We start from the raw sequence: 57671 nt of genomic DNA, 5'->3' as shown, positions 1-57671 counted from the left end.
CTTGCCGAGCGGGGCGAAGAACAGCTGGCCGAAGACGAGGCCGACCGCTGTGGCGTAGATGAAGAAGTCGTACCACTCCACGGTCGTGCCGACGATCGTGGCGAAGACGACGCGTCGCCGGTCCGCCGGGCTGGCGATGGTTCCGGTGGGGGTGAATCCGGGTGAGCCGGGCTGGTCGCTCATGATGCTCCTTGACGTCGTTGTCCGGTGGGACTTTTCGGGTGTTGTCACCCGCGTCGCAATGATATACGATTTCGGATACAACGCACCAGAGCACCGGCCCCGGTGCCCGTTCGCGCGAGGAGGCGCCCGTGACCGTTCCGCTCCGTCGGCCCGGAAAGATCATCGCGATCCACCTGAACTACATCTCCCGCGCGGATCAGCGCGGACGCCGCCCGGCCGCCCCCTCCTACTTCTTCAAACCGTCCAGCTCCGTGGCCGGCACGGACGGTGTCGTCGAGCGGCCCGCCGGCACCGAGCTGCTGGCGTTCGAGGGCGAGATCGCACTCATCGTCGGCACCGCCGCGCGGCACGTGTCGGTCGAGGACGCGTGGTCGCACGTCGCCGCGGTGACCGCCTCGAACGACCTCGGCCTGTACGACCTGCGCGCCAACGACAAGGGATCGAACGTGCGCTCCAAGGGCCGCGACGGGTACACCCCGCTCGGTCCGGAGCTGATCGACGCGGCCGCGGTGGACCCGTCGGCGCTGCGCGTGCGGGCCTGGGTCAACGGCGAGCTCAAGCAGGACGACACCACCGCGGGGCTGCTGTTCCCGCTCCCCCAGCTGGTCGCCGACCTGTCCCAGCACTTCACCCTGGAGCCCGGCGACGTCATCCTCACCGGCACGCCCGCCGGGTCGTCCGTGATCGTGCCCGGCGACGTCGTCGAGATCGAGGTGGACACGATCGCAGGCCCGCACCGCACATCGGGGCGGCTGCGCACCACGGTCGTCCAGGGCGAGGTCCCGTTCGATCCCGCCCTCGGCTCCCTCCCCGCCGTCGACGACGTCCAGCGCGAGGAGGCCTGGGGCTCCCGCGAGGCCGCCGGCCTCCCGGACCCTTCGACGGGCTCAGGGTCCGGAACCTCGGACGCTGAGGGTGTCGAAGCGTCCGCCCCTTCGACGGGCTCAGGGTCCGCCGGCCTGTCCCCCGCCCTCCGCGCGAAGCTGGAGGCCGCGCCCACGGCCGGGCTGTCCAGCCAGCTGCGCAAACGCGGGCTGCACTCCTGCTTCATCGACGGCGTCTCCGCGAACCTGCCCGGCGCCAAGATCGTCGGCACAGCGAAGACGCTGCGCTTCGTCCCCGCCCGCGAGGATCTCTTCAAGAGCCACGGCGGCGGCTACAACGCGCAGAAGCGCGCCTTCGACGCCGTGGCCGAGGGCGAGGTCATCGTCATCGAGGCCCGCGGGGAGTCCGGCACCGGCACCCTCGGCGACATCCTCGCCCTCCGCGCCAAGACCCGCGGCGCGGCCGGCGTCGTCACCGACGGCGGGGTGCGCGACTTCGACGCCGTCGCCGAGATCGGCCTCCCGGTGTTCTCCCGCGGCGCGCATCCGTCCGTCCTCGGCCGCCGCCACGTCCCGTGGGAGGTCGATGTCACGATCGCCTGCGGCGGCGCCACCGTGCAGCCCGGCGATGTGATCGTCGGCGACGGCGACGGCGTGATCGTGATCCCGGCGGATCTCGCCGAGGAGGTCGCCGACGAGGCGCTCGGGCAGGAGGAGGAGGACGCCTGGATCGCGGAGCAGGTGGCCGCCGGGCACCCGGTCGACGGCCTGTTCCCGATGAACGCCGAGTGGCGGGCGAAGTACGAGGCCGGCCGCGAGGAGCGGGGATGACGCTGACGCGCGAGGGGAGCAAGTCGGAGCAGGCGTACGCCTGGATCCGCGCGCGCATCGCCTCGCACGCGTTCGGGCCCGGGTACCGGCTGGTGCTCGGCTCGATCGCCGACGAACTCGGCATGAGCGTGGTGCCCGTGCGCGAGGCGATCCGCCGTCTCGAGGCGGAGGGCCTGGTCACCTTCGAGCGCAACGTCGGCGCCCGCGTCTCCCTCGTCGACGAGAGCGAGTACGCGCACACCATGCAGACCCTGGGCCTGGTGGAGGGGGCGGCGACCGCGCTGTCCGCACCGTTCCTCGACGAGGACGCCCTGGCCCGCGCCGAGCGGATCAACGACCGGATGACCCGCCTCCTCGAGCACTTCGACGCGCACGCCTTCACGAACCTGAACCGCGACTTCCACTCGGTGCTCTTCGAGCCGTGCCCGAACCCGCATCTGCTCGACCTCGTGCACCGCGGCTGGGCGCGCCTGTCCGGCATCCGCGACACCACGTTCGCGTTCGTGCCCGGACGCGCCCGCCACTCCGTCGAGGAGCACACCCGCATCCTCGAGCTGATCCGCACCCACGCCGACCCGCTCGAGATCGAGCTGGCGGCCCGAAACCACCGCTGGCGCACGATGGACGCGTTCCTCAACGCCCGGCATCCCGAATCCACACCCACCAGAGAAGGACGATGATGACCGACGTGTACGTCCCGGCAGACCTGCCCGAGAAGATCCAGCACTACATCGACGGCGAGTTCGTCGACTCCGCCGACGGCGACACCTTCGAGGTGCTCAACCCCGTCACCAACGAGACCTACGTCCGCGCGGCGGCCGGCAAGAAGGCCGACATCGATCGCGCCGTGGCGGCGGCGAAGCGCGCGTTCCAGGAGGGCCCGTGGCCGCGGATGCTGCCGCGCGAGCGCTCCCGCGTGCTGCATCGCATCGCCGACATCGTGGAGTCGCGGGACGCCCGCCTGGCCGAGCTGGAGTCCTTCGACTCGGGCCTGCCGATCACGCAGGCCCTCGGGCAGGCGCGCCGCGCCGCGGAGAACTTCCGCTTCTTCGCGGACCTCATCGTCGCGCAGGCCGACGACGCCTTCAAGGTGCCCGGCAAGCAGATGAACTACGTCAACCGCAAGCCGATCGGCGTCGCGGGCCTGATCACGCCGTGGAACACCCCGTTCATGCTCGAGTCGTGGAAGCTGGGCCCGGCCCTGGCCACCGGCAACACGGTGGTGCTCAAGCCCGCCGAGTTCACCCCGCTCTCGGCATCCCTCTGGGCCGGCATCTTCGAGGAGGCCGGGCTCCCCCAAGGCGTGTTCAACCTCGTCAACGGGCTCGGCGAGGACGCCGGGGACGCCCTGGTGAAGCATCCGGACGTCCCGCTGATCTCCTTCACCGGCGAGAGCCGCACCGGGCAGATCATCTTCGGCAACGCGGCACCGTTCCTGAAGGGCCTGTCGATGGAGCTCGGCGGCAAGAGCCCGGCCGTCGTCTTCGCCGACGCCGACCTCGACGTGGCGATCGACGCGTGCATCTTCGGCGTGTTCTCTCTCAACGGCGAGCGCTGCACCGCCGGCTCCCGCATCCTCGTCGAGCGGTCGGTGTACGACGAGTTCGTCGAGCGCTACGCCGCGCAGGCGGGGCGCGTCAAGGTCGGGCACCCGCACGACCCGGCCACCGAGGTCGGCGCGCTGGTGCACCCCGAGCACTACGACAAGGTGATGAGCTACATCGAGATCGGCAAGACGGAGGGCCGTCTCGTCGCCGGCGGCGGCCGGCCGGAGGGCTTCCCGACCGGCAACTACGTCGCCCCGACCGTGTTCGCCGACGTCTCCCCGGACGCGCGCATCTTCCAGGAGGAGATCTTCGGGCCCGTCGTCGCGATCACCCCGTTCGACACCGAGGAGGAGGCGCTCGCCCTCGCCAACAACACCAGGTACGGTCTCGCCGCCTACATCTGGACCAACGACCTCAAGCGCGCGCACAACTTCGCGCAGGCGGTCGAGGCCGGCATGGTGTGGCTGAACAGCAACAACGTGCGCGACCTGCGCACCCCGTTCGGCGGCGTGAAGGCATCCGGCCTGGGACACGAGGGCGGCTACCGCTCGATCGACTTCTACACCGACCAGCAGAGCGTGCACATCACGCTCGGCGCCCCGCACAACCCCACGTTCGGCAAGCAGGACGTCCACGAGCCCACGGACCTGGACGACCCCGACCCCCGCTGACGCACAAAGCAACGAGCAAGGACGCTGACATGACCAACCGCGACGACATGACCCTCACCTCCTCCGGCTTCTACGTGAGCCAGGAGGCGCCGATCCACCCCGACAACCCCACCCCGACGCCCAAGTCGACCCCGCCGGACGTGCTGCGCTGCGCGTACATGGAGCTGGTGGTCACCGACCTCGCGGCATCCCGCGAGTTCTACGTCGACATCCTCGGGCTGTACGTCACCGAGGAGGACGACGAGGCGATCTACCTGCGCTCGACGGAAGAGTTCATCCACCACAACCTGGTGCTGCGCAAGGGCCCGATCGCGGCCGTCGCCGCGTTCTCGTACCGGGTGCGGACTCCGCAGGACCTGGACCGCGCCGTCGAGTTCTACACCGAGCTCGGCTGCGACGTCCGCCGCAACCCCGACGGCTTCGTCAAGGGCATCGGCGACTCGGTGCGCGTGGTCGACCCGCTCGGCTTCCCGTACGAGTTCTTCCACTCGACCCAGCACGTGGAGCGGATGTCGTGGCGCTACGACCTGCACAAGCCCGGGGAGCTGGTCCGCCTCGACCACTTCAACCAGGTCACCCCCGACGTGCCGCGCGCGGTGAAGTTCATGCAGGACCTCGGCTTCCGTGTCACGGAGGACATCCAGGACGAGGAGGGCACGGTGTACGCGGCGTGGATGCGCCGCAAGCCCACCGTGCACGACACCGCGATGACCGGCGGCGACGGCCCGCGCATGCACCACGTGTGCTTCGCGACGCACGAGAAGCACAACATCCTCGCGATCTGCGACAAGCTCGGTGCGCTGCGCCGGTCGGATGCCATCGAGCGCGGTCCCGGCCGCCACGGCGTCTCGAACGCGTTCTACCTGTACCTGCGCGACCCGGATGGGCACCGCGTCGAGGTGTACACGCAGGACTACTACACCGGCGACCCGGACAACCCGGTGATCACCTGGGACGTGCACGACAACCAGCGCCGCGACTGGTGGGGCAACCCGGTGGTGCCGTCGTGGTACACGGATGCCTCGCTCGTGCTCGACCTGGACGGGAACCCGCAGCCGGTGCTCGCCCGCACCGACTCCTCGGAGATGGCGGTGACGATCGGCGCCGACGGGTTCTCCTACACCCGCCCGGACGAGGGCGAGGCGTCCATGCCGGAGTGGAAGCAGGGCGAGTACAAGCTGGGTCACCAGCTCTGACCCGGGCGCTCTGACCCCCGGGCGTCTGACCCCCGGGCGTCTGACCCCCGGGCGTCTGTTTGTGCCGGGAGAACGCGGAACACTGACACAGGAGGAACGGATGCTGTCGCAAGAGACGATCGCGCAGCTGGCGGCGGAGCTCGCCGAGGCCGACCGCACGCACGGCGTGATCCCCCGGATCACCGCCCGGTACCCAGAGGCCACGGTCGAGGACTCGTACGCCATCCAGGGCGTCTGGCGCGACGCGCAGATCGCGGCCGGCCGCCGCCTGGTCGGCCGCAAGATCGGCCTGACCTCGAAGGCGATGCAGCAGGCGACCGGGATCACTGAGCCGGATTACGGCGTGATGTTCGACGACACCGTGTACGAGTCCGGGGCGGAGATCCCGGTGGAGCACTTCTCCAACGTGCGAATCGAGGTCGAGCTGGCGTTCGTGCTGAAGCAGCCGCTCGAGGGTCCGGACTGCACCCTGGAGGACGCCCTCGCCGCGATCGACTACGCGGTGCCCGCGCTCGAGGTGCTGAACTCGCACATCGAGCTGGAGGGCCGCACGATCGTCGACACGATCGCCGACAACGCCGCCTACGGCGCCATGGTGCTCGGCTCGGAGCGCAGGCGGCCGGACGAGATCGACCTGCGCTGGGTGCCCGGCGTGCTGTCCAAGAACGGCGAGATCGAGGAGACCGGGGTCGCGGCGGGCGTACTCGGGCACCCGGCGACCGGCGTGGCGTGGCTGGCGAACAAGTTCCACCAGCACGGCGCGCGGCTGGAGGCCGGGGAGATCATCCTGGCAGGATCGTTCACGCGCCCGATGTGGGTGTCGCGCGGAGACCGCGTGCTGTGCGACTACCGCGAGATGGGGACCATCGAATGCCGCTTCGTCTAGAGCCCACCTTCCGCGACCGTCTGGCCGACGCCGACCGCGCGCTGATCGGCATGTGGCTGAGCACCGGGTCCCCGCTGCTGGCGGAGATCTGCGCCGGGTCGGGGATCGACTGGCTCCTGATCGACATGGAGCACGGACCGAACACCATCACCACGGTGCAGCAGCAGCTGCAGGTGATCGCCGCGTATCGGGTGCCGGCGATCGTGCGGGTGCCGTTCAACGACCCCGTGGTGATCAAGCAGGTGCTCGACACCGGTGCGCAGAACGTGCTGGTGCCGATGGTCGCCTCGCCGGAGGAGGCGCGAGCCGCCGTCGCCGCCGTGCGCTACCCGCCGGCGGGCATCCGCGGGGTCGGGTCGGCGCTGGCGCGCAGCGGCCGCTGGGGCCGGGTGGAGCGCTACGTGCAGGATGCCGCGGAGCACGTGTCGCTGTTCGTGCAGGTCGAATCCGGCGCGGCCGTGGAGGCGGCCGCCGAGATCGCGGCTGTGGACGGCGTGGACGGCGTGCTCGTCGGACCGGCGGACCTCGCGGCGTCGATGGGTCTCCCCGGGCAGCAGTCGCACCCGGAGGTGCTCGCCGCCGTCCGACGGGTCTTCGAGGCGGTGACGGATGCCGGCAAGAAGGTGGGCGTGAACGCCTTCGATCCCGCCACCGCGGACGCGTACCTCGCCGACGGCGCGCACTTCCTCTCGGCGAGCGCGGACGTCACCATCCTCGCCCGCGGGTCGGAGGCGCTGGCGGCACGGTTCATCAAGAGGTCGGGCGATACGGCCGCCGAGACGTACTGATTTCGCGGCGACCCGGGCCGCCAGGGCCACCGCGACGTCCTGACACCGCGTCCGGCATGTGCTGACACGCCGTCTGGACCTCGGTCGGCACGCAGACGCTCGCCTACCACAACTACGACGCGAAGGGCGGCGGCAGCTTCACCATCCGCCTCGCGCTCTGCGACGGCGTGCCCGCGTGCGAGGAGGAGCGGGCGGATGCCGACGCCACCGCCTCCGTGGTCCGCAACGCCATCTCGGTGACGCCGATCGGCTGGGACCGCACGTACGGCTACAAGGAGGATGGTCAGCGCGAGCTCGCGAAGATCGAGAGCTTCGTCGAGCACGACGCCCCGCGTCCGTGACGGGGTGCGGATGCCGGAGCGCCACGGCCTCCGGCATCCGCGCACCCGTCCGCGGCGCGAGGCACAGCCGCATCCGCCCTCCCCGCGTCCGCAGCTGCCACGTGGAGGGGATTCATGGCGACACTGGTAAGACTGAAGGCATGACCTTCGCAGACCTGACCTCGCTCGCGGACCGCGCCGCGCTGTTCACGGCCCTCCGGCAGGATCAGCTCGCCGCCGCCACCGAGGCGCTCGGCGAGCACCGCTGGGACGTGGACCTCGCCGCGGGCCGCTTCACGTTCACCGCCGAGTCGGATGCCGGCCGCACCCTCACCGCGCGCCCGCACCTGGTCGCGTCGATCGCGCCGGGACCGCGCTCGCTGATGTGGGCCTGGGCGCTGCCGCAGGGCGACCCGTCCGGCGTCGCCACGCGCCTGCGGGAGTACGGCGAGCAGCACGGCATCCCGGAGCTCACCCAGGGCGAGGTGCCGTTCCCCGAGGACACCGGGGACGACCTCCAGGAGTGGATCACCGGTTTCGCGCACGTCATCGGCGGGGTCGCCGTCGAGCTGAGCGGCCTCTCCCCCTACTACACGGCATCGACCGGCGGATCGCGCGTCGTGCTGCTCCTGGACGCCCCGCTCGAGCCGCTCACCGTGTCCGCCGCGGCCAGCGCGCTCCCCCGCATCCTGACCGGGCTGGCGCTGCCGGATGCGCGCACCTCGGTGTGGGATCTCGCCCGGTTGGCATCCTGGCAGCTGGAATGGGCGGATGCGGACTACTCGGCCGCGACCGTGACGGATGCCTCGGGCTCGGCCACGTTCTCCTTCGACGAGTACGCCCGCATCACCGACATCCGGAGCCGGCTCGGCGGCTGACCGGCAAGGGCCCCGGTTCGGGTCAGGCCGCGTTCGCCGCCCGCTCCGCGGCCTCGACGACGTTCGTCATCAGCAGCGCCACGGTCATCGGCCCCACCCCGCCCGGGTTGGGCGAGATCCAGCCGGCCACCTCCGCCACATCCGGATGCACGTCGCCGAAGACCTTCGACTTCCCGGTCTCCGGGTCGTCCTCGCGGGTCACGCCGACGTCGAGCACGGCGGCCCCGGGCTTGACGTCCTCCGGGCGGATGAGGTGCTTCACGCCCGCACCGGCGACGATGACGTCGGCCTGGCGGAGGTAGGGGGACATGTCCGGCGTGCCGGTGTGCACCTGGGTCACCGTGGCGTTGATGGCGCGCCGCGTCAGCAGCAGACCCATCGGGCGCCCGATCGTCACGCCGCGGCCGACGACCACGACGTGCTTGCCGGCGAGGTCGTAGTCGTTGCGCAGCAGCAGCTCGATCACGCCGCGCGGGGTGCACGGCAGCGGCGTGTGGATCGGCCCGTTCACGTTGAGCACGAGCCGGCCCAGGTTCGTCGGATGCAGCCCGTCGGCGTCCTTGGCGGGGTCGATCCGCTCCAGGATCGCGTCGGTGTCGATGTGCTTCGGCAGCGGCAGCTGCACGATGTAGCCGTGGCAGGCCGGGTCGGCGTTCAGCTCGTCGATCAGCGCCTCGACGTCGGCCTGCGTGGCATCCGCCGGCAGCTCGCGCTGGATCGAGTTCATCCCGATCGCCTCGGACTGGCGGTGCTTCATGCCGACGTACAGCTGGGATGCGGGGTCGGCGCCGACGAGCACCGTGGCGATGCCGGGGACGATCCCCCGCTCCTTCAGCGCCGCGACCCGCTCGGTGAGCTCGGCCCGGATGGCGGCGGCCGCCGCCTTGCCGTCGAGGATCTGTGCCGTCATGTCGTTCCCTTCAGCGAGACTTCCCTTTCTGCACGAGACACGACGAGCGGCGTGCCGTCTCGTGCGGAAGGAGAAGTCTCAGCGCGTGCGGATGCTGCGGAGGCGGTCTTACTGGGCCAGGCCGGGGTACAGCGGGAAGGCCGCGGCGAGCGCATCCACGCGGGCGCGCAGCGCCTCGACGTCGGCGCCCGGCTGCAGGGCGAGGGCGATGACGTCGGCGACCTCGGTGAACTCGGCGTCCCCGAAGCCCCGGGTGGCCAGCGCCGGGGTGCCGATGCGCAGCCCCGAGGTGACCATCGGCGGGCGCGGGTCGTTCGGCACGGCGTTGCGGTTCACCGTGATGTGGATCTCGTGCAGCAGGTCCTCGGCCTGCTTGCCGTCGATCTCGGCGTCGCGCAGGTCGACGAGCACGAGGTGCACGTCGGTGCCGCCGGAGCGGACGGCGATGCCGGCATCCTTCACGTCCTGCTGCGACAGCCGGTCCGCGATGATCGCGGCCCCGCGCAGCACCCGCTCCTGGCGCTCCTTGAACTCCGGGGTCCCGGCGAGCTTGAACGCGGTCGCCTTGGCGGCGATGACGTGCATGAGCGGCCCGCCCTGCTGGCCCGGGAACACGGCCGAGTTGATCTTCTTCGCGATCTCGGCGTCGTTGGTGAGGATGAAGCCGGAGCGGGGGCCGCCGATCGTCTTGTGCACCGTGGAGGAGACCACGTGCGCGTGCGGCACCGGGTTCGGGTGCAGCCCGGCGGCGACGAGCCCGGCGAAGTGCGCCATGTCCACCCACAGCAGGGCGCCCACCTCATCGGCGATCTCGCGGAACTTCGCGAAGTCGAGCTGACGCGGGTACGCCGACCAGCCGGCGATGATGACCTTCGGCTTGTGATCGAGGGCGAGGCGGCGCACCTCGTCCATGTCGATGGTCGAGGTCTCCGGGTCGACGCCGTAGGCCACGATGTCGTACAGCCGGCCGGAGAAGTTGATCTTCATGCCGTGCGTGAGGTGGCCGCCCTGGTCGAGCGAGAGGCCGAGCAGCGTGTCGCCGGGACGGGCGATGGCGTGCAGCACGGCGGCGTTGGCGGTCGCGCCGGAGTGCGGCTGCACGTTCGCGAACTCCGCCCCGAACAGCTCCTTGGCACGGGCGATCGCCAGCTCCTCGGCGACGTCGACCTCCTCGCAGCCGCCGTAGTAGCGGCGGCCGGGGTAGCCCTCGGCGTACTTGTTCGTGAGCACCGAGCCCTGCGCCTGCAGCACGGAGACGGGCACGAAGTTCTCGGACGCGATCATCTCGAGGAACGTCTGCTGGCGCTTCAGCTCGCGGTCGAGGACCTCGGCGATCTCGGGGTCGACCTCGGCGAGCGGCGCGTTGAAGTACGGGTCGGTCATGGCGTTCTCCTCTGATGTCAGAAGGCGGGTTGCTGTCCGCGGCAGCGGACGTGACGAAGCTCTCATCGGCCCAGGCGCGCGGTCGATTTCCGTTCGGGTCGCTCCCCGGTGGTGACCCACCCAGACGCCAGTCGCGACGCAGGAAAGCATAGCGGAACGGGCTCGGCGGTCGTCACCGGAAGACGCGCGCGGACCGTCCCAGCTCGGCGGCCAGGGACAGGATGTCCTCCGCCTGGGACGCGCGGACCACGACGAGCGGGCAGGCGTCGGGCTCCTCCTGGAGGTACAGCAGCCGCAGTCCGGACGGGGCGAGCAGCTCGTCCGCGCGCGCGATCGCGGCGGGCAGGTCGCCGTCCACGTCGCCGATCTCGTCGAGGTCGACGCCGGAGCGGATCGCGCGCGGCACCCCGGACAGCGCCTCGGCGAGCTCGATCCCGGTGTCGTCGCGGTCCATGTACGCCAGTGCGCCGGCGTCATCCAGCCCGTCGATCAGCACCAGCCATGGGTCGACGTCCTCCGGCGAGGCGATGCCGCGCGTGTGGAGCGCGTCCGCGTGCGCGTCGACGTAGCCGTCCGGGTCGGCCACCGCCAGGCGGACGTCCGCACGTAGCTCGGGGTCGTCGTCGAGCAGTTCACACAGCCGCTTCCAGGCGTCGATCCTGGTCTCGTCATCCACGGACCCATTCTCGCCCGGACGTCCCCGGCCGTCATCCTTGGCGCACGTCCCGCCGGCCGATAGGTTTTGTTCATAGTCTTTACGCATCCCCTTTCGCTGGTGCCGCTGCCCCGCTCCGCGACCGTGCAGGACGGGTGCGCCCGAAGCCGGGGACGTCGTGCTGCGGATCGAGGACGGCGGTCCGGCGGAGGGGCACCGGCTGACGGTCGCCGAACGCGCGGAGGTCGTCGGCGCGGATGCCGCGGGCCTGTTCTACGGCGTGCAGACGCTGCGGCAGCTGCTGCACGCAGACGGGCAGGAGCAGGATGCCTGGGGCGTACGGCGCGCGACGATCGAGGATGCGCCGCGGTTCGCCTACCGCGGCGTGATGCTCGACGTGGCCCGGCACTTCTTCCGCGTCGACGACGTCAAGGCCTTCATCGACCGCGTCAGCGCGCGAAGTTCAACCACCTGCACCTGCACCTCACCGACGACCAGGGCTGGCGCCTGCAGATCGACTCCTGGCCGCGGCTCACCGAGCGGGCCGCGGCGAGCTCCGTCGGCGGCGAGTCGGGCGGCTTCTACACGAAGGACGACTACCGCGAGATCCTCGCCCACGCCGCCGCCCGGCACATCACCGTGGTTCCCGAGATCGATCTGCCCGGGCACACCCACGCGGTCGGGGTGGCCTACCCGGAGCTCGTGGAGGAGCCGGTGCTGAGCGAGGATCTCGTGCGCAGCGCCGAGGCGCTCGGACAGGCGCTCCCCGCCGCCGGGGAGCCGTACACCGGCTGGGGCGTCGGGCACTCCAGCCTGCGCATCCGCACGGCGGACACCGAGCGCTTCGTCCGCGACGTGCTCTCCGAGCTCGCCGAGCTCACCCCGGGGCCGTGGCTGCACATCGGCGGCGACGAGGCGTTCGGCACCGACCCGGCCGATTTCGCGTCGTTCATGGCGCGCACGACCGCGCTGGTCGTCGAGCTCGGGAAGACACCGGTGGCCTGGCACGAGGCGGGCTCCGGCCCGGACATCGCGCCGGGGACGGTCGGCCAGTACTGGGGAAGCCGCACCCCGCAGGGCGCGCACGCCGCCGAGGCGTCGCGCTTCGTCGAGCGCGGCGGCCGGCTGATCATGTCGCCCTCGGACGCCGCGTACCTGGACATGAAGTACGACGAGCAGTTCCCGCTCGGGCTCTCCTGGGCGGGCGTGGTCGATGTGCGCACCGCCTACGACTGGGAGCCGACCGCGATCCTGCCGCTGCCGGCGGCCTCGGTGCTGGGCGTGGAGGCGCCGCTGTGGACCGAGACCGTGCGCGACCTGCGCGACGCCGACCGGCTGGTCTTCCCGCGCGTCGCCGCGATCGCGGAGATCGCCTGGTCACCCGCAGCGGCGACGGAGCGCACCTGGGAGTCGTTCCGGGAGCGGGTCGGGCGGCTCGCCCCGCTGTGGCAGTCTGAGGGCATCGATCACCACGCCGCCGAGGAGATCCCGTGGAGCAGCCGATGACCCCCGAGCGCCCGAACGAGCAGCCCCCCGGAGGTGCCGGCGACGCCGCAGGAGGGGCCGGCGACGCCGGGAATCCGGCGGCCGCCGCGGGCGTCACGACCGGGACGCGCGGCAGCCGGGTCATCCACTCCGCCCGGCTGGTGGACGGCGGCCGGGTGACCGAGGACGCGTGGGTGCGGATCGAGGACGGCGTCGTCGTGGCATCCGGCACCGGCGGAGACTGGGAGCCCGCCGACGAGGTCGTGGACGCGACCGCGGTCGCGGGACCGGACGCGCTCCTCACCCCCGGCTTCATCGACATCCACGGCCACGGCGGCGCGGGCGCCGCCTTCGACGACGGCCCCGAGGCGATCCGCACCGCCCGGGCCATGCACCGCGCGCACGGGACGACCCGCGCCGTGGTGTCGCTGGTCACGGCATCCGTCGACGACCTCGCCCGTCGCGTCGCCGAGATCGCCGACATGGTCGAGACGGACGCCGACATCCTCGGAAGCCACCTGGAGGGCCCGTTCCTCGACCCCGGTCACCACGGCGCACACGAGCCCACGCTGCTGCGCCACCCCGATCCCGACGACGTCCGCCTCCTCCTCGACGCCGGCCGCGGGACGGTACGCCAGGTCACGGTCGCCCCGGAGCTGCCGGGAGGACTGGACGCCGTCAGGCTGATCGTGCAGGCCGGGGCCGCCGCCGCGGTCGGGCATACGGATGCCGACGCCGCCACGGCGGTCGCCGCTTTCGAGGCGGGCGCGTCGATCCTCACGCACGCCTTCAACGCCATGCCCGGCATCCACCATCGCGCACCGGGCCCGGTGCTCGCGGCCGCCGCCGACCACCGGGTGGTGCTGGAGGGCATCGCCGACAACGTGCACCTGCATCCGCACGTCATCAAGCTGCTCTTCGACGCGGCTCCGGGGCGGGTCGCGCTCATCACGGATGCCATGGCCGCGGCCGGCAGCGCGGACGGCGCGTACGATCTCGGCGCGGTCACCGTGACGGTGACCGACGGCGTCGCCCGCGCCGACGACACGGGGTCGATCGCGGGGTCCACGCTCACCCAGGACGTCGCCCTGCGACGTGCGGTCGAGGCCGGCGTGGGGCTGGCGGATGCCGTCCGGGCGCTCACCGAGACGCCGGCCGCCGCGATCGGATTCGGCGGCACACTCGGCCGCCTCGCCCCCGGGTACGCCGGCGACGCCGTGCTGCTGGATGCGGCACTGGCCGTGCGCGGCGTCTGGGTGGGCACGCGCCCCGCCCGCTGAGACGCCTGCGGGCATCCGGAAGGCCTACCCGGAGACAGGGTGGAGGGCCGCCGCGCCTCCCCGACGCGTGCGGCCCTCCGCATCCCCAGTGTGAGCGGACCGGCCCGGAAGCTCCTCCCCCGAGGCACCGGGCCCGGCCCTCGCCGGTATCCCCACCGGCCCCGTCGTGACCGCATGCCACGGCTCGACGGGATCGCTCTACTGATGAGACGCGGCCCCGGCCGATTCATCACGCGAGTCCCGGAGATTTCTTTCCTCCCTCGCGTTCGGGGCGGATTCTCACCCTTGGGGCGGCACTCCGACGCCCCGAACGCAGGAATCCGCCCCGAACGGGGAAAGAGGTGGCCGACCGGAGGGAATCGAGGGAGAATGAGTCGATGCGCGTGATATTCCGGACCGTCACGCGTCTCTTCTTGTAAGGGCGCCATCGCGCCCGGCGACCGGAGGATGACTGTGCACGACGAGACCGCCGACGGGCCTGCGGATGCGGCCCTCGTGCTGCGCACCCGCTCGGGGGACGCCGGCGCGTTCGGCGAGCTCTGGCGGCGGCACTACCCGGCCGGCATCGCCGTCGCACGGTCGGTGACCTCGTCCATCGATCCGGACGACCTCGTGCAGGAGGCGTACGCCCGCATCTACCAGGCGATCCTGAAGGGCGGCGGGCCGAACGGCTCGTTCCGCGCCTACCTCTTCACCAGCATCCGCAACACCGCGGCCGCGTGGGGCCGTTCGCAGCGCGAGACCGCGATGGACGAGCTGGATGCCGTCCCCGATCCGCGCACCACCGACGAGGCCTCCCTCGAGGCCCTCGACCGCGGGCTGACCGCGCAGGCGTTCCGCAGTCTCCCCTCCCGCTGGCAGGAGGTGCTCTGGTACACCGAGATCGAGCAGATGAAGCCGGCGGAGGTCGCACCGCTGCTGGGCATGAAGCCGGGGGCGGTGTCGCAGCTGGCCTTCCGGGCGAGGGAGGGCCTGCGCGAGGCGTGGATCCAGGCGCACCTGCGCAGCGCGGCCCCCGGGTCCGACTGCCAGTGGACGATCGAGCGGCTGGGCGGATACTCCCGCGGCAATCTCGGCACGCGCGACCGCAAACGGCTCGAACAGCATCTGGAGGACTGCGCGCGCTGCATGATCGTGGCCGCCGAGGCCGAGGAGGTGTCGCGGCGGCTCGCGTTCGTGCTGCTGCCGCTGGTGCTGGGCACCGCGGGCGCCGGCGGCTATCTCGCCGCCCTGCAGGGCGGCGGCACCCCCATCGTCGCGCTGGCCGCGATGCCCTCGAGCGTCATCGAGGGCGCCGTGGTGGCCGGGACGGGAGCGACCGGGGCCGCCGGCGCGACCACGGGCGCCGTGGGCGCCGTGGCCTCGGGTTCCGTGCCCGCGGGTTCCGTGCCCGCGGGCACCGGTGCCGGAGGCGGCTCGGCGGGCGGCGGCTCGGCGGGCGGAGGCTCGGCGGGCGGAGGCTCGGCGGGAGGCGGATCCCCGCTCGGAGCGCTCAGCGGGATGGGTGCGCTCGTCGGGGCAGGCTCCGCGGCGCTCCTGGTCGCCGGGGTGGTCGCAGCGGTGGCGGTCGCACCCGGCATGATGAACGCGGCACCGGCGACCTCACCGCCCAACGCCGGGGAGGACGACCCGTCGTCGATCGCGTCCGAGGTCGCACCGGACTCGTCGATGGCGATGGACCAGCCGATCGTGATCGAGACGCCGCCGACCGCGCCGCCCCCCTCGTCGCCCCCTGCGGACGAGGCGCCGGAGCCCGCACCGCCGCCGGCGGCGCCCGTCGCTCCGCCCGCCGCTCCCCCGGCGCTCGCGGCTCCGCCGGTCGCGGCACCGCCGCCCGCGGACGAGCCCGCAGAGGAGGACCCCGCCGAGGACCCCGCCGAGGACCCGGGTGAGGATCCGGGCGAAGACCCCGGAGAGGACCCCGGCGAGGACCCGGGCGAGGACCCGGGCGAGGACCCGGGCCCCGAGCTGCCTGCCGGAACCCCCGAGGTCGGCGCCGCCCGTGTTGTCATCGACGTGCCGACCCGGGACGTGTACTTCGCCATCCCGGTCTCCGGCGCCGAGGGTGCGACCGTCGAGGCCGCCTACGTGGCCGGCGACGTGCTCGCCGACGACGTCGTGCTCGGCGACGACGGCCTGGGCGAGCTGCAGCTGCGCCCCACCTGGCGTCAGATGTGCGACGACGCGGAGATCGCCATCGCGTATGTCGCCGGCGACCTCACGGGCGAGCCGTTGCTCACGACTCTGCACGAACTCACCGACACCCGGCCGCCGCACGGTCTGTGCCGGCTGACCGCGGACGATCCCGCCGAGGACGCGCCCACGGACGAGGCCCTCCCGGCCGATGCCTCCGCGGCATCCGACGATCCCTCGCCCCTCGACGCCGCGACCGCAGAGCCGGCGACAGCGGAGCTGGCGACCACCGACCCCGTCACCGACCCGGAACCCGCTGACGCCCCGGCCTCCGATCCGCTCCCGAGCACGATCCCGGCGACCATCCTGGAGGACGACCCGGCGACCCTGGCGCTGGGCCCGGCCGCCGCCGCCGGATAGACCCTTCCGCCGCCGGATGGACCCTCCGGCCGCCGAATAGACTGGGAGCATGCCCCAGGAATCCGCCGCCGAACCGGGCGTGAACCGTCCGGCCATCGGCCCGCTCGACATCGTCCGCGCTCTCGTCCTGGTGGCGTCCCTGGCGATCCTCGCCCTCTGGGGCTTCGGCTCATGGCCGCTGCCGTGGAACGTCGTCGCCGGGCTGGGCGCACCGCTGCTGGTGCTCCTCGCCTGGGCGCTGTTCCTCTCCCCGCGGCCGGTGCTGCACCTGCATCCGTTCCTCCGCGCCGCCGTGGAGCTGCTCATCTACGCCGGCGTTACCCTCGCCCTGTGGTCGCTGGGCCTGGCCTGGGCCGGTCTCGCCTACGCCGTCGTCGCCGTCGTCACCGGGGTGCTCACCGGCCGGCGGGCACTGTCGTGAGCATCGTCGACCGGCTCCGCGCCGCCCTCGGCGAGGACGTCGTCGACACCAGCGCGGAGGCCCTCGAGAGCGCCCGCGCCGACCGCAGCGGCCATCGCGCCCCCGGACGTCCCCTCGCCGTCGTGCACGCGCGCTCCGTCGAGGACGTGCAGACGACCATGCGGCTGGCGACCGAGACCCGCACGCCGGTCGTGGTGCGCGGCGCGGGCACCGGGCTGGCCGGCGGCGCGAACGCCGGCACCGGCGAGCTCGTGCTCTCCACCGCGCGGATGACACGCATCCTCGAGGTGCGCCCCGACGACCTCATCGCCGTCGTCGAACCCGGCATCATCAACGCCGACCTGAACGCGCACCTCGCCGGCCACGGCGTGTGGTGGGCGCCCGACCCCGCCAGCCGCGACATCTCCACCGTCGGCGGCAACATCGCCACCGGCGCCGGCGGACTCCTGTGCGCCAAGTACGGCGTGGTCCGCGACGCCGTCCTCGGCGTCGACCTCGTCCTCGCCGACGGACGGATGCTGCGTCTGGGCCACCGCACGGTCAAGGGCGTCACCGGCCTCGACCTCACCTCCCTCGTGATCGGCTCCGAAGGCCGCCTCGGCGTCGTCGTCGGCGCGACGCTCAAGCTGCGCCGGCTGGTGGAGGGCGCGGTCTGCACGCTGATCGCCTCCTTCCCCACCGTCCGCGACGCCGCCGCCGCATCCGCCGCCGTCACGGCGTCCGGCGCGCAGCCGGCGATCATGGAGCTCATGGACCCCCGGAGCCTCAGCGCCGTGCATGCGCTGCTCGGGCTGCCGGCGCCTGCCGCAGGCGCCGCCCAGCTCACCCTGCAGACCGACACCCCCTCCGCTCGCGCCGACGCCGAGCGGATCGCGGCGGTGCTCGAGGCGGCCGGCGGCACGGTGACGCTCACCGACGACCCCGAGGAGTCGGAGCGGCTGCTGCGCATCCGCCGGTCGATGCACGCCGCCCTGGCGAGCCTGGGCACCTGCCTGATCGAGGACGTCGCCGTCCCGCGCAGCGCGATGCCGGCCATGTTCGACGAGATCGCGCGCATCGAGCAGGCCTACGGGGTGAGCATCCCCACCGTCGCGCACGCCGGCGACGGCAACCTGCACCCGAACTTCAACTTCGAGGGCGAGGAGGTGCCCGAGATCGTCTGGGAGGCGGCGGGCGAGCTGTTCCGCGCGGCCGTCCGACTCGGAGGCACGCTGACCGGCGAGCACGGCATCGGCACCCTGAAGAGCCGCTGGCTCGCCGAGGAGCTCGGCGAGGATCAGTGGCGGCTGCAGCGACAGATCGTGGAGGTGTTCGACCCGCTCGGCATCCTCAACCCGGGCAAGGTGTTCGCCGATGCCTGACATCCACGTCAGCGCGGCCGTGGTCGTCGACCGCGCCGGACGCGCCCTCGTCGTCCGCAAGCACGGCACGCGGCGGTTCATGCAGCCCGGCGGCAAGCCGGAGCCGGGCGAGACGCCCGCGCAGACCCTGATCCGCGAGCTGGACGAGGAGCTCGCGCTCACCGTCACCGAGGACGACCTGCGCCCGCTCGGCACCTTCGTCTCCACCGCCGCCAACGAGCCGGGTCATCGGGTCGTCGCCACCGCGTTCGCCGTCGCGGCCGAGCCGTCCGACGTCACGGTGCAGGCCGAGCTCGCGGAGCTGCGCTGGATCGGGCCCGACGAGGCGGATGCCGTCGAGCTGGCGCCCCTGAGCACCGAGCACCTGCTCCCGATCGCCTGGTCGCGCTGACCGGCGCGTGCACTTCGCTCACCCACGCGTGCGCGTCGCGTGACCTCCGCGTACGCCTCACGCGGAGAAGTGCGCTTCACGCGGACGGATGCCGGATTCCGGGCCGCGCGAAGCGCACAACACCGCGGCTGCGCCCGCCCGCGGCGCGGCTTCGGCACAGTGGCTGCGCCGGGCGGGCGCCGCACCCGGCCCGGCAGCGGAGCTCAGATGCCCTGCCAGGCAGGCTTGTTCGCGTACGTGTAGCGGTAGTAGTCGGCGAGCGTCAGCTTCGACGCGGCGGCCCAGCCCCTGCGTGATGCAGTGCCGGGGCACATCGTCGACGGAGTCGAAGAACCGGGCGTTGTCCTCGCGGGTCTGCTCGGTGAGGGTCTTCACGCGCGTGCGGGAGGCGAACGACGACCCGGGCTCGTTGAAGCCGATGTGCCCGTCCGTGCCGATGCCCAGCAGCTGCAGATCGACCCCGCCCGCCGCCGCGATCGCCGCCTCGTAGTCGTCGCCGGCCTGCTGGATGGTCTCCGCCGCGCCGTTCGGCACCTGCACCCGCCGCGGGTCGAGACCGAGCGGTTCGACCACCTCGCGGGCGATCACCGACCGGTAGCTCTCCGGATGCGCCGGGTCCAGCCCGACGTACTCGTCGAGCGCGAAGCCGCGAACCTGCGACACGTCGCGGCCGCGCAGCCGCTCCGCGAGCGCCCGGTACACCGGGAGCGGCGTCGACCCGGTGGCAAGGCCCAGGACGAGGTCCGGCTTCGCGTCGAGCAGGCGCACGATCTCGCCGGTGACGAGTTCGCCCGCCTCCGCGGGGTTGGCGACGATGACGACTTCAGCCATGAGCGGCGACCTCCAGTTCGGGGGCGAGGAACTCGATTCTCGCAGTGCGGCCCGTCGGGCGGATGCCCGGCAGGCGGATGCCCGCGCTGCGGACCATCAGGACACCCCCAGCTGCGCCGAGAGCACCATCACGGCCGCGCCGCGCAGCACGATGTCCACCTGCTGCGTACGGCGGATCACGACGTCCTCGAACACCCCCTCGAGGGTGCGCTCGTGCAGGGCGCCGGTCGCTGCGTCGACCAGGGCGCCGTCCAGCAGGTCCGCGGGGCCGGCCAGCACCACCTCGGACAGGTCGAGAGCCGCGACGATCGGGGCGATGCCGATCGCCAGCCGGGTGCCGGCGTCGCCCAGCACCTCCTCCCGGGCACCGGGCCGGGCGGCGATCTCCCGCTCCAGCCGCGTGACGCTCAGCCACGCCTCCAAGCACCCTTCCTTGCCGCAGACGCAGCGGGGTCCGCCGTCGGTGCCGACCACGACGTGACCGATCTCCCCCGCGGCGAAGCGGCTGCCGAGCAGCGGCTGGTTCGCCGTGATCAGCCCCGCTCCGACGCCGCGGCCGATCCGGATCAGCATCAGGTCCGCGTGCGCGTCGCCGAAGGTGTACTCGGCGAGCACGGCGGCGTTGGCGTCGTTCCGCACGATCACGGGCAGGTCGAGGTCCAGCGCCAGCCGGGCCTCCAGGGGGAACGAGTGCCAGCTGAGATCCGGCGCGCGGAGCACGACGCCGGCCGGGTCGACGACGCCCGGCGTGCCGACGCCGACCCCGAGCAGCGGCCGGGTGGAGGCCGCGACGAGTTCGCGGGCCAGGTCGACGGCGGCGCGGTAGGCGCTGTCCCCGTCCCGGTCCTCCGGGCGCGGCGCAGTGCGCCGCGCCACGACGTCGCCATCCAGGCTCATCACCGCGCCCTCGAAGGCCGCCGGGCCGGACAGGTCGAGCCCGAGGATCTGGTGCCCGCCGCGATCGATGTCGATGAGGATCGCCGGTTTGCCGGGTCCCGCACTCGCGCGCACGCCGATCTCGGTGATGATCCCGTCGGCGATGAACTCCCCGACCAGGTCGGAGATGGTGACGCGGGTCAGCCCGGTCTCCCGCGCCAGGTCCGCCCTGCTCATCGCCCCGCGGTGGTACAGCGTCTGCAGCACCAGGGCCCGGTTGTGTCCCCGCGCCTGTTCCGGCAGCACCTTCGCCCGGGAGCGGAGCCGCCGGCTCGCGCCGAAGGCGTGGGCCGGCGGGGCGATGGTCCCGGTGGGCGGGCGCGGCGCATCCGAATCAGGCATGTTTGTTAGTACATCTTACGAATGGGCGTCGGCGCAACCCGGCATCCGTTCCGCGCGCGTTACTGCCGCCTTCTGCCGCCGCCGCGAGGGCCGGCCGAACGGGAATGGCGAACTTTACCATCCCGTTATCTCCGTCCCGTACCATGAGGAGACACGGACACGCTGAACAAAGGGGGGTGAGTTCGTGACCGATCTGATCTCCGCACCGACCGCGGGCACGGACAGGACCGAGGTCCTGTCGACGAGCACGAACGAGACCACCCCGCCGGGTGACGGCGGCCGGCGCCTGGAGTGGGCGCCGATGGAGCCGGCACCGAAGAAGCGCCGCCTCGGCCTGTGGCTCGGTCCCGGGGCGGGCGCGCTGCTGCTCGCCGCCGGTGGCGCATCCACCCTGCTGATCGCGCCGGGCACCACCGTCGCCGGCATCCCGGTCGGCTGGATGACCCCGGGGATGGCCACGGAGGCGATCAGCGCCCACCTCGCACGCACCGAGGTGGTGCTCACCGGCACGGACGCGACCGTGAGCGGCGCCGATCTCGGCGCAAGCCTCGACGCTTCCGCCCTGGCGGAGCAGGCCTTCGCCGAGCGCCCGATGTGGAACGTGACCGCGTGGATGGGCGAGCCGATCGACGCGGAGATCACCCTCGACCCGGAGGCCGCCGAGCACACCCTGCGCGCCGCGCTGCCCGGAAGCTACGAGGCCGCGGTGGACGCCACCGTCGTGTTCGACCCGGCCGCCGGCGCGTACACCACGACCGCCTCGGAGCCCGGCACCGGCATCGATCTCGAGAAGCTCACCGCCGCGTTCGCGGACGCGACCGCCGCGGGCCAGACGTCCTTCGAGTTCCCCGGCGCGCCGACCGAGGCGCCTGCCGCGATCACCGACGAGGAGGCCGCCGAGACCGCGGCACAGCTGAACTCCATGCTCGCCTCGATCGGCTTCTACGTGGGCGAGGAGCGCACGGTGCCGATCGCGCCGGACGTCGCCGCGAGCTGGCTCTCCGTGGAGGCCGTGGACGGCGAGCTGGAGATCACCGCCGACGAGACCGCCATCCAGGCCGTCGTGGACACGCTCCCGGGCCTGGTCAACCGCGAGCCGGTGAACGCCAGGAACATCGTCGACTCCGACGGCACGGTGCTCAAGGAGCTCACGCCCGGTCAGGACGGACGCGTCCTCGGCGACACGTCGAACGCGGCGTCCGAGTTCGCCGCCCAGCTCAGCGCCGGAGACGCGGCGTATCCGCTCGCGGTCACCTCCACCCCGTTCGAGACCACCGCCCTGTTCCGCCGGATCGAGGTCGACCTCAGCGAGCAGCGCACCTACCTGTTCGAGAACGAGCAGCTCGTCCAGTCCTGGGCGATCTCCTCGGGCACGGCGGCCACGCCGACCGACACCGGGCACTTCAAGGTGTACGCGTACGTGCGCATCCAGGACATGCGCGGCACGAACGCCGATGGTTCGAAGTACGTCACCGAGGACGTGCCCTGGGTGTCGTACTACAACGGCGACGAGGCGTTCCACGGCACCTACTGGCACGACAACTTCGGCACCCCGATGAGCCACGGCTGCGTGAACATGACCTTCGACGCCGCCCAGTACGTCTACGAGTGGTCGACCATCGGCACGGAGGTCTGGGTCCACAACTAAGGTTCGAAACGTGGGAGGGGCGGATGCCGTCGGCATCCGCCCCTCCTTTGTCGATGTCAGCGCAGAGCGTCGATGATGGCGTTCAGCGTGGCGGACGGCCGCATCACGGCGTCCACCTTCTCGGCATCCGGGCGATAGTAGCCGCCGATGTCGGCGGGCGAGCCCTGCACCGCGTTCAGCTCGCCCACGATCTGCTGCTCCTTGGCGGCCAGCTCCTCGGCGACCGGGGCGAACGCGGCGGCGAGCTCGGCATCCGCGGTCTGCGTCGCCAGCTCCTGCGCCCAGTACAGGGCGAGGTAGAAGTGGCTGCCGCGGTTGTCGATCGTGCCGAGGGCGCGGCCGGGCGAGCGGTCCTCCTCGAGGAAGGTCTCGGTGGCGGCATCGAGCGTCTCCGCGAGCACGCGCGCCTTGGCGTTGCCGGTGTGGTCGGCGAAGTGCTCGAGCGAGGCCGCGAGGGCGAAGAACTCGCCCAGCGAGTCCCAGCGCAGGTAGTTCTCGGCGACCAGCTGCTGCACGTGCTTCGGCGCGGAACCGCCCGCGCCCGTCTCGAACAGGCCTCCGCCGGCGAGCAGCGGGACGATGCTCAGCATCTTCGCCGACGTGCCGACCTCGAGGATCGGGAACAGGTCGGTGAGGTAGTCGCGCAGCACGTTGCCGGTCACCGAGATGGTGTCCAGGCCGTGACGCATCCGCGCGAGCGTGTAGCGGGTGGCCTCCTCGGGGGCGAGGATCGTGATGGTCACGCCCTGGGTGTCCAGCAGCGCGAGGCCCTGGTGCACCTTGGCGATGATCTGCGCATCGTGCGACCGGTTCGCGTCGAGCCAGAACACCGCCGGAGCGCCGGTCGCGCGGGCGCGGGTGACGGCGAGCTTCACCCAGTCCATCACCGCGATGTGCTTCGTCTGCGTGGCGCGCCAGATGTCGCCGGTGCGGACGTGGTGCTCGATGAGCACGGCGCCCTCGCGGTCGAGGATCTGCACCACGCCGTCGGATGCGATCTCGAAGGTCTTGTCGTGGCTGCCGTACTCCTCGGCCGCCTGCGCCATCAGGCCGACGTTCGGCACGGTGCCGATGGTGGCCGGGTCGAGCGGGCCGTTCGCGATCACGTCGTCGATCACGGCCTGGTAGACGCCCGCGTAGGAGGAGTCGGGGATCACCGCGATGGTGTCGTCCTCGCCGCCGTCCTTGCCCCACAGCTTGCCGCCGTTGCGCACCAGCGCGGGCATCGAGGCGTCCACGATCACGTCGCTGGGCACGTGCAGGTTGGTGATGCCCTTGTCGGAGTTCACGTACGACAGGCGCGGGCCCTCGTCCATGGCGCGCTCGAAGGCGGCTGCGATCTCGTCCCCGCCGGCGATGTCCTTCAGCCCGGCCAGGATCGACCCCAGGCCGTCGTTCGGGCTGAGCCCGGCCTCGTCGAGCTGCTCGCCGTACTGCGCGAAGACGTCCTTGAAGAAGGCCTTGACCACGTGCCCGAAGATGATCGGGTCGCTGACCTTCATCATGGTGGCCTTGAGGTGCACGGAGTACAGCACGTCGTCGTTCTTCGCCGCCTCGAGCGTCTCGGCCAGGAACTCGTCCAGGTGCGCCGCGGACATGAAGGTCGCGTCGATGATCTCGCGTGGCAGGACCTTCAGGCCCTCTTTGAGCACGGTGACGGTGCCGTCCTCGGCGATGTGACGGATGCTGAGCACGTCGTCGTGGGCGGCGACCCAGGACTTCTCGTTGGAGCGGAAGTCGTCGTGCCCCATGGTCGCCACGCGGGTCTTCGAGCCCGGCGCGAACGGCTTGTTGCGGTGCGGATGCTTCTTGGCGTAGTTCTTCACCGCGAGCGGGGCGCGGCGGTCGCTGTTGCCCTCACGCAGCACCGGGTTGACCGCGGAGCCCTTGATGCGGTCGTAGCGCGCGCGGATGTCCTTCTCCTCGAGCGTCTGCGGCTCGTCGGGGAAATCGGGGATGTCGTAGCCCTTCTCCTGCAGCTCGGCGATCGCGGCCTTGAGCTGCGGGATGGAGGCGGAGATGTTGGGCAGTTTGATGATGTTGGCCTGCGGCAGCGTGGCGAGTCCGCCGAGCTCGGCCAGCGCGTCGCCGACCTGCTGCTCCGGGGTGAGCTTCTGCGGGAACGCGGCGAGGATGCGCCCCGCCAGGGAGATGTCCCGCGTCTCCACCTCTACTCCCGCCTGACCGGTGTAGGCCTGGATGATCGGGAGGAAGGAGGCGGTCGCCAGCGCCGGCGCCTCGTCTGTGTAGGTGTAGATGATGGCGTCGTCGGTCACCGGAACTCCGTTCGCGAGGGCTTTTATCTCGATACCAAGATACCCGGATGACCTCGCGTGTCTCGGCCACTGCCGCGAACCGGCGGCGAGGCATTAGCCTGGGTCCATGTCGAAACTGCGCGTGGAAGAACTGTCCGCGGCGACGATCGTCGCCGTCAACAACCTGTCGCTGAAGCCGGGGCAGGAGCAGTTCCTCGCGCCCGTGTCGTACGGGATCGCCGCCACCGTGATCAATCCGCGCACCTCCTGGCAGCGCGTGGTGCTCGACGGCGATGAGGTGGTCGGCTTCATCAGTGCGAGCTTCGATGCGGATGCCCCGGAGGAGTACTTCCGCAACGTCCTCTGGCGCATCAACGTGGACGCCGACGACCAGGGTCGCGGCATCGGACGCTTCGCCGTCGAGGCCCTCCTCGACGAGGCGCGCCGGCGCGGCGTCGACCACGTCAACGTGATCTACGAGGCCGGCGAGGGAGGCCCCGAGGCGTTCTTCCGCCGGGTGGGCTTTGAGCCGGTCGGTGAGACCGAGTACGGCGAGGTCATCGCCGAGATCCGGCTCACGGACTAGACCGGCGGCGGGGCCTCGGATCCCCTCCCCCACCGAGACCCCGTCGCCCCCTCCTCGGCGACGCCGCCGGGTCAGCTGCGCCGACGTCTCACCCACGCATCGGCCGCGATCCGCAGCGCACCCGCGCCGCGCTCGATCGCGTGCTGCGCGGCGTCCTGCCAGGCCGGACGAACCGGGGGTGCCGCGCCGGACGCCTGCTCCGCCGCCGCGAACGCGCGTTCCAGGTCCTCCACCGCGTCGCGGTACGCGGCGAACCCGGCGGGAGTGAGGCGCTTCGCGCCGGCATCCGGCCGGGCATCCGCCGCTCGCGCCCGCGCCGCGTGGAAGGCGGCCATCTCGGGGGCTCGTCCGTCGCTCATCCGCGGGAAGGCGATCAGGCGGGCCGGGTCGGTCTCGTACTCCATCCAGCGGGCCAGCACCGCGTCATGGGCGTCGCGCACCCGGGCCACCGGGTCGGTCTTCGCCGCGTACTCCGCCCGTGCGGCGCGCAGCTGGGCCCGCCGCACGCGCACCTGGGCGGCCGCCGACCGGCATCTGTCCTCGGCGTCGCGCACACCCGCGCGTGCCTGCGCCAGCTCACCGGCTCCGGCCCGCTCCGCCACGGCCCGATCGAGGCGGGCCCGCGCCAGCCGCAGTCCGGCATCCGCGGCCGCCGCGTCCCGCCGCGCCGCCACGAGATCGCTGCGCGCCGCGTCCACGGCGATCCGCCGCTGCCGCCCTCGGTACCGCATCCCCGCGACGCCCAGCCCGGTCGCCCCGGCCGCCGCCGGCGCGATCCACCAGAGCTCTGCGAGCAGGAACGGGTCCACCCCCTCATGCTAACCACGCGGCGTCGGCGCCGGCCGCGGCATCCGGCCTCCCGCCGCCGTCGCGACCTAGACCAGCGTCTCCTGCCAGGCCGCGTGCAGCTGGGCGAACTTGCCGGTGCCGCCGATCAGCGCCTGCGGGGTGTCGTCCTCGATGATGCGGCCGTGCTCCATCACCAGCACCCGGTCGGCGATCGCGACCGTCGACAGGCGGTGCGCGATGATGATCGCGGTGCGGTCGGCGAGCAGCGTCTGCAGCGCCTCCTGGATGAGCCGCTCGGACGGGATGTCCAGCGACGCCGTGGCCTCGTCGAGGATCAGCACGGCCGGATCGGCGAGGAACGCCCGCGCGAAGGAGATCAGCTGCCGCTGCCCGGCCGACACGCGCCCGCCGCGCTTGTTCACGTCGGTGTTATAGCCGTCCGGCAGAGACGAGATGAACTCGTCGGCGCCGACCGCGCGGGCGGCGGCGCGGATCTCGTCCAGGGTCGCGTCCGGCTTGCCGAGCGCGATGTTGTCCGCGACCGTCCCGCTGAACAGATACGCCTCCTGGGTGACCATCACGATCGCCCGGCGCAGATCCTTCGGGTGCAGCATCCGCAGGTCGACGCCGTCGAGCGTGACCCGCCCCTCGGTCGGGTCGTAGAACCGCGACACCAGCTTCGCGAGCGTGGACTTCCCGGCGCCGGTGGTGCCGACCAGCGCGACGGTCTGCCCGGCCGGAATGTCCAGCGAGAAGTTCGGCAGCACCGTCTTCTCGCCGTTGTACCCGAACGTGACGCCCTCGAAGCGGATCGCGCCGCGCGACTCCCACAGGTCGACCGGCTTCTCCGGGTCGGGCACCGTGGGCTGCTCCTCGAGCACGCCGGACACCTTCTCCAGCGCCGCGGTCGCGGACTGGTACGAGTTCAGGAACATCGCGATCTCCTGCATCGGCGCGAAGAAGTTGCGTACGTACAGCACCGCCGACAGCAGCACGCCGACGCCCAGGGCGCCGGTGGAGACGCGGATGCCGCCCCACAGCACCACCAGGGCGAGGGTGAGCGCCGCGATCCCCATCAGCCCGGGCTCGAACGTGCCGTACAGCAGCATCGAGCGCCGGTTCACGTCGCGGTAGTCGCCGGCGAGCGTGCGGAAGGTCGCGTCGTTGCGCGGCTCCTTGCGGAACGACTTCACCGCGCGGATGCCGGTCATCGTCTCCACGAACTGCACGATCACCTTCGCGCTGATCACGCGCGATTCGCGGTACACCACCTGTGAGCGGGTGTAGAACCAGCGCATCAGCAGGAGCAGCGGGATGCCGCCGATCGCGAGGATCACGCCGGACTGCCAGTCCGCGATCACCAGGGCGATGAACGTGAACACGCCGAACAGCACACCGGAGACGAGGTTGTTCAGGCCGCCGTCGAGCAGTTCGCGGATCGAGTCCAGGTCGCTGGTCTGGCGGGAGATGATCCGCCCGGACGTGTACGACTCGTGGAACTCGAGGCTGAGCCGCTGGGTGTGCAGGAAGATCCGCTTGCGCAGGTCGAGAAGCACCGCCTGGGTGATGCGGGCGGCGAGCACGACGTACCAGCCGATCAGCGCCGATCCGGTGATCCCGGCGAACAGGTAGGCGACGGTGAGCACGAGCGCCGGCGTCCAGTCGGTGTTCTCGAGCACGAGCGGCAGCGCCCGGTCCAGCGCGACGCCGATGAGGATCGGCCCCGACACCTGCAGCGCGGTGGAGACCACCAGCACGACGGCCGCCGCGACGATGCGCAGCCGCAGCGGGCGGATGAGCGATCCGAGCAGGCGCAGCGAGCGCGCCCGGATCGCGCGGCTCTCCTCCCTGGTGTAGTTCGAGCGGTCCTCGCCCTGGGTTCCGGAGATGGTCATGCCTGCACCTCCTCTTCGATGTCGGATGCCGCGGACGCTGAGCCCGTCGAAGCGTCCTCCCCCGCGGACGCTGAGCCCGTCGAAGCGTCCTCCCCCGCGGATGCTGAGCCCTTCGGAGCGTCCCCGCTCGCGGACACGACCGGGATCGACCCCGTCCGCGCCGCCTCCTCCGCCTCCAGGCTGGAGATCACGTGCCGGTAGTGGGCGCTGGAGCGCAGCAGCTCCGCGTGCGTCCCCACCGCGGTGATCCGCCCGCGCTCCAGCAGCGCGACGCGGTCGGCGAGCGCCACGGTCGACGGCCGGTGCGCGACGACGAGCGCCGTCGTATCGGCGAGCACGTGCCGCAGCGCCTCCTCGACGAGCGCCTCGGTGTCGACGTCGAGCGCGGACAGCGGGTCGTCGAGCACGAGCACCTTCGGCTTCGCGGCGACCGCGCGGGCGAGCGCGAGACGCTGCCGCTGCCCGCCGGACAGGCTGAGCCCCTCCTCGCCGATGATGGTCTCGACGCCCTCGGGCAGCGACTCCACGAACCCGGCCTGCGCGACCTCGAGCGCCTCGGCGAGCACCCGGTCGGCCTCGGGGCTGTGCAGGTCGAGGTCGGCGCGTCCCAGCAGGACGTTCTCGCGGACGGATGCCGAGAACAGCGTGGCGTCCTCGAAGGCCATGGCGATGTGCCGGCGCAGCTCGGACAACTCCAGGTCGCGCACGTCCACGCCGTCGAGCGTGACCCGCCCGCCGGTGACGTCGTACAGCCGTGCCGGCAGCGTCGTCAGGGTGGTCTTCCCGGAGCCGGTCAGCCCGACCAGCGCCATGGTCTCCCCCGGACGCAGCACCAGGTCGATGCCGTCGAGCAGGTCGCGCTCGGAGGCACCGGCGTCCTGGTAGCGGAAGTGCACGTCCTCGAACGCCAGCTCGCCGCGCGGCTCGGCGATGCGCACCGGGTGCTCCGGATCGGTGATGGTGTTCGTCGCCTCGAAGATCTCGAACACGCGGTCGGTGGCCGTGCGTGCGTCGAGCATGAACGAGAACAGGAACCCGATCGACTCGATCGGCCAGCGCAGCACGGTGGCCATCGCGAAGAAGGCGAACAGCTGCGGCAGCTCGATCGCCCCCTGCGCGATCAGCCAGATGCCGGCGATGAGGCTGAGCCCGAAGGCGATCTGCGGCATCAGGTCGAGCCAGAACCAGATCTCGCCGACCGCGCGGGCCTTGCTCAGCTCGGTCTCCCGCAGCGTCTCGGCCTGGCGGCTGAAACGGCTCAGGGCGTGCTTGCCGCGCCCGAACGCCTTCAGCACGCGGATGCCGTGCACGCTCTCCTCGACGCTGGTGGCGAGGTCGCCGGCCTGGTCCTGGCTGCGCCGGGTGAGCTGGCCGTACCGCTTCTCGAACAGGTAGCCCTGGATCCACATCGGCACGCCGGTGACGAGGAAGATCGCGCCCAGCAGCCAGTGCCACTGGAACAGCATCACCGCGCCGATGATGATCGTCAGCACGTTCACCACCAGAAGGATCAGCCCGAACGCCAGCCAACGGCGGATCAGGTTGATGTCCTGCATCATGCGGCTGAGCAGCTGACCGGACTGCCACCGGTCGTGGAACGCGACCGGCAGCGTCTGCAGCCGCGCGTACAGGTCGGATCGCATCCGGTACTCGACCTCGGTGGCCGGGGTGAGCACGAACCAGCGCCGCAGCCACACCATGGCCGCCTCGCCGAGGGCGAGGGCGAACACCGCGAGCGCCCCGACGGCGATCGCCCCGACTACCCCGGTCTGCAGGGGGCCGCGAACGATCTGCTCGAGCGCGATGGGGATCAGCAGCGCGATCACCGCGGCGGCGAGCGCGCTGAGCGCACCGCCGATGAGGCGGCTGACGATCGGGGCGACGAAGGGCTTGAGCCGCCAGAGTGCGGCGACGGTGGACAGGGACGACGACGAAGTGGAGGTCATGACTCTCAGAGGCGTGGCGAGCGGACGGCGAAGAAGACGAAGAGCGGATGCCGGTGGCATCCGGAGCGAGCGGCGGGGGCGACGATGCTCCTATGGATGTCAAGTGGTGAGGGCGGTGTAGATCTCGCGGGCGATGAGGCGTTTGAGGCAGCGGATGATGTCCTTCTTCGAGAGGCCCTCGGTGGTGCGTCGGGCGGCGTAAGCGCGGGTTCTGGGATCCCAGCGGAGCCGGCAGAGCACGATGCGGTAGAGCGCGGCGTTCGCGTGGCGGTCGCCGCCGCGGTTGAGGCGGTGTCGGTGGGTTTTGCCTGATGAGGCGGGGATGGGCGCGACGCCGCAGAGCATCGCGAATGCGGCTTCGGAACGGAGCCGGCCGGGGTTCTCGCCAGCGGTGACGAGCAGTTGCCCGGCGACATCGGCGCCGACCCCGTTGAGGGCGAGCAGCCGCGGGTTGATGTCCGCGACGAGAGGGTCGATGAGTGCGTCGAGTTCGGCGATCTCGGCGGTCAGCGACTGGTGGCGGCGTGCGAGAGCGCGCAGCGCGATCTTCGATGCCTGCTCGGGTTCGTCGGCGCGTGTGGTGTCGGGACGTGCAGCGGCACATACCTCGATCAGCTCCCGGTCTGACAGCCCCCGCAACCGTTCGCGGAGCGCGTCGGGTGCGGTGACGATGATCGCCTTCATCCGGCGTTGACAGTCGGCGCGCTGGGTCACGGCGCTGCGCCTGGCGATCCGCAGATTGCGGAGCGCTTCCACCTTCCCTGCTCGGTCCTTCGGGATCCCCGATCGTGTGCCTGCCAACGCTGCCCGGGCGGCAGCTTCCGCGTCCAGCGGGTCGGACTTACCGGCAAAGCGCCGCGACTTCCGGTCCGGTCGGTCCACTTCCCGCAGCTCGACACCCGCAGCGCGCAGGTGACGGGCAAGACCGGCACCGTATGCGCCGGTGCCCTCGATCCCCGCGATCACGAGCACACCGAACGCACACGCCCAACTCAGCAACGCGGCATAACCGGAACGATTCGCGGGGAACTGCGCGCTCCCGAGCAGCCGGCCGGTGGTGTCGATGACCGCCGCGGTGTGGGAATCGCCATGCGTGTCGATACCCGCCACGATCATGACCTGGTCCTGCTGCTCTTCTCGTGCGATGGTGGTCATCGCCGTCCCTTCCTCTCAACTCTCCGATCGGACGGCACGCACCATCCGAGAGCGAGCGGACAAGACAGTGATGGGTGCCTGCTGGCACAGGCTCCTATGAGGTCACAACCCTCGCACGGTGAGTGCATGGCAGCCCCGCAGCGATCGAACGACAGATCGCGTTCAAGACCCGTAGTCAGTCAGTCGCTGAGTCAGGACAACCGCTGCGGGGCTCCCACCACCATCATCACTGTCAGTCGCGCGGGAGCACCGCGCGCGAGCCCGGGGCGAAGAACGGAGTGACGATCGTCGTGGTCATGGTGTCCCCCTCAGGCTCGGCTTCATCGGCCGGTCGGCGCGACAGCCCACCAGCCTATTGCGGGCAACCGACCGAGGGCAAGCGGTATTCCGGTTTCCGGTCAGCGCTTCCCGTGCGCCTGACAGTGCCGCCCGGCGACCCCGGGCGACCGCGCCCGCCGGCCGTCGGTGCCTCAGGCCAGGACGCGGGCGGCCTCACGGTCCAGCAGGCTCCGCTTCACCTCGAGCCCCCACGCGAAGCCGCCCATCGTGCCGTCGCCGCGCAGCACGCGGTGGCACGGCACGAACAGCGCGGCGGCGTTGCGCGCGCACACGGATGCCGCGGCCCGGACCGCCCGGGGGCTGCCCAGCGCGATCGCGAACTCGGTGTAGGTGAGCGGGGCGCCGGGGGCGATCCGGCGCAGCGCGTCCCATCCGGTGCGCTGCATGTCCGTGCCGTGCTGCACGACCGGCACCGCGTCGATCGCGGTGAGGTCGCCGTCGTAGAACGCGAGGGCCGCGGCCGCGGCATCCGTCTCCCCGTCGCGGATGCCGGCGGGACGCCGTGCGGGGGCGAGCCGGGCGAGGATCGCGTCCCGCGAGTCGGTCCATCCCGAGGCGAGCACGCGCTGCCGGGCGTCGGCGAGGATCGTGAACGGCCCGTCCGGGGTGGCGATGGTCTGCAGGACGGCCTGGTCGATGGCGGTCATGAGGGCTCCTTCGTGAGCGCGGCGGCGGCGGCCGCGGAGGATCGAGGGGTGCGCTTCGCGGGCGCCGAGCGCCACAGATGCGCGGTGAGGTAGCTGCGCCAGGGCGCCGTGCGCTCGGCCCAGGCCGCGAGCCCGGCCGGGTCGGCGGGGAGGCCGGTGGCCGCCGCGCCGGCCCGCACGGCGACGTCCCCGGGGAGCAGGACGTCGGGGTCGCCGAGCACGCGCATCCGCACGTAGTCGGCGGTCCACGGCCCGATCCCGGGCATCGCCAGCAGTGCGGCGCGCTGCGCGGCCGCGTCGTCTCCGACGGTGAGGACGAGCTCTCCCGCGGCGAGCGCGGCGGCGGCGCCGGTGATGGCGCGGATGCGGGCGGCGGGTCCGCGCAGCACGGATGCCCCGTGCTCGGCGATCGCGGCCATGGTCGGGAACAGGATGCCGGAGTCCGGGGTCGCTGCCGGTGCGGCCGCATCAGCGGGCCCGGTGGTGTCGCCGACCCGCTCGCCCAGCGCCTCGACGAGCGCGGTGAGGGCGCTGCGCGCGGCCACGACGGTGATCTGCTGACCGACCATGGCGCGGATCAGCATCTCGTGCGGGTCCGCCGCTCCCGGCACCCGGATGCCGGGCGTGCGCGCCACCAGCGGGGCCAGCGCCGGCTCCGCCGAGAGCGCCTCGTCGATGGCGACCGGGTCGGCATCCAGGTCGAACAGCCGGCGGGCGGTGGCGACCAGCGGTGCGAGATCTCCGAGGCGGGTGACGCGGGCGCGCAGCCGGAGCCGGTGGCGCTCGTCCCGGGCGACCTCGAACCAGGCGGGGCCGCCGGGCATCCGCAGGTGACGGGCGAAGGAGCGCTCGCCGGCGCTCTCCACGCCGGGCAGCGCACGCGCGGCCATCCAGGCGAACACGCCGGCGGCGTCCAGCGGCGGGCGGTGCGGCAGGAGCAGGTCGATCACCCCGGGGACGGGATCGTGCCCGGCCGCGTCCCGGGGACGGCGGGCGCGCAGGTCGCCCGGGGTCATCCCGAACACCTCGCGGATGGTGTCGTTGCACTGCCGGATGCTGGTGAAGCCGGCCGAGAAGGCCACCTCCGAGATCGGCATGTCGGTGCCCACCAGCAGCATCCGGGCGCTGTGCGCGCGATGCGCACGGGCGAGGGCGAGCGGGCCGGCCCCGAGTTCGGCGGTGAGCAGCCGGGTGAGGTGGCGGGAGGAGTATCCCAGCCGGGCGGCGAGACCGGGGACGCCCTCGCGTTCCACGATGCCGGCCGCGATCAGCCGCATGGCGCGGGCGGCCACATCACCGCGGACGTTCCACTCCGGCGAGCCCGGCGCGGCCTCGGGCAGGCAGCGCTTGCAGGCGCGGTAGCCCGCCTCGTGCGCGGCGGCGCTGGTCGGGTAGAAGGTCACGTTCTCCGGCTTCGGCGTGCGTGCCGGGCAGCTGGGACGGCAGTAGATGCCGGTGGAGCGCACGGCGGTGACGAACTGCCCGTCGAAGCGGGTGTCGCGCGCGCTGATGGCGCGATACCGCTCGTCGAAGGTCATCACCGGGAGGCTCATGCCTCCACTCTGTCACGCCCCCGGGCATCCGGCTGGCGGAAATCGGACATCACGGTGCCCCTCCCCCTTCCCCCGTCCCCTCCCCGGGTTTGGGGCGGATTCTCGACTTTGGGGCGGCGCTCCGCCGCCCCAAAGTCGAGAATCCGCCCCAAACGCTCAGGAAGGAGGGCGGTCAGCCTGCGAGGCGTTCCCGGCGCACCGGCTTCCATCCGGCGCGCGGCACCGCGGCGCGCAGCGCGCGCGTGTACGGATGCACGGGCTCGGCGAGGATCTCGGCGGTCACCCCGGCATCCACCACCCGGCCCTGCTCCATCACGATCATCCGGTCGGAGATCTGGTTCACCACCGCGAGGTCGTGCGAGATGAACAGGTAGCTGACCTTCCTCTCCGCCCTGATGTCGCTGAGCAGATTCAGGATCTGCGCCTGGATCGACACGTCCAGCGCCGCGACCGCCTCGTCGAGGACGATGACCTCGGGATCCGCGGCGAGCGCCCGCGCGATCGCCACCCGCTGACGCTGCCCGCCGGACAGCTGGTACGGGAACTTCTGCCAGAACCGTTCCCCCAGCCCCACGCTCTCCAGGATCCGCTGCGCGGTCGCGCGGTGCGACCTGGCGCCCTGCGACGCCGTCGCGTGCAGCGCCACGGATGCCGCGATGATGTCCACGATGCGCTGACGGCCGTTCAGCGAGGAGTACGGATCCTGGAACACGGGGTCAGTGGAAGAAGTGGCGCTCCCCGGTGAAGAACATCGTCACGCCGGCCTTGCGCGCGGCGTCGATGACCTCGTCGTCGCGCACCGAGCCGCCGGTCTGCACGATCGCGGTCACGCCGGCGTCGATGAGCACCTGCGGGCCGTCCGCGAACGGGAAGAACGCGTCGGATGCGGCGACCGAGCCCGCAGCGCGGTCACCCGCCCGCTCCACCGCGAGGCGGCACGAGTCGACCCGGTTGACCTGGCCCATGCCGACGCCGACGGTCGCGTTGCCCTTGGCGAGCACGATGCCGTTCGACTTCACCGCGCGGCACGCCTTCCACGCGAAGATGAGGTTCTCCATCTCCGCCTCGTCGGGCTGCTCGCCGGAGACGAGCTTCCAGTCCTTGGCGACCGAGGCGATGTCGTCCGGGAAGCGGTCGGCGTTCTGCAGCAGCAGACCGCCGGAGACGAGCCGCACGTCCATGCGCTCCTGCTGCCAGTCCGCCGGCAGCTTCAACAGCCGCAGGTTCTTCTTCGCGCGGAACACCTCGAGGGCTGCCGGCTCGAAGTCGGGGGCGACGATGACCTCGGTGAAGATGTCCTTCAGGTTCTCCGCCATCTTCAGGGTGACGGTGCCGTTCGCGGCGATCACGCCGCCGTACGCCGAGACCGGGTCGCACTCGTGCGCGCGCAGGTGGGCGCTGGCGATGGGGTCGAGCGCGTTCGGGGCCGTGGTGGCGATGCCGCAGGGGTTCGCGTGCTTGATGATGGCGACCGCGGGCAGGATCATGTCGTAGGCGGCGCGCAGCGCGGCATCCGCATCGACGTAGTTGTTGTAGGACATCTCCTTTCCCTGCAGCTGCGTCGCCTGGGCGATGCCGTGACCGCCCGCACGGGTGTAGATCGCGGCGCGCTGATGCGCGTTCTCGCCGTACCGGAGCGTGGCCAGCCGCTCGGCCTGGATGGTGAGGTGGGTCGGCAGCGACTCCTCCTCCAGGGTGCCCTCCGCGAACCACTGCGCCACGGCGGAGTCGTACGCGGCGGTGTGCGCGAAGGCGCGGGCGGCGAGCTCCCGGCGCTGGGTCAGCGTGGTGCCGCCGGCGCGCAGCGCCTCGATCACCGACGGGTACGAGTCGGGCGAGACGACGATCGCGACGTTGGCGTGGTTCTTCGCCGCCGCACGCACCATCGCCGGTCCCCCGATGTCGATCTGCTCGACGACGTCGTCGCCCTGCGCGCCCGAGGCCACGGTCTCCACGAACGGGTACAGGTTCACCACGACGAGCTCGAAGGGTTGGATGCCCAGGTGCTCGAGCTGCCCCTCGTGGTCCTCGAGGCGCAGGTCGGCGAGCAGGCCCGCGTGCACCGCCGGATGCAGCGTCTTCACGCGGCCGTCGAGGGACTCGGGGAACCCGGTGACCGCCGAGACGTCGGTCACCTCGTGCCCGGCCTCGCGGATCGTCGCCGCGGTCGAGCCGGTGGACACGATCTCCACCCCGGCCTCGGCCAGGGCATCCGCGAGCTCGCGCAGACCGGTCTTGTCGCTCACCGACACCAGTGCGCGGCGGATCGGGACCGTGTCGCGGTGACGGTACAGCGAGGGGTCCTGGCGGGGACCGGCCATGAGGGTGCTCCTTCTTTCGTGGCGGTGCGGGTCAGGTCAGCACGAGCTCGCCGGTGGCGATGCGGCGGACGACGTCGATCAGCAGCCGCCGTTCGACGGGCTTGATCCGCTCGTGGAGTTGGTGCTCGGTGTCGCCGGGGAGCACCGGGACGCGCTCCTGGGCGAGGATGGGTCCGCTGTCGACGCCCTCGTCGACCACGATGACGCTGGCGCCGGTCTGGCGGACGCCGGCCGCGAGCGCGTCGCGCACGGCGTGGGCGCCGGGGAACTCGGGCAGGTACGCCGGGTGGGTGTTGATGATGTTCGGCGCGTAGCGGTGGACGAGGGATGCCGGCAGCAGCCGCATCAGACCGCTGAGCACCACCAGGTCGGGGGCCCAGACGTCGAGCTGGCGACCCAGCTCCTCGCCCCAGTGCTCGCGGCTCTCGTGCAGATGCCAGGGCACGGTGAAGCTGGGGATGCCGAACTCCTCGGCGTGCGCGAGACCCTCGGCGTCGCGGTCGGCGCCGACCACGATGACCCGGGCGGGATAGTCCGGGTGACTCGCGGCTTCGAGCAGGGCACGGAGATTCGAGCCGGTGCCCGAGATGAGTACGGCGACCGTCAGCACCCGGTCAGTCTACCGGGGTGGTGAGGCCCGACATCTCCGCGTTCCAACGGTCGGTGCGCTCCTCGGCCAGCTCGTCTCGGTGCCTTGGCGACAGCAGCAGGATCGCCGCCCCGATCAGCACCTCGATGCCCACCGCGAGGGCGACGGGGCCCGCGGCGGGGCCCGCTTCGGCGAGCCGCCCGGGACCGATCGAGCCGGATGCCAGCGCAGCGGCGAGCGCGGCGACGCCCGCGGTGAGCCCGGCGATGCCGACGGCGATCGCCGCCCGCGGCCCGAGGCCGGCGGCGGCGCCCTCCCACACCAGCCGGGAGCGGATCATCCATCCCGCGAGCGCCCCGGCGCCGATCGGGACGATCAGGCAGACCAGCATCCAGATCGAGGAGTGCTCCGGGAGCAGCCCCAGTACGGGGATCCCGGGGACGACGCCGAGCTGCGTGCCGGCGGGCGAGACCGACGTGCCGGCGCCCACGGCGAAACCGGGTCCGGCCAGCCAGGCGACGGCCCACACGATCAGCGTCGGCAGGTAGGCGAGGTGCCCGAGCGTCAGCATCGCACCGCCGAGGACGTCCACCCGCGCCGCCTCGAACAGGGCGATCACCTCACCCCCGCGCAGGACCACCGCCACCGCCACCGCGACCGCACCGGCACCGGTGAGCGCCACCACCGCGACCGCCGCGCCGCGCACGGCCTCGGCCGGCACGGGTGCCCAATCCCCCCAGCCGTCGACGATGTCGTGCACCCGGTCGACGAGCCCGCCGTCCCCCTCCGACCAGGCGTGCCGCACGGCGCCGGCGAGGAGACCGGCCAGGTAGGCGGCGGCGGGGAGGAGGATCGCCGCCCAGAGCGGGGTGCGCACGGCATCCGCCTGTCCGGTGACGGCCACGACCGAGGCGAGCGCGGTGAACGCCGCCGCCCCGGCGGCGACGCCGACGCCCCACGCCCCCGCGGCGGCCGCGCGGCGTCCCGAGCGCGCGGCGAAGAGCACCGTGAACAGCAGGACGATGAGCGGCGGCAGCGACAGCGTGAAGCGCGCGGCCTCGGCCGGGATGCCGACAGCGACGACGATGTCGTCGGGGATGACGACCTGCATCGGAACCGCGTGTGCGAACTGCCAGAGTGCCGCGCTCGTGCCCCAGAGGGACCCCCAGTCGGCGGACAGGCCGAAGGCGAGCATCCACAGCACCGTGAGCGGTGCAAGCATCGCAGCCACGCCGACGGCCGCGGCGATGGCGGCGTCGAGCGCGGCGAGGAGCGCGACGAGGAGGCGTTGCATGACGCATCGAGCCTACGACGGCACCCTGTGCCCGCCCTCCCGGCCACGCGCGCCGGGAGCGACGCGATAGGTTTTCTGCGGAGGTTCCCCCATGACGACTGCCCCTGCCCGCCCGCGGACCGCGCACGAACCGCAGAACCCGCTCGACCGCTTCTTCGAGATCAGCCGGCGCGGGTCGACGTTCGGCGCCGAGATCCGCGGCGGACTCGTCACCTTCGTGACGATGGCGTACATCGTGATCCTGAACCCGATCATCCTCTCCGGCAAACCGGATGCCGCCGGGAACGCGCTGGAGTTCGGCGCCGTCGGCGCCGCGACCGCTCTCACCGCCGGCCTGATGACGATCCTGTTCGGCGTGATCACCCGGCTGCCCTTCGCGTTCGCCGCGGGCCTGGGGATCAACGCGTTCCTCGCCTTCAGCGTCGTCGGTCAGGTCACCTGGCCGGAGGCGATGGCCCTGGTGATGATCAACGGCGCGATCATCGTGCTGCTGGCGGCAACCGGCCTGCGGAAGCTGATCTTCGACGCCGTGCCGTTCCAGCTGAAGATCGCGATCACGGTCGGGATCGGCCTGTTCATCGCCTTCATCGGCTTCGTGAACTCCGGGTTCGTCACCGCCACCGGCGCCTCCTCCCCGCCGGTCGGCCTCGGCATCGACGGCTCGGTGGCCACCGTGCCGAGCCTGCTGTTCGTGATCACCCTGATCATCACCGGCATCCTCGTCGCGCTGCGGGTGAAGGGCGGCATGCTGATCGGCCTCGTCGCCGGCACCGTCCTGGCCGTGATCGTCGAGGCGATCTGGCACCTCGGCCCCAAGGTCGGCGCCGACGGCGAGATCGCGAACCCCGGCGGCTGGGGGCTCACGGTCCCGGCGCTGAGCGGGTCGCCGGTGAGCATCCCCGATCTCAGCCTGATCGGCGCCGTCGACTTCACCTTCGACTTCGGCCGGGTCAGCGCCGTCGCCCTGGTGATGATCGTGTTCACCCTGCTGTTCACGAACTTCTTCGACGCGATGGGCACGATGACCGGGCTCGCGAAGGAGGCCGACCTCGCGGATGCGAACGGCGACTTCCCGAGGATCAAGTCGGCCCTGATCGTGGAGGGCGTCGGCGCGATCGCGGGCGGCGCGACCTCCTCGTCGTCCAGCACCGTGTTCATCGAGTCCGGCGCCGGGATCGGCGAGGGCGCCCGTACGGGGTTCGCGAACGTGGTGACCGGGGTGATGTTCCTGCTGGCGATGTTCCTCACCCCGCTGACCTCGATCGTGCCGACCGAGATCGCGGCGGCGGTGCTGGTGATCGTCGGCGCGCTGATGATGGCGCAGATCCGTCACATCGACTTCGCCGACTTCCGGGTGCTGATGCCGGTGTTCCTCACGGTCACCGTGATGCCGATGACCTACTCGATCGCGAACGGCATCGGGGCGGGCTTCGTGAGCTGGGTGCTCATCCACGCCTTCTCCGGCCGCGGCAAGCAGGTCAGCCCGCTGCTGTGGGTGGTCGGCGCCGGCTTCGTGATCTTCTTCGCCAGGGAGCCGATCGAGCAGCTCTTCGGCGCCGCGCTCTGACCCCGTCCCCTTCCCTCCTCGTCTCCGTCTCCCCCCGTTCTTTCCGGGTTCTTTCCCGACCTCCCCGGGATTGGGGCGGATTCTCGCGTTCGGGGCGGTTCTGCGCCGCCCCGAACGCGAGAACGCGCCCCGGGCGCATGACGGCCGTTCCCTCCGGCCCCTCAGCCGTTGTATCCACGGTGCTAGAATACATACACAACGTACGTAACAGGAGAGGAAGCACGGATGCCCCGCGCCAGCGCCGCCGACGCCGCCGAGACCGCCCGCCGGGTTCTCGATGCCGCGCTTCACCGGTTCGCCGCCGACGGGTTCGCCGGGGCATCGATGGACGACATCGCCGCGGATGCTGCCGTCACCCGGGGCGCGGTCTACCACCACTACGGTTCGAAGGCCGGGCTGCTCGCCGCAGTGGTCGCCCAGCTGCAGCAGTCGGTGGCGGATGCCGTGGTCGCCGCCGCCGGCGATGCGCCACCCGCCGCCGCACTCCGTCTCGGCAGCCATGCGTTCCTGGACGCCATCACCGCGGACGGCCGGGCGCGCGTGCTGCTCGTCGACGCGCCCGCGGTCCTCGGCTGGGAGGCCTGGCGGCGTTCGGATGCCGAGGCCTCGGCGGTGCACCTCCGGGAGGCGCTCGCCGACGCCGGCACGCCGGAGGAGACGCTCGGCGCGCTGACCGCCCTGCTCTCGGGGGCGATGAACGAGGCTGCTCTGTGGCTGGCCGAGCGCCCCCGGCACGCGGCCTCCCGACGTGTCGCGCACGAGGCCCTCGACCGGCTGCTGGATGCCGTCGCTCCCTGACCGGCCCCTCTCCCCCTCCTCCCCCTCCTCCCCCTTCCTCCCTTTCCTCCCCTTCCTCCCCCGTCCTCCCCGTCTTCCCCCGGGTTTGGGGCGGGTTCTCGCGTTCGGGGCGGTTCTCCGCCGCCCCGAACGCGAGAACCCGCCCCGGACGCACCGGTACCACGCCGGCGCCTGTGCCCGGGAACGGCGAGGGCCCCGGACCGTGCGGTCCGGGGCCCTCGCCGTTCGGGTCAGAGACCCTGGATGATCTCGCGCATCAGCGCGGCGGTCTCGGACGGGGTCTTGCCGACCTTCACGCCCGCCGCCTCGAGGGCCTCCTTCTTCGCCTGCGCGGTGCCGGCCGAGCCGGACACGATCGCACCGGCGTGACCCATGGTCTTGCCCTCCGGCGCGGTGAAGCCCGCGACGTAGCCGACGACCGGCTTGGTGACGTTGGCCTTGATGAAGTCCGCCGCCCGCTCCTCGGCGTCGCCGCCGATCTCGCCGATCATCACGATCGCCTTGGTCTCGGGGTCGGCCTCGAAGGCCTCCAGCGCGTCGATGTGCGTGGTGCCGATGATCGGGTCGCCGCCGATGCCGATGGCGGTGGAGAAGCCGATCTCGCGCAGTTCGTACATCATCTGGTAGGTCAGGGTGCCCGACTTCGACACCAGGCCGATCGGGCCCTTGCCGGTGATGTTCGCCGGGGTGATGCCGACGAGGGACTCGTCGGGCGTGATGATGCCCGGGCAGTTCGGGCCGATGATCCGAGTCTTGTTGCCCTTCTCCTTGGCGTGCGCCCAGGCCTGCGCGGTGTCGCCGACGGGCACGCCCTCGGTGATCACGACGAGCAGCGGGATCTCGGCGTCGATGGCCTCGATCATGGCGTCCTTGGTGAACGCCGGCGGCACGAAGGCGATCGACACGTCGGCGCCGGTCTTCTCCATCGCCTCGGCGACGGAGGCGAACACCGGCAGCTCGATCGGGTTGCCGTCGGCGTCCTTGTGCAGCACCGTGGTGCCGGCCTTGCGGGCGTTCACGCCGCCCACGATGTTGGTGCCCGCCTTCAGCATCAGCGCGGTGTGCTTGGTGCCCTCACCGCCGGTGATGCCCTGCACGATGACCTTGGAGTCCTTGTTCAGGAAGATCGACATATCTGTTCCTCAGTTTCGGTCTCTGAGCCCGACGGGTCAGGCGTTGGCGAGCTCGGCGGCCTTGTCGGCGCCCTCGTCCATCGTGGTGGCCAGGGTGACGAGGGGGTGGTTGGCCTCGCGCAGGATGGCGCGGCCCTCCTCCACCTTGTTGCCGTCCAGGCGGACGACGAGCGGCTTGGTCGCGGCGGAGCCGAGCTCGGCCAGCGCGCCGACGATGCCCTTGGCGACCGCGTCGCACGCGGTGATGCCGCCGAACACGTTCACGAACACGCTCTTGACCTGCGGGTCGCCGAGGATGACGTCGAGGCCTGCGGCCATGACCTCGGCCGAGGCGCCGCCGCCGATGTCGAGGAAGTTCGCCGGCTTCACGCCGCCGTGGTTCTCACCGGCGTAGGCGACGACGTCGAGGGTCGACATGACCAGGCCCGCGCCGTTGCCGATGACGCCGACCTCACCGTCGAGCTTGACGTAGTTGAGGTCGTTCTCCTTCGCCTTCGCCTCGAGCGGGTCGGCGGCGTCCTTGTCCTCCAGAAGCTCGTGGCTGGGGTGGCGGAAGTCGGCGTTGGCGTCGAGCGACACCTTGCCATCGAGAGCGATCACCTCGCCCTCCTCGGTGAGGACGAGCGGGTTCACCTCGACCAGGGTCGCGTCCTCGCCCTTGTAGACCTCGTAGAGTGTGACGAACACGTCCGCGACCTTCTCGACGAGCTCCTCGGGGAAGTTCGCTGCCTTCGCGATCTCAAGAGCCTTCGCCTTGTCGATGCCCTTCAGCGGGTCGACCTCGATGCGGGCCAGGGCCTCGGGCTTCTCGACGGCGAGCTGCTCGATCTCCATGCCGCCCTCGACGGAGCACAGGCTGAGGTAGGAGCGGTTGGCGCGGTCCAGCAGCACCGAGAAGTAGAACTCCTTGTCGATGCGGGCACCGGCGGCGACCATCACGCGCTTGACGATGTGGCCCTTGATGTCGAGCCCGAGGATCGCCTTCGCGGCCTCGTACGCCTCGTCGGGGGTCTTGGCGACCTTGACGCCGCCCGCCTTGCCGCGGCCTCCGGTCTTCACCTGCGCCTTGACCACCACGACGCCGCCGAGCTTCTCGGCCGCTGCCTTCACCTCCTCCGGGGTGTCGGCGACGATGCCGGCGAGCACCGGCACTCCGTACTTCTCGAAAAGGTCTCGTGCCTGGTACTCGTAGAGATCCACAGTGTGCAGTCCTTCGCTGGTTGCGACTTCCGGGACGCGACAGGTTCTGTCGGGCGTCGATGTGATTCGACCCGGTTCCCCAGCCTACTACCGCTCTCACGCGCGGCCCGACGGGCGGTCTAGGCTTCCGGTATGCAGCAACCGGCTCAGCTCCGCACCGGCGTCGTCGCGGCCGCCCTCGAGCTGTTCGCCCGTCAGGGATTCGAGCAGACCTCGGTCGAGCAGATCGCGAAGGCCGCGGGCGTCTCGCGCTCGACGTTCTTCCGACAGTTCGGCGGCAAGGAGGACGTGGTCTTCGCCGATCACGAGGCGCTCATCGACGAGCTGCGCGCGTTCCTCGCCGAACCGCACGACGATCCGTGGGCGGCGGTGTGCGAGGCATCCGAGCACGTGTTCGCGCACTTCGCCCGCGACCCGGAGATGGCGCGGCGCCGCTACCAGATCGTGCGCGAGGTGCCGGTGCTACGCGAGCGCGAGATCGTCACGGTGTTCCAGTACGAGCGCCTGTTCGACGAGTACCTGCGCACGGCGCTGCCCGGCATCGCGCCGATCGACGCCGTCGGCTTCTCGGCGCTCGTCACGGCGGTGCACAACCACATCCTGCGGCAGCTGCTGCGCGGCAAGCGCGTGCCGGTGTCGGCGCTGCGCAGCGCGCTCGACGACGTCCGCCGCCGCTACGGCGTGCTGCCCGAGCCGGCCGAGCCGTCTCCGGACGACATCGTGGTGGCCGTGTTCCCGCGCGCGATGCCGGTCGCGGAGATGTCGCGGCGCGTGCAGGCGCAGCTCACGCCGGAGCAGCACTGACGGCATCGTGTGACACCGGGTCTCGGGGAATGTGAGACTCGGTCCGGGATGCGGGTAGAGTGCCCTCATGAGCAGCGCAGCCCCCTTCCCCGGCGAGCCCGTCTTCCCCGGGGAGACGGTCGAGCGGTACGACGTGACAGACCCGCGTGACACCGACTACTACGCCGTCTTCGCCGACATCCCCGAGGCCGACCGCGCGGTGTGGGCGCGGGCACGCGCGTACGTCGCCGAGGTGGCGCCGATGATGCGGGATGCCTGGGACCGGGCGGAGTATCCGCTCGAGGCGGCGCGCCGGCTCGGCGCGTACGATCTGGTGACCGACGGCATCGACCATCCCGCGCTGACGAAGCTCTCGCCGCTCGCCGCCGGCCTGGTGAACATGGAGCTCTCCCGCGGCGACGGCTCCCTCGGCACGATCCTCGCGGTGCAGGGCGGTCTCGCGCTGCGCACGCTCGCCCTCTTCGGCAGCCCCGCGCAGCAGGAGCGCTGGCTGAAGCCGGTGGCGGATGCCTCGGTGCTGGCGGCCTTCGCGCTCACCGAGCCGGATCACGGCTCCGACTCCGTCTCGCTGGAGACGACCGCCCGCCGTGACCCTTCGACAAGCTCAGGGTCCGGCTCTGGGTCCGCGACCGGCTCAGGGTCCGCGACCGGCTCAGGGTCCGCGACCGGCTCTGGGTCCGCGACGGACGGGGCCTTCGAATGGGTGATCCGCGGCGCGAAGAAGTGGATCGGCAACGGGGCATCCGGCGGCATCACGCTGGTGTGGGCGCGCGTCGACGACGAGGGCACGGAGGACCACGGCGCCGTGCGGTGCTTCCTCGTCGAGCAGGACGCCCCGGGCTATCAGGGCACGGTGATCGAGGGGAAGGGGTCCCTGCGCGGCATCCATCAGGCCCGCATCCGCCTCGACGACGTCCGCGTGCCGGCGGATGCCGTGCTGCCGGGCACCCGCAGCTTCAAGGACGCGTCCACCGTGCTCTACGCCACCCGCTCCGGTGTGGCGTGGTCGGCGCTGGGACACGCCACCGCCTGCTACGAGGCGGCGCTGTCCTACGCGCTGCAGCGGGTGCAGTTCGGCAAGCCGCTCGCGAAGTTCCAGATGGTGCAGGAGCGCCTCACGCATATGCTCGAGGACCTCACCGCGATGCAGCTGTACTGCCGGCGCCTGGCCGATCTCGAGTCCGCGGGCGAGCTGCGTCCGACGCAGGCCTCGCTGGCGAAGTTCCACAACACCCGTGCCGCCCGCCGCATCGCCGCGGTCGCCCGGGATCTGCTCGGCGGGAACGGCATCCTGCTGGAGAACGGCGTGATGCAGCACATGGCCGACATCGAGGCCATCCACACCTACGAGGGCACGGAGAGCATCCAGGCCCTGCTGCTCGGCCGCGACATCACCGGCATGAGCGCGTTCGCCTGACCACTTCGCCCGTTCTGTACCGGTCCCCACAGCTTTCGAATCGCGCAGGCCTCTGCCGAACACCGCGAGGATGCCGAGCGCGAACGCGATGTCGGTCGCGGTGGGGATCGCCCAGCCGTGGAGCGCCGCGGCGTCGCCGGTCGCGAGCACGATGCCGACGAACACCATCGCTGGCACGAGCATGCCGCCGACCGCCGCCACGATCGGCACCGCCGCCTCGCGGGGACGGCGCAGCGAGCCGACCGTGAGCTCATGCTTGAGCTCGACGCCGATGACGAGGAAGAAGATCGCGAGCAGGCCGTCGGAGGCCCAGTGCGCGACGCTCAGGTCGAGGTGCAGCGCCTCGGGGCCGAGGTGCGTGCCGGCGAGCGCGCCGTACGCCTCGGCGAGCGGCGAGTTGGCCAACGCGAGTGCGAGCGCGGCGGCGACGATGAGCAGCACGCCGCCGGTCGTCTCCTCGCGGGCGAGGGCGGCGATCCTACGGGTGGCGCGGCGGATGGGCATGGGGTCTCCTCGTCATCGCACGAGCGGATTCGCTCGTGGCCGACCAGGCTTCCCGGCGCACCGCCTCCAGCCTAGCCGCACGTGGCGAGACGACCGAGGGGCCGTTCACCGTCTCGACGTCGGCCAGTCACCTCGGGGACACCCATGCCTCGCCGCCGTGCGGTAGGTTCGCTCCCACGACGGAACCCGGACATGAGAGGCGCCATGTCGACCGACAAGACCACGACCGTGCAACGCTCCGAGCGTCGATTCCTGGGCGACGACCGCTGGTGGCACGTCGCGTTCGGCCTCATCCTGGCCATCACGCTCACGGTGTTCGTGCTGTGGTCGTTCGGCGTCGTGGACGAGGGCGCCAATCGACTCGTGCTCGTCACCGCCATCGGATTCGGCCTCTTCATGGCCTTCAACATCGGCGGCAACGACGTCGCGAACTCGTTCGGCACGAGCGTCGGTGCAGGCACGCTGTCGATGAAGCAGGCGCTCATGGTGGCTGCCGTGTTCGAGGTCGGCGGCGCCGTGATCGCCGGCGGCGAGGTCACCGATACGGTCCGCAGCGGCATCGTCGACCTGTCTGGCGTCGCGATCGACCCCATGGACTTCGTCGTCATCATGATGTCGGCGCTGCTCGGCGCCGCCGTCTGGCTGCTCATCGCGACGCGCATGGGCTGGCCCGTGTCGACGACGCACTCGATCATCGGCGGCATCGTCGGCGCCGCCGTCACGACCGGCTTCCTGACCGGCACCGGCGGGTTCGAGATGGTGCAATGGGATCAGATCGGCCAGATCGCGATCTCGTGGGTGCTCTCGCCCGTGCTCGGCGGTGCCGTCGCGTGGCTGCTCTTCGGCGGCATCAAGCGCTTCATCCTCGTCTACAACGAGCGAGCCGACCAGCGCATGCGCGAGATCAAGCAGCGGAGGATCGAGCACCGCACATCGCATCGCACGCGATTCGAGCGACTCTCGGAGGTGCAGCAGCTCGCGTACACGAACGCCATGGCTCGGGACGCCGCCGCGTGGGGCGATGACGTCGACCCCGACGAGCTCGAGTCGGAGTACTTCAAGGAGCGGTACGCGCTCGATCGCGAGGCGAGCGCGATCGACGCGCACCGGGCGCTCGAGACCGGCGTGCCCTTGCTCGCCGCGTTCGGCGCGATCGTCATCACGTCGATGCTCATGTTCAAGGCGCTGCACCTCGACATCGACTCCGCCGGCACGTTCCTCATCATCGCGATGATCGGCGCCGCGGTGTGGCTCGCCGTGTTCATCTTCGCCAGGACCCTCAAGCATCGCGACCTCGAGCGCTCGACGTTCCTGCTGTTCAGCTGGATGCAGGTGTTCACGGCATGCGCCTTCGCGTTCAGCCACGGCTCGAACGACATCGCGAACGCCATCGGCCCGTTCGCGGCCGTGCTCGACGTGCTGCAGTCCGGTGAGATCGATGCAGAGGCTCCTGTGCCGCCGCAGGCGATGCTGGCGTTCGGCATCGCGCTCGTGGTGGGGCTGTGGTTCATCGGGCGCGCGGTCATCAAGACCGTCGGCGAGGGCCTGACGAAGATGCACCCGGCCTCCGGGTTCGCCGCGGAGCTCTCCGCCGCCGGCGTCGTCATGGCCGCGAGCCTCCTGGGCCTGCCCGTCTCGAGCACGCACATCCTCATCGGCGCGGTGCTCGGGGTCGGCCTCGTGAACGGCGCAGCGAACTGGCGGCTCATGCGGCCGATCGGGCTCGCGTGGGTCATCACGCTGCCAGCCGCCGCGGCCATCGGCGCGCTCGGCGTCGTCGTGCTGCCGCTCGTGCTCGGCATCTGAGCGGCCAGGCAGGGTCAGATGGCCGCGACGAGCACGAGCGCGCCGAGCACGACCTGGCCGATGACGCGCGGCACGAGCGGCACCGCGACCCTCCCGAAGCGCTCGGGATCGCGCGCGACGTAGGCGTTCGCGGGGAACACCGCGATGAGCAGCGCGATGAGCCACACGCCGGCTGCGAACCGCACCTCGGGGACGGGCACGAGCAGGCCGAGGCCACCGATGATCTCGGCGACGCCGGAGACGGTCACGAGGCTCACGGGGGAGAGGACGCCCGTGCCGCGCAGGCCCGGCGGGATCATCGCCGTCATCCTGTTGCGCACGCGCGGCACGAGGTGCAGCACGCCCATGCCGACGAAGACGATCGCGAGGAGGGCGCGCACCACCCACTGGATGACGAGGAAGAGGTCCATGCTCCCTCCATCATCCCAGCCCGCGCGGGCCGAATCGCTTGATCTGCTGTGTTCCGGGCCGTTCGGCAGCCGATCACGCGATTCGAAACCGGTGCAGACCCGGGCCGGGCGGCCGGTCGGGCCGGGCGGCCGGGGAGTCAGTCGCAGCCGCAGTTGCCGGCGGCGTTGCGCACCATGAAACAGACGCCGCAGACGCCGTAGTCGCGCTCCACCGGCTTCGGGATCCGCGGGGTGCGCGGCTCGGCCGGCTTCGACGCGGATGCCGCGCGGGCGCCGGCGGTCCGCTTCGGACGGGCCGGCGATGCCGGGTACGTGCTCGGATGCGCGACGTAGAAGTACGGCGCCCGGCCCTCGCTGGGCTGCAGGCGCAGTGGGGCGCCGCCGACGGTGATGCGCTCGTCCTCGGTGAAGCCGTTGGTGTAGGTCTTCCCGATGTGCAGGGGCGCGCCCTCCCCGCGGCGGATCGCCTCGATGTAGCGGCCGCGGTCGATGAAGGTGGTGACGCCGACGGCGTCGACGATCGCCGCGATGAACTCGTGGTTCTCCTCGGGCACGCGATGCGCGCGGAGCGCCTCGGCGAGGGATCGGTAGGGGCGGGAGGTTCCGGCGGGGGTGGGGCCCTGGACTTCGTTCATCCCCTCCAGGATCGCACGGCCGGAGCGCCCGTCGCACCGGGCGCTGAGCGCCCGGCATCCGCCCGCGAACCCGGCATCCGCCCCCGCATCCGAGCGTGACACACTGGGGGACATGGCACGCGCGACGGTGATCGGCAGCGGACCCAACGGGCTCGCCGCGGCTGTGAGCCTGGCGCGCGCGGGCTACGACGTCGAGGTGCTGGAGGCCGCCGCTACGATCGGCGGCGGGGTGCGCACGCTCGAGGGCCCGCTCCCCGGATTCCACCACGACGTGTGCTCGGCGGTGCATCCGGCCACCCTCGCCTCCCCGTTCTTCCAGGCCTTCGGCATCGCGGAGCGGATCGACTGGGTGCGGCCGGAGATCTCGTACGCGCATCCGCTCGACGGCGGCCGCGCGGCCGTGGCCTGGCAGGACCTCGAGCGCACCGCGGAGGCGCTCGGACCGGATGCCCGGGAGTGGCGCGCGCTGCTGCGCCCGCTCGCGCGTCGCATCGAGGGCGTCGCGGACTTCACCGGGCACGCGCTGCTGCGGATCCCCGGGCATCCGCTCACCGCTCTGCGCTACGCGCTCCGCGTCGCCGAGCAGGGCACCGCGCTCGCGGCGCGCGTGTTCCGCACCGCGGAGGGGGCGGCGCTGCTGGCCGGGGTGATGGCGCACGCGAACCGGCCGCTGCCGTCGCTGAGCGGCGCCGCGGCCGGCCTGCTGCTGGCCGCGCACGCCCACGCGGGCGGCTGGGCGTATCCCCGCGGCGGCTCGCAGCGCATCGCGGATGCCCTGCAGCAGGACCTGGAGGAGCACGGCGGCCGCATCCGCACCGGGGTGCACGTGCGCGACCTGGGCGAGCTGGACTGGGGCGATCCGGCGCGCGGCGATCTGCTGATGCTCAACAGCACGCCGCGGCTCGCCCTGACCCACCCGGACGTTCCCGCCCGGTACGCGCGGGCCCTGCGGTCGTACCGCTACGGACCGGCGGCGGCGAAGGTGGACTTCGCGGTGGACGGGCCGATCCCGTGGGCGAACCCGCTCGTCGCCCGGTCGCCGACCGTGCACATCGGCGGCACGCGCGAGGAGATCTGGGACAGCGAGAACGCCGTGGCGCGGGGGCGCGTGAGCGAGCGCCCGTACGTGCTGGCGGTGCAGCCGTCGGTGCTCGACCCGAGCCGCTCCCCCGAGGGCACGAGCGTGCTGTGGGCGTACATCCACGTTCCGGCGGATTCGACGCTGGACGTCACCGAGCTGATCACCCGGCAGGTGGAGCGGTTCGCCCCGGGGTTCCGGCAGCGGGTGCTCGCCGCGCACGCGATCCCCGCATCCGCGCGGGAAGCCGTGAACCCGGCGGAGATCGGCGGAGACATCCTCGGCGGGACCTTCACCATGCTGCAGGCCGCCCGGCGTCCGATCCTGTCCCCCACGCCGTGGCGCACCCCGATGCGGGGCGTGTACCTCGCCTCGGCCGCGACGCCTCCCGGGCCCGGGGTGAACGGCATGGCCGGCTGGCTCGCCGCGCAGGCGGCGCTGCGGGATGCCGGCACGCCGGCGTCGCTGGCGGACCTGTTCCGCTGACCTCCCGACCCGCCGTTCGCGCCACATTGTGTCCCGAAGTGCCGGTCGGCCGAGCTCCGACCCGCAGCTCACGACACAATGTGGCGGGTGGTGCGGGGTCGCCCAGTGGCTCAGGATGGAGCCATGTACGACATCCCGGCACCCATGCTTGCCAAGGCCGCGACCACGGTCCCCGATCCGGCGAAGTTCGCGGGCGGGCTGCTGTACGAGCCGAAGTGGGACGGATTCCGCGGGCTGGTCGCCTGGGACGGCGAGCGCCTGGAGATCGGATCCCGGGGCGCGAAGCCGCTGACCCGGTACTTCCCGGAGCTGGTGGCGAGCCTGACCGAGATCCTGCCCGGACCGTGCCTGCTCGACGGGGAGATCGTCGTCGCCACCGGCGAGCCGGGGCGGCAGCGGCTGGACTGGGAGGCGCTCAGCCAGCGGATCCATCCGGCCGAGTCCCGCGTGCGCAAGCTCGCCGCCGAGACGCCCGCGATGTTCATCGCCTTCGACCTCCTCGCCGACGGCGACGAGCTCCTCCACGACCGGCCCTTCCGCGAGCGCCGCGACCGGCTGGAGGCGCTGCTCGCCGGCGCCCGGCATCCGCTGCACCTGACGCGTACGACCGAGGACCCGGATCTCGCCGGCCGCTGGCTCGCCGAGTTCGAGGGCGCCGGGCTCGACGGCGTCGTCGCGAAGCCGCTGGACCAGCCGTATGCCCCCGGTAAGCGCACCCTGATCAAGGTGAAGCACGCGCGCACCGCGGACGTGGTCGCGCTGGGCTACCGGGTGCACAAGAGCGGGTCGGGTGTCGGCTCGCTGCTCGTCGGCCTGTACGGGCAGGACGGGGTGCTGCACCAGGTGGGCGGCGTGGCGGCGTGGAGCGACGCCATGCGCCAGCGGCTCGTCGAGGAGCTGGATCCCCTCGTGGAGCGGGATGCCGAGGGGCGCGCGGTCACCGGGGAGGGCGAGCGCTCGCGGTTCACCGGCGCGAAGGACGTCTCGTTCGTGCGGCTGCGCCCCGAGCGGGTGCTCGAGGTGCGGTACGACCAGCTCGAGGGGATGCGGTTCCGGCACACCGTGCAGTTCGAGCGCTGGCGCCCCGATCGGGATGCCCGCTCCTGCACCTTCGACCAGCTCGACACGGTCGCCGGCTACGACCTCGCCGACGTCCTCACCTGACCCGCGCCCGGCGCCGACTCCGCACCCCGCCCCGTCGCCCGCGCCCCGCCCCGTCGCTCGGCCCCCGCTGCGCTCGCCCTCCGTCGCCCGGCCCGCGAGCCGTCGCCCGGCCGCCCACCGCCCCGCGTCGGTGGTTCCGCGCCGGTCGTTCCGCCCGCACGGCACTGGTCCCCAGGAGAGGCACAGCGGGCCAGGCCGCCGCGGGTCCAGGGGCCGGAGGCCCCGCGGCCCGTGAAGCCCGGGCCCCGCGGGCCGGGAAACCGGAGCCCCAGGGGCCGTGAAGCCGGGGCCGGGGGCGGCGGTCAGTCCTCGATGCGGTTGCCCTCGGCGTCCCAGTTCTCGGCGACCTTCTTGCTCGGCTGCACGCGCGGGGGCTCCCCGGGCATCTTCGGGAACTCCGGCGGAAACGGCATCTCGCCCAGCCCGTTCTCGACGTCCCGCTCCCACCACTCCAGCAGCGTGTCGATGCGGCCCGGGTTCTCCTGCATCCGCTCCCACGGGTCGCCGACATCGGCGAGCCGCTGCGGCACCGTGAGCACCGTGAAGAGGCGCGGATCGACGTCGTCGAGCTCCTCCCAGTGGATCGGCGTCGACACCGGGGCGCCGGGCAGGGCGCGCGGGCTGTACGCCCCGGCCATCGTCCGGTCGCGGTTGGCCTGGTTGAAGTCGACGAAGATCCGCTCCCCGCGCTCCTCCTTCCACCAGCTGGTCGTGACCCGGTCCGGCATCCGCCGCTCCAGCTCCCGCCCGGCGGCGATCACCGCGTGCCGCACCGTGAGGAACTCCCACTCCGGCACGATCGGGCAGAACACGTGCAGCCCGCGGTTGCCGCTGGTCTTGATGAACGGCTCCAGCCCCGCCTCGCGCAGCACGGCGCGCAGCTCGTGCGCCGCCGGGATCGCCTGCGCGATGCCCGTCCCCGGCTGCGGGTCGAGGTCGATGCGCAGCTCGACCGGGTTGTCGGTGTCGTCCGCCCTGGACGCCCAGGGGTGGAACACGATCGTGTTCATCTGCACCGCCCAGACCAGCGCGCTCGGCCGGTTGAGCACGATCTGCGGATGCCGGCGGCCGCTGTTGTACGTGACCGTCACGGCGTCGACGTAGTCCGGCGTGCCCTTCGGCGGATTCTTCGAGAAGAACCCCTCGCCCTCGATGCCGTCCCGGAACCGCTCCAGAGACACCGGCCGGTTGCCGTTCGCGGCGAGGAAGGGACCGGCGACCTGCTGGGCGTACTCCGCGTACTCCGCCTTGGTGATGCCGTCGCCGGCGCCCTCGGCGGGCGGCCAGACCACCCGGTTCGGGCTGGACAGCACGACGTCGCGCTCCCCGTCGGGGTCGGACACGGTCAGCGTGATGCGCTCGGAGGCCATGTTCCGACCCTAGAACGACGGATGCCCCGCGCGACAGCCTCCCTCGATCCGCACCGGCTCGCCGGCGATCCCCCGAGCACCTCTGGACAGACTGTCGAGCGAGCGCTGCGGCATCCGACAAATCCTCGACGCCGGCGCGCGGCCCCGGGTTCTAGCGTTGCCCCATCCGCGCCCGACCCCTGAGGAGCCATCGGGTACCAGCATCCGAAGGTCGTGGCGGCGATCCAGGAGCAGGCCGCCACCCTCGCCACGATCGGTCCGGCCGTGGCGAACGAGACGCGCGCGCAGGCGGCCGAGCGCATCCTGGAGCTCGCGGGCGCCGGCTTCGAGAAGGTGTTCTTCACGAACGGCGGTGCGGATGCCGTCGAGAACGCCATCCGGATGGCCCGCCTGTACACCGGGCGGGACAAGGTGCTGTCCCGGTACCGCTCCTACCACGGCAACACCGGGGCGGCGATCGTCGCGACCGGCGACTGGCGGCGCATCCCCAACGAGTACGCCCGTGGGCACGTGCACTTCTTCGGTCCGTATCTGTACCGCTCGGAGTTCTGGGCGTCCACCCCGGAGGAGGAGTGCGCCCGCGCCCTGCACCACCTGGAGCGGGTCATCCAGCTCGAGGGTGCGGAGACCATCGCCGCGCTGCTCCTGGAGACCATCCCGGGCACGGCCGGCATCCTGACCCCGCCGCCCGGCTACCTCCCCGGCGTGCGCGAGATCTGCGACCGCTACGGCATCGTGCTGATCCTCGACGAGGTGATGGCCGGGTTCGGCCGTACGGGCGAGTGGTTCGCCTTCGACGCCTTCGACGTGCGACCCGACCTCATCACCTTCGTCAAGGGCGTCAACTCCGGCTACGTCCCGGTCGGGGGCGTCGTCATCTCCGACCCGATCGCGCACCACTTCGACGAGCGGGTCTTCCCCGGCGGGCTCACCTACTCCGGGCATCCGCTCGCCGCGGCGTCGATCGTCGCGACGATCGACGCGATGCGCGAGGAGGGCATCGTCGAGGGCGCGAAGCGCATCGGCGCCGAGGTGATCGGGCCGGCGCTGGCCGAGCTCGCCGAATCGCAGCCCCTCGTCGGCGAGGTGCGCGGGAGCGGGGTGTTCTGGGCCATCGAGTTGGTCAGCGACCGGGCGGAGCGCACGCCGCTGACGCCGGCGCAGATGGGACGCCTGAAGTCGGATCTCATCGCACACGGCCTGCTGCCGTTCACCGCTGACAACCGCATCCATGTGGTGCCGCCCGCGGTCGTGACGGAGGAGGATGCCCGACGCGGCATCAGGATCATCGCGGACGCGCTCACGCGCTTCACGCTCTGATCCGGGCGTCGGCGGCCGAGTGTCCGGGGGGTCGGTCTCAGTCGCCGACGTCGACCGCGAGGACGAGCAGCGGCGCGAGGGCGTCGCGGTCCACCGCGATGGACGGGCCGGCGACGTCGACGATCACCCCGGCGATCTCCTCGTGGCTGCGCAGCACCTTCGCCAGCTGCTCGGGCGCGAACGGCATCGGACGGTCGCCGCGTCCGAGGGCGACCACCTCGAGCGGGTGCGAGAACACCTGCAGGTAGCGGCGCCCGTCGGCGGTGCGCGCCTCGGCGATGCCGACGGCTTGGCCGTTGGCTCCGTCGTTGACGGCGACCCAGGTGCGGCTGCGGGCCAGCGCCTCCGCCACGCGGGACACCGAGTCCGGCTGCCGGGGCGCGGCGAGCACGGTCTTCAGCGTCATCTGCTCGTCGCCCTGCTCCAGGGTCTTCTGCAGCAGCTCGGTGGGGAAGACGGCGCGGTGCGGGGCGGAGCTGTTGTCGATGATGAGGCCGGTGAAACCGCCCTTGACCACCTGCTGGTACACCGAGGTCACCGGCTGGGCGATCGCCGACGTGTTCGCCGCCTCGGCATCGCCCTGCACGGATGCCCGCAGTGCGGCGCCGGAACTGTACGCGAGCATGAACGACCGCTCGCCGTCGCGGACCACGCCGACCGAGAGCGGCTTGCCTTCACTGATCTGCTGCCGCGCGTCGCCGTGCACGCGCAGGTACAGGTGCCCTTGCAGCGACTGGCGCAGCACGCCGAGCAGCTGCTCGTTCGTCGCGCCCTCCTCCAGCTGGGCGAGCGCCTCGCGCAGGAGGACGTTGTCGTTGAGCCCCTCGACGGTGCGAGTCTGCGCGGGCGGCTGGGCGGGTGCGAGGGGCAGCTTCGGGGGTGCCTGCGGAGTGTTCGCGGCGGCGGATGCCGTGGGTGCGGTGGGGGCGGATGCCGGGGGCGCGGTCTGCGCCGTGGTTCCGGATGCCCCTGCGGCAACGCTCGTGTCGGAAGCCGGCTGCTCGGGCAGGCGGACCTCAGGCCCGGCCTCAGCGCCGACGCCGCGGAAGGCCTGCACCGTGATGTTCACCTCGGGGACGGGCTCCGCCGGAGCGGTCTCGGCGGCGGCCGAGTCGGCGCGGTCGGGGGGACCCGATGCCTCGGTCTCGACGGCTTCCTCGGCGAGCGGCTCGACGGCGGTGTCGGCCGGCTTCTTGCGGCGGGAGAACAGGGCCATATGTGCCAGCCTAACCGGCGACCCTGGTCGTTGAGCGAGCGCAGCGAGACGAAACGCCCCACCAGAGGCAAGCGCCCCCTCTCCCCCTGGTCGTTGAGCGAGCGCAGCGAGACGAAACGCCCCGACGAGGCAGAGCGTTTCGTCTCGGTCGGCTTCGCCGTCCTCGCTCAACGACCGGAAAGAAGGCCGCCCCCGGTCGTTGAGCGAGCGCAGCGAGACGAAACGCCCCGACGAGGCAGAGCGTTTCGTCTCGGTCGGCTTCGCCGTCCTCGCTCAACGACCGGAAAGGTTCGTCTCGTCGCTGCGCTCCCCGCTCAACGACCGGAAAGAAGGCCGCCCCCGGTCGTTGAGCGAGCGCAGCGAGACGAAACGCCCCACCCCGGTCAGAGCTTGACGATCGGGGCGATCTTGATGAGGAGCTTCTTCTGGCCCGCGGTGTCGAACCGCACGTGTGCGATGCGCTTGGCTCCGTCACCGGTGACCGCCTCGACGCGTCCCTCTCCGAAGTCGTCGTGCCGGATGCGGTCGCCGGCGGCCAGCTCCAGGTCGCCGTTGTCGCGCACCTTCGAGGTGACCTTGTTCGCGAACTTGTCCATCGCGGTCGACAGCGGCTTGAGCTCGCTCTTCGGCAGCGGCTTCGCGCCGAAACGGTCGCCGCCGGATCCGAAGCCGCCGCCGGGCCGTCGCGCGTTCAGCGCGCGGGACTGCATGCCGCCGCGGGAATTGACGTCCTCGGGGGACTGCCGCCAGTCGATCAGCTCGGCCGGGATCTCCTGCAGGAACCGGCTCGGCATCGCCACCGACACCTCGCCGAACTGCGCCCGGGTCATCGCCAGCGACAGGTGCAGGCGCTTGCGCGCTCGCGTGATGCCGACGTAGAACAGCCGGCGCTCCTCCTGCGGCCCGCCCGGTTCGCCGGCGGAGATCCGGTGCGGGATGAGGTCCTCCTCGACGCCGGTGACGAACACCGCGTCGTACTCCAGGCCCTTCGCGGTGTGCATCGTCATCAGCGACACCGCCCCGGACGCGTCGTCGAGGTCATCGGCATCCGATACGAGCGCGACGTCGGTGAGGAAGTCCACGAGCGCACCGTCCGGGTTGTTGCGGGCGAAGTCGCGCGCGACGGCGACGAATTCGTCGAGGTTCTCCAGCCGCGCCTCGTCCTGCGGGTCGCGGCTGGCACGCAGCGCGTCGAAGTACCCGCTCTTGGACAGCAGCAGGGTGAGCCCTTCGGCGACCGCCGTCGCCGGAGGCACCTCCCCGGATGCCGGCGTCATCACGGCAGCGGCCTCGGTGAGCACCGCGTCCAGCTGGGCGATGGCCGCCTGCAGCTTGGGGCCGACGCCCAGCTCACCCGGATGCGCCAGCGCCTGACGGAAGCTGATGCCGTGCTCCTCCGCGAATCGCGCGATCGCCGTCTCGGTGACCTCGCCGATGCCTCGGCGCGGCTTGTTCAGGATGCGACGCACCGCCATGTCGTCGGCCGGGTTCGCCACCGCGACGAGATAGGCCAGCGCGTCCTTGATCTCGGCACGCTCGTAGAACTTCGTGCCGCCCATGATCTTGTACGGCACGGCGGCGCGGATGAAGATCTCCTCCAGTGCGCGGGACTGCGAGTTGGTGCGGTAGAACGCCGCCATCTCCGAGTACGGCATCCCGGCGCGGTGCAGCGCCTCGATCTCGTCCGCGACGAACTGCGCCTCGTCGTGCTGCGAGTACCCGGTGAAGCCGACGATCTTCTCGCCCGGGCCCTTATCGCTCCACAGGTTCTTCGCCTTGCGGTCGAAGTTGTGCCCGATCACGGCGTTCGCCGCGGAGAGGATGTTCTGCGTGGACCGGTAGTTCTGCTCCAGCAGCACCACCTTCGCGCCCGGGAAGTCGCGCTCGAACTCGGTGATGTTGCGGATGTCCGCCCCGCGGAAGGCGTAGATGGACTGGTCGGAGTCGCCGACGACGGTCAGCGAGGCGCCGTCCTCGGGTCCGCCCGGCTCGGCACCGGACGGCTCCGGCTCGAAGATCATCATGCCGTTCATGGCATACGGCTCGGGTGCGGCCGAGGATGCCCCCGACACCGGGCGGGTGAGCTCGTGGATCAGGGCGTACTGGGCGTGGTTGGTGTCCTGGTACTCGTCGACGAGGATGTGCCGGAATCGGCGCCGGTAGGTGTCCGCGACGTGCGGGAACGCCCGGAACAGGAACACCGTCTGCGCGATCAGGTCGTCGAAGTCGAAGGCGTTCGCCTTCTGCAGCGCCCGCTGGTAGTCGCTGAAGATCTCCGTGAAGATGCGCTCCGCCGGGTCGCTCAGGTTCGCCTGACGCGCGTGCCCCTCGGCATCCGTCAACTCGTTCTTGAGCTTCGAGATGCGCCCCTGCACGGATGCCGGGGTGAGGCCGTACGCATCCCCCTCGTGCTCCTTGACCAGACGCTTCAGCAGCGCCCGCGAGTCGCCGGAGTCGTAGATCGTGAAGGAGCGGGTGAAGCCGAACTGCTCGGCCTCGCGCCGCAGGATCCGCACGCAGGCGGAGTGGAAGGTGGAGATCCACATGCCGCGCGCGGAATCCCCGACCAGCGCCTCGACGCGCTCGCGCATCTCGCCCGCGGCCTTGTTGGTGAAGGTGATCGCCAGGATCTGACTCGGCCACGCCTCGCGCTGTCGCAGCAGCAGCGCGATCCGCCGGGTGAGCACGCTGGTCTTGCCCGACCCGGCGCCGGCGACGATGAGCAGCGCCTTGCCGCGGTAGGTGACCGCCTCGAGCTGTTGGGGGTTGAGCCCGGCGAGAAGCGGGTCGCCGCCCTGCGACGGGGCGGATGCGGGAACGGTGAGGGGCGCGTCGATCATGTCCTCACGAGTCTAGGCCGGGCTTCGGACGTCGAGGCTCGGCGTGCATCGGCCTGGTGCCGGGCGCCGGTCCCCGCCCCGGCTGCCGACCCCGCCCCGGCTGCCGACCCCGGCCCCGGGGCCGACCCCGACCCCGGGCCCGACCCCGAGCCCGGACGGGAGGGGTACGATCGCAGAGACCGAAGGAGGTGCCGCGATGATCACCGAGCTGAGCGAGCAGCAGTGCATCGAGCT

The 57671-nt window shown here is 71.9% G+C and carries 46 protein-coding genes, 5 pseudogenes and 1 riboswitch (2 of these 52 running past the window's edge); of the genes and pseudogenes, 26 read left to right on the top strand and 25 right to left on the bottom strand.

What is annotated here, in order from left to right; all coding sequences use genetic code 11:
• A pseudogene (locus JSY13_RS02710) lies at window positions 1–183 on the bottom strand (MFS transporter) (it extends 1199 nt beyond the left edge of the window).
• A gap of 128 nt (window positions 184–311) precedes the next feature.
• Here JSY13_RS02710 and JSY13_RS02705 point away from each other — a divergent pair.
• The 8 genes from JSY13_RS02705 to JSY13_RS02670 all read left to right on the top strand — a co-directional run bounded on the left by JSY13_RS02705 (window position 312) and on the right by JSY13_RS02670 (window position 8124).
• Entirely contained in the window at window positions 312–1838 is a 1527-nt protein-coding gene (locus JSY13_RS02705; protein ID WP_259607475.1) for a fumarylacetoacetate hydrolase family protein, read from the top strand.
• A complete protein-coding gene (locus JSY13_RS02700) occupies window positions 1835–2518 on the top strand; it encodes a GntR family transcriptional regulator (protein WP_259607474.1) in 684 nt (227 codons plus the stop codon). The genes JSY13_RS02705 and JSY13_RS02700 overlap by 4 nt, the downstream gene beginning before the upstream one ends.
• Complete coding sequence (gene hpaE / locus JSY13_RS02695) at window positions 2518–4056, top strand: 5-carboxymethyl-2-hydroxymuconate semialdehyde dehydrogenase (RefSeq protein WP_259608248.1); 1539 nt, start codon at window positions 2518–2520, stop codon at window positions 4054–4056. The genes JSY13_RS02700 and hpaE overlap by 1 nt, the downstream gene beginning before the upstream one ends.
• Before the next feature lie 29 nt (window positions 4057–4085).
• A complete protein-coding gene (gene hpaD / locus JSY13_RS02690) occupies window positions 4086–5252 on the top strand; it encodes a 3,4-dihydroxyphenylacetate 2,3-dioxygenase (RefSeq protein WP_259607472.1) in 1167 nt (388 codons plus the stop codon).
• Window positions 5253–5352: 100 nt separating this feature from the next.
• A complete protein-coding gene (locus JSY13_RS02685; RefSeq protein WP_259607470.1) occupies window positions 5353–6138 on the top strand; it encodes a 2-keto-4-pentenoate hydratase in 786 nt (261 codons plus the stop codon).
• Entirely contained in the window at window positions 6123–6926 is an 804-nt protein-coding gene (locus JSY13_RS02680) for an HpcH/HpaI aldolase family protein (protein WP_259607468.1), read from the top strand. The genes JSY13_RS02685 and JSY13_RS02680 overlap by 16 nt, the downstream gene beginning before the upstream one ends.
• Before the next feature lie 167 nt (window positions 6927–7093).
• On the top strand, window positions 7094–7267 hold the full coding sequence (locus JSY13_RS02675) for a hypothetical protein (RefSeq protein WP_259607466.1): 174 nt from the start codon (window positions 7094–7096) through the stop codon (window positions 7265–7267).
• A 140-nt stretch (window positions 7268–7407) separates the two neighbouring features.
• Window positions 7408–8124: a DUF6882 domain-containing protein gene (locus JSY13_RS02670; RefSeq protein WP_259607464.1), complete on the top strand. Its 717-nt coding sequence runs from the start codon at window positions 7408–7410 to the stop codon at window positions 8122–8124.
• Window positions 8125–8146: 22 nt separating this feature from the next.
• On the opposite strand, the gene JSY13_RS02665 is transcribed toward JSY13_RS02670, so the two are convergent.
• The 3 genes from JSY13_RS02665 to JSY13_RS02655 form a co-directional block, all read right to left on the bottom strand.
• Window positions 8147–9034 (bottom strand): bifunctional methylenetetrahydrofolate dehydrogenase/methenyltetrahydrofolate cyclohydrolase, encoded by an 888-nt coding sequence (locus JSY13_RS02665; RefSeq protein WP_259607463.1) that lies wholly within the window; start codon window positions 9032–9034, stop codon window positions 8147–8149.
• Window positions 9035–9142: 108 nt separating this feature from the next.
• Entirely contained in the window at window positions 9143–10417 is a 1275-nt protein-coding gene (gene glyA, locus JSY13_RS02660; protein WP_259607462.1) for a serine hydroxymethyltransferase, read from the bottom strand.
• Between the two features lie 61 nt (window positions 10418–10478).
• A riboswitch (ZMP/ZTP riboswitch) is annotated at window positions 10479–10562 on the bottom strand.
• Window positions 10563–10589: 27 nt separating this feature from the next.
• Complete coding sequence (locus JSY13_RS02655; RefSeq protein WP_259607460.1) at window positions 10590–11093, bottom strand: DUF6630 family protein; 504 nt, start codon at window positions 11091–11093, stop codon at window positions 10590–10592.
• A 157-nt stretch (window positions 11094–11250) separates the two neighbouring features.
• On the opposite strand from JSY13_RS02655, the pseudogene JSY13_RS12520 reads away from it, so the two are divergent.
• The 7 genes and pseudogenes from JSY13_RS12520 to JSY13_RS02620 form a co-directional block, all read left to right on the top strand.
• A pseudogene (locus tag JSY13_RS12520) lies at window positions 11251–11490 on the top strand (glycoside hydrolase family 20 zincin-like fold domain-containing protein); the annotation flags it as partial.
• Entirely contained in the window at window positions 11403–12578 is a 1176-nt protein-coding gene (locus tag JSY13_RS02645; RefSeq protein WP_259608247.1) for a family 20 glycosylhydrolase, read from the top strand. The pseudogene JSY13_RS12520 and the gene JSY13_RS02645, both read left to right, overlap by 88 nt.
• Window positions 12563–13837, top strand: a complete 1275-nt coding sequence (locus JSY13_RS02640) for an N-acetylglucosamine-6-phosphate deacetylase (protein ID WP_259607458.1) — start codon at window positions 12563–12565, stop codon at window positions 13835–13837. The genes JSY13_RS02645 and JSY13_RS02640 overlap by 16 nt, the downstream gene beginning before the upstream one ends.
• 453 nt (window positions 13838–14290) lie before the next feature.
• Entirely contained in the window at window positions 14291–16390 is a 2100-nt protein-coding gene (locus JSY13_RS02635; RefSeq protein ID WP_259607456.1) for a sigma-70 family RNA polymerase sigma factor, read from the top strand.
• A gap of 49 nt (window positions 16391–16439) precedes the next feature.
• Window positions 16440–16811 (top strand): YrdB family protein, encoded by a 372-nt coding sequence (locus tag JSY13_RS02630; protein ID WP_259607454.1) that lies wholly within the window; start codon window positions 16440–16442, stop codon window positions 16809–16811.
• On the top strand, window positions 16808–18172 hold the full coding sequence (locus JSY13_RS02625; RefSeq protein ID WP_259607452.1) for an FAD-binding oxidoreductase: 1365 nt from the start codon (window positions 16808–16810) through the stop codon (window positions 18170–18172). Before JSY13_RS02630 ends, JSY13_RS02625 begins: the two co-directional genes overlap by 4 nt.
• Window positions 18165–18563, top strand: a complete 399-nt coding sequence (locus tag JSY13_RS02620; RefSeq protein ID WP_259607450.1) for an NUDIX hydrolase — start codon at window positions 18165–18167, stop codon at window positions 18561–18563. Before JSY13_RS02625 ends, JSY13_RS02620 begins: the two co-directional genes overlap by 8 nt.
• A 203-nt stretch (window positions 18564–18766) precedes the next feature.
• On the opposite strand, the pseudogene JSY13_RS02615 reads toward JSY13_RS02620, so the two are convergent.
• Together JSY13_RS02615 and JSY13_RS02610 are read right to left on the bottom strand one after the other, a co-directional pair.
• A pseudogene (locus JSY13_RS02615) lies at window positions 18767–19394 on the bottom strand (glucosamine-6-phosphate deaminase).
• A 96-nt stretch (window positions 19395–19490) separates the two neighbouring features.
• A complete protein-coding gene (locus JSY13_RS02610; RefSeq protein WP_259607448.1) occupies window positions 19491–20672 on the bottom strand; it encodes an ROK family transcriptional regulator in 1182 nt (393 codons plus the stop codon).
• Between the two features lie 184 nt (window positions 20673–20856).
• On the opposite strand from JSY13_RS02610, the gene JSY13_RS02605 reads away from it, so the two are divergent.
• A complete protein-coding gene (locus JSY13_RS02605; RefSeq protein ID WP_259607447.1) occupies window positions 20857–22320 on the top strand; it encodes a L,D-transpeptidase family protein in 1464 nt (487 codons plus the stop codon).
• Window positions 22321–22376: 56 nt separating this feature from the next.
• On the opposite strand, the gene JSY13_RS02600 is transcribed toward JSY13_RS02605, so the two are convergent.
• The gene (locus tag JSY13_RS02600; protein ID WP_259607446.1) at window positions 22377–24596 is read right to left on the bottom strand and encodes an NADP-dependent isocitrate dehydrogenase; all 2220 of its coding nucleotides are present in this window, start codon (window positions 24594–24596) and stop codon (window positions 22377–22379) included.
• A 106-nt stretch (window positions 24597–24702) separates the two neighbouring features.
• Here JSY13_RS02600 and JSY13_RS02595 point away from each other — a divergent pair, with 106 nt between their 5' ends.
• Complete coding sequence (locus tag JSY13_RS02595) at window positions 24703–25161, top strand: GNAT family N-acetyltransferase (protein WP_259607445.1); 459 nt, start codon at window positions 24703–24705, stop codon at window positions 25159–25161.
• A gap of 71 nt (window positions 25162–25232) precedes the next feature.
• Here the strand turns inward: JSY13_RS02595 and JSY13_RS02590 are convergent, their stop codons facing one another.
• The 10 genes from JSY13_RS02590 to JSY13_RS02545 form a co-directional block, all read right to left on the bottom strand.
• Window positions 25233–25970: a hypothetical protein gene (locus JSY13_RS02590; RefSeq protein WP_259607444.1), complete on the bottom strand. Its 738-nt coding sequence runs from the start codon at window positions 25968–25970 to the stop codon at window positions 25233–25235.
• Window positions 25971–26036: 66 nt separating this feature from the next.
• A complete protein-coding gene (locus tag JSY13_RS02585) occupies window positions 26037–27845 on the bottom strand; it encodes an ABC transporter ATP-binding protein (RefSeq protein ID WP_259607443.1) in 1809 nt (602 codons plus the stop codon).
• Entirely contained in the window at window positions 27842–29791 is a 1950-nt protein-coding gene (locus JSY13_RS02580) for an ABC transporter ATP-binding protein (protein WP_259607442.1), read from the bottom strand. The genes JSY13_RS02585 and JSY13_RS02580 overlap by 4 nt, the downstream gene beginning before the upstream one ends.
• A gap of 99 nt (window positions 29792–29890) precedes the next feature.
• A complete protein-coding gene (locus JSY13_RS02575) occupies window positions 29891–30946 on the bottom strand; it encodes an IS110 family RNA-guided transposase (RefSeq protein ID WP_432806392.1) in 1056 nt (351 codons plus the stop codon).
• Between the two features lie 470 nt (window positions 30947–31416).
• Entirely contained in the window at window positions 31417–31932 is a 516-nt protein-coding gene (locus JSY13_RS02570) for a methylated-DNA--[protein]-cysteine S-methyltransferase (protein ID WP_259607441.1), read from the bottom strand.
• Window positions 31929–33485 carry a DNA-3-methyladenine glycosylase 2 family protein gene (locus tag JSY13_RS02565; RefSeq protein WP_259607440.1) on the bottom strand — a complete coding sequence of 519 codons (1557 nt, stop codon included), beginning with the start codon at window positions 33483–33485 and terminating at the stop codon, window positions 31929–31931. Before JSY13_RS02565 ends, JSY13_RS02570 begins: the two co-directional genes overlap by 4 nt.
• Window positions 33486–33657: 172 nt before the next feature.
• A complete protein-coding gene (locus JSY13_RS02560; RefSeq protein WP_259607439.1) occupies window positions 33658–34197 on the bottom strand; it encodes an ATP-binding cassette domain-containing protein in 540 nt (179 codons plus the stop codon).
• A gap of 4 nt (window positions 34198–34201) precedes the next feature.
• Complete coding sequence (gene purH, locus JSY13_RS02555) at window positions 34202–35806, bottom strand: bifunctional phosphoribosylaminoimidazolecarboxamide formyltransferase/IMP cyclohydrolase (RefSeq protein WP_259607438.1); 1605 nt, start codon at window positions 35804–35806, stop codon at window positions 34202–34204.
• Window positions 35807–35837: 31 nt separating this feature from the next.
• On the bottom strand, window positions 35838–36416 hold the full coding sequence (gene purN / locus JSY13_RS02550) for a phosphoribosylglycinamide formyltransferase (RefSeq protein WP_259607437.1): 579 nt from the start codon (window positions 36414–36416) through the stop codon (window positions 35838–35840).
• Between the two features lie 4 nt (window positions 36417–36420).
• A complete protein-coding gene (locus JSY13_RS02545; protein ID WP_259607436.1) occupies window positions 36421–37689 on the bottom strand; it encodes a cell division protein PerM in 1269 nt (422 codons plus the stop codon).
• A 91-nt stretch (window positions 37690–37780) separates the two neighbouring features.
• Here JSY13_RS02545 and JSY13_RS02540 point away from each other — a divergent pair, with 91 nt between their 5' ends.
• Together JSY13_RS02540 and JSY13_RS02535 are read left to right on the top strand one after the other, a co-directional pair.
• Entirely contained in the window at window positions 37781–39256 is a 1476-nt protein-coding gene (locus JSY13_RS02540) for an NCS2 family permease (protein WP_259607435.1), read from the top strand.
• 225 nt (window positions 39257–39481) lie between these two features.
• Window positions 39482–40054, top strand: a complete 573-nt coding sequence (locus JSY13_RS02535; RefSeq protein ID WP_259607434.1) for a TetR/AcrR family transcriptional regulator — start codon at window positions 39482–39484, stop codon at window positions 40052–40054.
• Window positions 40055–40284: 230 nt separating this feature from the next.
• Here JSY13_RS02535 and sucD read toward each other — a convergent pair whose 3' ends face one another.
• Both sucD and sucC read right to left on the bottom strand, forming a co-directional pair.
• The gene (sucD, locus tag JSY13_RS02530; RefSeq protein WP_259607433.1) at window positions 40285–41187 is read right to left on the bottom strand and encodes a succinate--CoA ligase subunit alpha; all 903 of its coding nucleotides are present in this window, start codon (window positions 41185–41187) and stop codon (window positions 40285–40287) included.
• Between the two features lie 36 nt (window positions 41188–41223).
• Window positions 41224–42387: an ADP-forming succinate--CoA ligase subunit beta gene (sucC, locus tag JSY13_RS02525; RefSeq protein WP_259607432.1), complete on the bottom strand. Its 1164-nt coding sequence runs from the start codon at window positions 42385–42387 to the stop codon at window positions 41224–41226.
• A gap of 132 nt (window positions 42388–42519) precedes the next feature.
• Here sucC and JSY13_RS02520 point away from each other — a divergent pair, with 132 nt between their 5' ends.
• Window positions 42520–43191, top strand: a complete 672-nt coding sequence (locus tag JSY13_RS02520) for a TetR/AcrR family transcriptional regulator (RefSeq protein WP_259607431.1) — start codon at window positions 42520–42522, stop codon at window positions 43189–43191.
• Between the two features lie 67 nt (window positions 43192–43258).
• The gene (locus tag JSY13_RS02515) at window positions 43259–44608 is read left to right on the top strand and encodes an acyl-CoA dehydrogenase family protein (RefSeq protein ID WP_259607430.1); all 1350 of its coding nucleotides are present in this window, start codon (window positions 43259–43261) and stop codon (window positions 44606–44608) included.
• Window positions 44609–44713: 105 nt separating this feature from the next.
• Here the strand turns inward: JSY13_RS02515 and JSY13_RS02510 are convergent.
• Window positions 44714–45112: pseudogene (locus JSY13_RS02510) on the bottom strand (Na+/H+ antiporter NhaA); the annotation flags it as partial.
• A 204-nt stretch (window positions 45113–45316) separates the two neighbouring features.
• On the opposite strand from JSY13_RS02510, the gene JSY13_RS02505 reads away from it, so the two are divergent.
• Window positions 45317–46918 (top strand): inorganic phosphate transporter, encoded by a 1602-nt coding sequence (locus JSY13_RS02505; protein ID WP_259607429.1) that lies wholly within the window; start codon window positions 45317–45319, stop codon window positions 46916–46918.
• A 14-nt stretch (window positions 46919–46932) separates the two neighbouring features.
• Here the strand turns inward: JSY13_RS02505 and JSY13_RS02500 are convergent, their stop codons facing one another.
• Together JSY13_RS02500 and JSY13_RS02495 are read right to left on the bottom strand one after the other, a co-directional pair.
• A complete protein-coding gene (locus JSY13_RS02500; protein WP_259607428.1) occupies window positions 46933–47328 on the bottom strand; it encodes a DoxX family protein in 396 nt (131 codons plus the stop codon).
• Window positions 47329–47465: 137 nt separating this feature from the next.
• Window positions 47466–47963 carry a hypothetical protein gene (locus tag JSY13_RS02495; RefSeq protein WP_259607427.1) on the bottom strand — a complete coding sequence of 166 codons (498 nt, stop codon included), beginning with the start codon at window positions 47961–47963 and terminating at the stop codon, window positions 47466–47468.
• 112 nt (window positions 47964–48075) lie between these two features.
• On the opposite strand from JSY13_RS02495, the gene JSY13_RS02490 reads away from it, so the two are divergent.
• Window positions 48076–49527: a phytoene desaturase family protein gene (locus JSY13_RS02490; RefSeq protein WP_259607426.1), complete on the top strand. Its 1452-nt coding sequence runs from the start codon at window positions 48076–48078 to the stop codon at window positions 49525–49527.
• Window positions 49528–49650: 123 nt separating this feature from the next.
• A complete protein-coding gene (locus JSY13_RS02485) occupies window positions 49651–50691 on the top strand; it encodes an ATP-dependent DNA ligase (protein ID WP_259607425.1) in 1041 nt (346 codons plus the stop codon).
• Window positions 50692–50993: 302 nt separating this feature from the next.
• On the opposite strand, the gene ligD is transcribed toward JSY13_RS02485, so the two are convergent.
• Window positions 50994–52061, bottom strand: a complete 1068-nt coding sequence (gene ligD / locus JSY13_RS02480; RefSeq protein ID WP_259607424.1) for a non-homologous end-joining DNA ligase — start codon at window positions 52059–52061, stop codon at window positions 50994–50996.
• Between the two features lie 189 nt (window positions 52062–52250).
• Here ligD and JSY13_RS02475 point away from each other — a divergent pair.
• A pseudogene (locus tag JSY13_RS02475) lies at window positions 52251–53381 on the top strand (aminotransferase class III-fold pyridoxal phosphate-dependent enzyme); the annotation flags it as partial.
• A 37-nt stretch (window positions 53382–53418) separates the two neighbouring features.
• On the opposite strand, the gene JSY13_RS02470 reads toward JSY13_RS02475, so the two are convergent.
• Window positions 53419–54597 carry an SseB family protein gene (locus JSY13_RS02470; protein ID WP_259607423.1) on the bottom strand — a complete coding sequence of 393 codons (1179 nt, stop codon included), beginning with the start codon at window positions 54595–54597 and terminating at the stop codon, window positions 53419–53421.
• Window positions 54598–54980: 383 nt separating this feature from the next.
• Entirely contained in the window at window positions 54981–57437 is a 2457-nt protein-coding gene (locus JSY13_RS02465) for an ATP-dependent helicase (protein ID WP_259607422.1), read from the bottom strand.
• Window positions 57438–57633: 196 nt separating this feature from the next.
• On the opposite strand from JSY13_RS02465, the gene JSY13_RS02460 reads away from it, so the two are divergent.
• A protein-coding gene (locus tag JSY13_RS02460) for a pyridoxamine 5'-phosphate oxidase family protein (RefSeq protein ID WP_259607421.1) crosses the window boundary here: on the top strand, window positions 57634–57671 show its start. It continues 364 nt past the right edge of the window; only the first 38 of its 402 coding nucleotides appear in the window; its start codon is at window positions 57634–57636; its stop codon lies off the right edge, out of view.

It is taken from the genome of Microbacterium neungamense (assembly GCF_024971095.1).
In the GTDB taxonomy this organism is placed as follows: domain Bacteria; phylum Actinomycetota; class Actinomycetes; order Actinomycetales; family Microbacteriaceae; genus Microbacterium; species Microbacterium neungamense.
The sequence above is the reverse complement of the archived record's forward strand: the minus strand, read 5'-3'. Positions and strand labels throughout refer to the sequence as shown.

Bases quoted from the DNA above. Each gene is read 5' to 3' on its own strand.
- JSY13_RS02535 (WP_259607434.1), top strand. From the start codon at position 39,482: ATGCCCCGCGCCAGCGCCGCCGACGCCGCCGAGACCGCCCGCCGGGTT.
- glyA (WP_259607462.1), bottom strand. From the start codon at position 10,417: ATGACCGACCCGTACTTCAACGCGCCGCTCGCCGAGGTCGACCCCGAG.
- JSY13_RS02570 (WP_259607441.1), bottom strand. From the start codon at position 31,932: ATGACCGCCATCGACCAGGCCGTCCTGCAGACCATCGCCACCCCGGAC.
- JSY13_RS02585 (WP_259607443.1), bottom strand. From the start codon at position 27,845: ATGACCATCTCCGGAACCCAGGGCGAGGACCGCTCGAACTACACCAGG.
- JSY13_RS02495 (WP_259607427.1), bottom strand. From the start codon at position 47,963: ATGAACGAAGTCCAGGGCCCCACCCCCGCCGGAACCTCCCGCCCCTAC.
- JSY13_RS02520 (WP_259607431.1), top strand. From the start codon at position 42,520: ATGCAGCAACCGGCTCAGCTCCGCACCGGCGTCGTCGCGGCCGCCCTC.
- purH (WP_259607438.1), bottom strand. From the start codon at position 35,806: ATGGCCGGTCCCCGCCAGGACCCCTCGCTGTACCGTCACCGCGACACG.
- JSY13_RS02610 (WP_259607448.1), bottom strand. From the start codon at position 20,672: ATGCCTGATTCGGATGCGCCGCGCCCGCCCACCGGGACCATCGCCCCG.
- JSY13_RS02700 (WP_259607474.1), top strand. From the start codon at position 1,835: ATGACGCTGACGCGCGAGGGGAGCAAGTCGGAGCAGGCGTACGCCTGG.
- JSY13_RS02515 (WP_259607430.1), top strand. From the start codon at position 43,259: ATGAGCAGCGCAGCCCCCTTCCCCGGCGAGCCCGTCTTCCCCGGGGAG.
- sucD (WP_259607433.1), bottom strand. From the start codon at position 41,187: ATGTCGATCTTCCTGAACAAGGACTCCAAGGTCATCGTGCAGGGCATC.
- JSY13_RS02465 (WP_259607422.1), bottom strand. From the start codon at position 57,437: ATGATCGACGCGCCCCTCACCGTTCCCGCATCCGCCCCGTCGCAGGGC.
- JSY13_RS02575 (WP_432806392.1), bottom strand. From the start codon at position 30,946: ATGACCACCATCGCACGAGAAGAGCAGCAGGACCAGGTCATGATCGTG.
- JSY13_RS02490 (WP_259607426.1), top strand. From the start codon at position 48,076: ATGGCACGCGCGACGGTGATCGGCAGCGGACCCAACGGGCTCGCCGCG.
- JSY13_RS02680 (WP_259607468.1), top strand. From the start codon at position 6,123: ATGCCGCTTCGTCTAGAGCCCACCTTCCGCGACCGTCTGGCCGACGCC.
- JSY13_RS02670 (WP_259607464.1), top strand. From the start codon at position 7,408: ATGACCTTCGCAGACCTGACCTCGCTCGCGGACCGCGCCGCGCTGTTC.
- JSY13_RS02665 (WP_259607463.1), bottom strand. From the start codon at position 9,034: ATGACGGCACAGATCCTCGACGGCAAGGCGGCGGCCGCCGCCATCCGG.
- hpaE (WP_259608248.1), top strand. From the start codon at position 2,518: ATGACCGACGTGTACGTCCCGGCAGACCTGCCCGAGAAGATCCAGCAC.
- JSY13_RS02540 (WP_259607435.1), top strand. From the start codon at position 37,781: ATGACGACTGCCCCTGCCCGCCCGCGGACCGCGCACGAACCGCAGAAC.
- JSY13_RS02485 (WP_259607425.1), top strand. From the start codon at position 49,651: ATGTACGACATCCCGGCACCCATGCTTGCCAAGGCCGCGACCACGGTC.
- JSY13_RS02580 (WP_259607442.1), bottom strand. From the start codon at position 29,791: ATGACCTCCACTTCGTCGTCGTCCCTGTCCACCGTCGCCGCACTCTGG.
- JSY13_RS02595 (WP_259607445.1), top strand. From the start codon at position 24,703: ATGTCGAAACTGCGCGTGGAAGAACTGTCCGCGGCGACGATCGTCGCC.
- JSY13_RS02500 (WP_259607428.1), bottom strand. From the start codon at position 47,328: ATGGACCTCTTCCTCGTCATCCAGTGGGTGGTGCGCGCCCTCCTCGCG.
- JSY13_RS02505 (WP_259607429.1), top strand. From the start codon at position 45,317: ATGTCGACCGACAAGACCACGACCGTGCAACGCTCCGAGCGTCGATTC.
- JSY13_RS02470 (WP_259607423.1), bottom strand. From the start codon at position 54,597: ATGGCCCTGTTCTCCCGCCGCAAGAAGCCGGCCGACACCGCCGTCGAG.
- JSY13_RS02545 (WP_259607436.1), bottom strand. From the start codon at position 37,689: ATGCAACGCCTCCTCGTCGCGCTCCTCGCCGCGCTCGACGCCGCCATC.
- hpaD (WP_259607472.1), top strand. From the start codon at position 4,086: ATGACCAACCGCGACGACATGACCCTCACCTCCTCCGGCTTCTACGTG.
- JSY13_RS02620 (WP_259607450.1), top strand. From the start codon at position 18,165: ATGCCTGACATCCACGTCAGCGCGGCCGTGGTCGTCGACCGCGCCGGA.
- ligD (WP_259607424.1), bottom strand. From the start codon at position 52,061: ATGGCCTCCGAGCGCATCACGCTGACCGTGTCCGACCCCGACGGGGAG.
- JSY13_RS02630 (WP_259607454.1), top strand. From the start codon at position 16,440: ATGCCCCAGGAATCCGCCGCCGAACCGGGCGTGAACCGTCCGGCCATC.
- JSY13_RS02565 (WP_259607440.1), bottom strand. From the start codon at position 33,485: ATGAGCCTCCCGGTGATGACCTTCGACGAGCGGTATCGCGCCATCAGC.
- JSY13_RS02685 (WP_259607470.1), top strand. From the start codon at position 5,353: ATGCTGTCGCAAGAGACGATCGCGCAGCTGGCGGCGGAGCTCGCCGAG.